We start from the raw sequence: 56,361 nt of genomic DNA, 5'->3' as shown, positions 1-56,361 counted from the left end.
GCTGGCCACCATCCAGCAAACCGCCTCGGTGTACGTGAACTTCACCCAGAGCAGCACCGACGTGCTGCGCCTGCGCAAAGCCATTGCCTCCAAACAATTGCGTGCGGCGGGTGATGGATCGGTGCCCGTGCGTGTGGTGCTGGAAGACGGCACCGAGCTGGCCAAACCCGGCAAGCTGCTGTTCAGCGACCTGACGGTGGACGCCACCAGCGGCCAGATCACGCTGCGCGCCGAGGTGCCCAACACCGACGGCCTGCTGCTGCCCGGCCAGTACGTGCGTGTGCGCCTGTCGCAGGCCGAGCTGCCTTCCGGCATCTTGCTGCCCCAGCAAGCCGTGACCCGCACCAACCAGGGCGACACCGTGCTGGTGGTGGGTGCCGATGGCAAACCCGGCCCCCGCCCCGTGAAGGTGGGCAACGCGCAGAACAACCAGTGGGTGATTTTGGACGGCCTGAAAGAAGGCGACCAGGTCATCGTGGACGGTTTCCAGAAAATGATGGTGCCCGGCGCACCCGTGAAGCCGGTGCCCTGGGCAGGCGCTGCGCCTGCCGCCGCCGGCGCACCCGGTGCCGCTGCATCCGCCCCTGCCGCTGCCGCATCGGCCGCGGGCAAATAAGCACACACGAGGCACTTTTCCATGGCCCAGTTTTTTATCAACCGCCCCATCTTTGCATGGGTGATCTCGCTGTTCATCCTGGTGATGGGCGGCGTGGCGATTACGCAGTTACCCATCTCGCAGTACCCACCGGTGGCGCCGCCCTCCATCGTTGTGAACACCGCCTACCCCGGCGCGTCGGCCCAGACGCTGGAAGACAGCGTGTTGTCCGTCATCGAACGCGAAATGAACGGCTCCCCCGGCCTGATCTACATGGAGTCGGTGGCGCAAGCCGACGGCTCCGGCAGCATCACGCTGACCTTTGAGACCGGCACCAACGCCGACCTGGCGCAGGTGGACGTGCAAAACCGCCTGTCGCGCGCCACCCCGCGCCTGCCCGCTGCGGTGACGCAGCAGGGTGTGCGCGTGGACAAGTCACGCTCTAACTTTTTGCTGTTCACCATGTTGTCTTCGGACAACCCGGAGCTGGACACGATTGCGCTGGGTGACTACGCCTCGCGCAACATCGTGCCCGAGCTGCAGCGCCTGCCCGGCATTGGCCAGGCCCAGCTGTTTGGCACCGAACGTGCCATGCGTATCTGGGTAGACCCGGCCAAGCTGGCCGCCTTCAACCTGTCCACCGCCGAGGTAAACGCCGCCATCAAGGCGCAAAACGCCCAGGTGTCGTCCGGCGCCATTGGTGACCTGCCCAACATCACAGGCCAAAGCATTGCCGCCACCGTGGTGGTGAACGGCCAACTGGGCAATGTGGCGCAGTTTGGCAACATCGCCCTGCGCTCCAACGCCGATGGCTCCGCCGTGCGCCTGAAAGACGTGGCCCGCATCGAGCTGGGTGCCCAGAGTTATGGCACCTCGGCCCGCCTGAACGGCAAACCCGCCGTGGGTATCGGCGTGCAGCTGTCGCCCAGCGGCAACGCCATGGCTGCAGCCAAAGCCGTGCGCGAGCGCATGGAGCAACTGCAGGCCTACTTTCCCGCCGGGGTGAAGTGGAGCATTCCGTACGACAGCTCGCGTTTTGTGCAAATCTCCATCTCGCAAGTGGCCGAGACCCTGGTCGAAGCCGTGGTGCTGGTGTTCCTGGTGATGTTCCTGTTCTTGCAGAACTGGCGCTACACCATCATCCCGACCATCGTGGTGCCGGTGGCGCTGCTGGGCACCTTTGCCACGCTGCTGGCGCTGGGCATGTCCATCAACGTGTTGACCATGTTCGGCATGGTGCTGGTGATTGGTATCGTGGTGGACGACGCCATTGTGGTGGTGGAGAACGTCGAACGCATCATGAGCGAGGAAGGCCTGCCGCCGCTACAAGCCACCCGCAAGGCCATGGGCCAGATCTCCGGCGCCATTGTGGGCGTGACCGTGGTGCTGATTGCGGTGTTTGTGCCGCTGGCCTTCTTCTCGGGCTCGGTGGGCAATATTTACCGCCAGTTCTCGGCGGTGATGGTGAGCTCCATCGCGTTCTCGGCCTTCCTGGCCCTGTCGCTCACCCCTGCGCTGTGTGCCACGCTGCTCAAGCCTGTGGAGGCTGGCCACGCACATGCCAAAACCGGTTTCTTTGGCTGGTTCAACCGCCGCTTCAACAGCACCGCCAAGGGGTATGAGAGTGTGGTCACGCGCCTGCTCAAAAAGGCGGGGCGTTACCTGGTGATCTACGCCGCCATCATTGGCGCCGTGGCCGTGGTCTACCTGCGCCTGCCCACCTCCTTTTTGCCGGGTGAAGACCAGGGCAACATCATCGTGAACGTGCAACTGCCCCCGGGTGCCACCCAGGCGCGCACGCTGTCGGTCATGCAGCAGGTCGAAGGTTTCATCTTGAAGCAACCCGAAGTGCAGAGCATGGTGGCCGTGTTGGGCTTCAGCTTCTCGGGCCAGGGCCAAAACGCGGCGCTGGCGTTTGTGACGCTGAAAGACTGGGCCGACCGCCCAGGCCCCGCGCACTCGGCAGAAGCACTGGCTGGCCGTGCGTTTGGCGCACTCATGGGCATTCGCGATGCGTTCATCTTCCCGCTGAGCCCGCCCCCCATCCCCGAACTGGGCTCGGCCTCGGGCTTCACCTTCCGCTTGCAAGACCGTGCAGGCAACGGACACGATGCCCTGGTCAACGCACGCAACCAGCTGCTGGGCATGGCCTCCAAGAGCAAGGTGCTCACGCAAGTGCGCCCCGACGGTCTGGAAGACGCGCCCCAGCTGCAAATCGATATTGACCGCGACAAGGCCAGCGCCCTGGGCGTGAGTTTTGATTCGATCAACAGCACCATCTCCACGGCGCTGGGTTCAAGCTACATCAACGACTTCCCCAACGCGGGCCGCCTGCAACGTGTGGTGGTGCAAGCCGATGCCACGGCGCGTATGCAGCCCGACGATTTGTTGAAGTTCAACGCCATGAACAGCCAGGGCAAAGCCGTGCCGCTGTCCGCGTTTGCCAGCACCCGCTGGATCAAGGGCGCCATGCAAACCGTGCGTTACAACGGCTACCCCGCCATGCGTATTGGTGGTGCGGCAGCCGCTGGCTTCAGCACCGGCGAAGCCATGGACGAGATGGAAAAACTCGCCGCCCAGTTGCCACCAGGCTTTGGTTTTGAGTGGACCGGCCAGTCGCGCCAGGAAAAGCAGGCCGGCTCACAAGCCACCATCTTGTACGCCTTTGCCATCCTGGCGGTCTTTTTGTGCCTGGCCGCGCTGTACGAGAGCTGGTCCATCCCGCTGTCGGTGATTTTGGTGGTGCCACTGGGCGTGTTGGGCGTGGTGCTGGCCACCCTGTTCCGCGGGTATGCCAACGACGTGTACTTCCAGGTCGGCCTGATCACCATCATTGGTCTGTCTGCCAAAAACGCGATTCTGATCATTGAGTTTGCCAAGGACCTGCAGGCCCAGGGCAAGAGCGTGATCGAGTCGGCCCTGGCCGCGGCACACATGCGCTTCCGCCCCATCGTGATGACCTCCTTGGCCTTCATGCTGGGCGTGTTGCCCCTGGCCATTGCCAGCGGCGCCGGCTCGGCCAGCCAGCGCGCCATCGGCACCGGTGTGATCGGTGGCATGGCGGTGGGCACGGTCCTCGCGGTGTTTTTTGTGCCCATCTTCTTTGTGGTGGTGCGCAGCATCTTCAAGGGCAGCGAACGCCAGCGCCAATTTGACGCAGAACACGGACACCAAATCGGAGTGGATACCCATGAGTAAGCATTTCTCCCCCAGCCGCCCGGTGGCGCGCCTGGCCACCCTGTCAGCCGCGCTGTGGCTGGCCGGTTGCAGCTTCATCCCCACCTTCAGCCGCCCGGCGGCACCGGTGGCCGAGAGTTTTGCCACCGCAGCGGCACCAGCCCCTGCGGCCAACGCGACCGCCCGCACCGCGGCCGACATTGAATGGCAAACCTTCTTCAAGGATGCGCGCCTCAAGCGACTGATTGAGCTGGCCCTGCAAAACAACCGCGACCTGCGCGTAGCCGTACTCAACATCGAGCAAACCCGCGCCAAGCTGCAGGTGGCCCGCGCCGACCAGTTGCCCACGGTGAACGCCGGCATCAACGGCAGCCGTGGCCCGGCAGCCAACGGCGCCGTCACCAGCAGCTACACCGCGGGCCTCAGTGTCACCGCGTATGAGCTGGACTTCTTTGGCCGCGTGCGGGCGCTCAGCCAGGCCGCCCAGGCCCAGCTGCTGGGTACCGAAGAAGCCCGCAAGACGGTGCAGATCAGCCTGATCGCGTCGGTGGCCAACACCTACCTGAACCTGCTGGCCGACGACGAACTGCTACGCGCCACCCGCGAGACACTGAAGACGCGCCAGGAATCGCTGCGCCTCATGCAGCTCAAGTTTGACAACGACGCGGCCTCCAAGCTGGACCTCAGCAGCGCCCAGTCGTTGCTGGAAGCTGCCAAGGTGTCGCTGGCCCAACTGACCCGCCAGCGTGCCCAAGACGAAAACGCCCTGGTGCTGCTGGTCGGCCAGCCCCTGCCCGCCGACCTGCCCGCCGGTTTGTCCATGGCCGAGCAAGGCCTGTTGGCCGATCTGCCCGCCGATGTGCCATCAGAACTGCTGGTGCGCCGCCCCGACGTGCGCCAGGCCGAGCAAAACCTGCTGGCCCTGAACGCCAACATCGGCGCTGCGCGCGCGGCCTTCTTCCCGCGCATCACGCTCACCGCCAGCGCGGGTGTGGCCAGCAACGACCTGGAAACCCTGTTCAGCAATGGCACCAGCGTCTGGAGCTTTGTGCCCCAGCTGCTCATGCCACTGTTCGATGCGGGCCGCAACCAGGCCAACCTGGAAGCTGCCAAGGTGAACAAGGAAATTGCCGTGGCCCAGTACGAGAAGGCCATTCAAACGGGCTTCCGCGAAGTCGCCGACGCCCTGGCCGGCCGCGCCACGCTGGGCGACCAGCTGCAGGCGCAGACCGCACAACTGGAAGCCGAGAAGACCCGCATGGGCCTGACCGACCTGCGCTTCAAAAACGGCGTGGCCAGTTCGTTCGACGTGCTCGACGCCCAACGCTCGCTCTTCACCGCGCAGCAAGCGGTGGTGCAAGTGCAGGCGCTACAACTGCAAAACCTGGTCACCTTGTACAAGGTGCTGGGCGGTGGTTGGACGGAGGCTGCTGCAGAGCAGAAATAATAGCCAAATCGGGCTCTAGAGCCCATGGATATTGCGTAAACAGCTCCTAATTTAGGAGCTGTTTTTGTTTGTACTGGGCAGAAAGACGAAAGGCCGCATGTAGCGGCCTTTCCATTTGGTAAATCTTTCAGCTTGTTAGCGTCCAGAGCTCATATGCGCTCTGGACGGAACCATTTGTATGATGGCTGAGAGCCGTCATACAAATGGTGGCGCCACGCGCCATGTCTAACAAAAATAGACTCCAGCCCACGTGGATATTGCGCAAACAGCTCCTAATTTAGGAGCATTTCTGACTCGCGGGGGATGCTGCTACGCAGCCGACAACAGACTCTCAAACGGAATCTGCAATCCATCGTGCAACTTCCTGATCATTTGCAGGCTCAAGCCGCGTTTGCGGTTTAGCACCTCAGACACACGGCCACTGGAGCCCAGGAAAGGCTCCAGGTCTTTGGGCGTCAGGTTTTGTTGTTCCATCCGAAATTTGATGGCCTCTATGGGGTCGGCTGGACCAATGGGGTAATGTTTGCGTTCGTACGCTTCGATCAGTGCGACCCAAATTTCCATTTCATCGAATTGCTCGGAACCTTCGGGTGCCTGAAACACCAGTTCCAGCTGCTTGAACGCAGCACGCAAGTCATCGTCATTGCGAATCGGCTTAATAGTCATTGACGGTCTCCACGTTGATCTGGTCGTACTGGGCATGGGTGCCAACAAACTTGACCCAAGCAATGCCCGCTCGGTATTGCATCTCCACAACAAGGCGGTACTTGTTGCCAGCAATGTTGAACACCACACGGTTGTTCCCGCAAATGCTTGCATGGCTGTACTGGTCCTTGATGCTTTGCGGGCTTACCCAGTTGGCCTTGAGCGCTTCGTCGTGCCAGCTCTGCAATGCACCTTTGGAATCCGCCCGTCCCGGCAGATTCCAAAATTTGACCAAACTGCTCTTCGCAATCACGCGCATGAATTTTACTCCCAAATTGGGAGATTTATCGCTATGGGTATTACTCCACCCGCGTTATGCCGGATGGCTTGAAGCCCAGGTCTGCCGCCTTGCCCTTGCGGCCGCGTGCGGCGCGGGCATTGTTCAGGCTGCGGATTTCCAGGGTCTCATCGCGATCCTTGCCACCGCGGCCGATGCCGGAGATACGGATGCTGCGCGTGTAGGCCGCAGCGCCAGCCAGGGTGTCTTTGGCTTCCAGGTCGATCAGCATGAGGCCCCGGCCGCCCTTCTCCATGGTCTTGAGTTCGGTGATCTCGAACGTGAGGATGCGGCCCAGCGTGGACGCGCAGGCCACGTGGGTCGCGGGTGCCACCACCGCGGCAGGCGTGCCTGCCACGGTGACCTTGCCTTGTGCACCCGCAACCAGCGATGGGGCGCACAGGGTTTCGCCCTCGCCCACGCCCACAAAGGCCTTGCCGGCCTTCTGGCGCGAAATCATGTTCTCCACGCTGGCGATAAAACCATAGCCACCCGAGCTGGACAGCAGCAACGTAGCCGCAGCAGGGCCGGCAAAGTAATGCAGGATCTGCGTGCCGCTTTCCAGTTCGATGAGCGTGGTGACGGGCTGGCCATCGCCGCGGCCACCAGGCAGTAGTGAGACAGCCACCGAGTAGATACGCCCGTTGGAGCCGAACACCAAGAGCGTGTCAACACTGCGGCATTCAAACGTGCCGTACAGGCCGTCGCCCGCCTTGAAGGCAAAGGTGGAGGCTTCGTGGCCATGGCCGGTGCGTGCTCGCACCCAGCCTTTTTCACTGATCACCACGGTCACCGGTTCGTCCACCACCTTGACTTCGGCCACAGCCTTTTTCTCGGTCTGGATCAGCGTGCGGCGCGGGTCGGCAAACACCTTGGCGTCAGCTTCGATCTCTTTAACCATCAGGCGGCGCAGCGCGGCGGGGCTGCCCAGAATTTCTTCCAGCTTGCCTTGCTCGCCGCGCAGTTCGGCCAGCTCCTGCTCGATCTTGATGGCTTCCAGCCGCGCGAGTTGGCGCAGACGGATTTCGAGAATGTCTTCGGCCTGGCGGTCCGACAGACGGAAGCGCTCAATCAACGCAGCCTTGGGCTCATCCGACTGGCGGATGATGGCGATGACTTCGTCGATGTTCAGCAGAACGGTCTGCCGGCCCTCCAAGATATGGATGCGGTCCAACACCTTGTTCAGGCGGTGGCGGCTGCGCTTTTCGATGGTGGTTTGTCGGAACGCGATCCACTCGTTGAGCATCTGGCGCAGCGACTTCTGTGTGGGCCGGCCATCCAGCCCCACCATGGTCAGATTGATGGGCGAGGAAGTTTCCAGGCTGGTGTGGGCCAACAGCGCAGTGATCAATTCCTGCTGCTCGATGCGGCTGGTCTTGGGCTCGAACACCAGGCGCACCATGGCGTCCTTGTTCGATTCGTCGCGCACCACGTCCAGCACACTCAAGATACTGGCTTTGAGTTGCGTTTGTTCTTGCGACAGCGCCTTCTTGCCGGCCTTGACCTTGGGGTTGGTCAGCTCTTCGATTTCTTCCAGCACACGCTGGCTGCTGACACCGGGCGGCAACTCCGTCACCACCAGCTGCCATTGGCCGCGCGCCAGGTCTTCGATCTTCCAGCGCGCACGCACCTTGAGCGAACCACGGCCGGTGCGGTAGGCATCTGCAATGTCTTGCGCCGGGCTGATGATCTGGCCGCCGCCGGGAAAATCGGGGCCGGGCACCAGGGCGTACAGCTCGGCATCCGCCAGCGCGGGCGTCTTGATCAGGGCCACGCAGGCGTCGGCAATCTCGCGCAGGTTGTGGCTGGGGATTTCGGTGGCCAGGCCCACGGCAATGCCGCTGGCGCCGTTCAGCAAGCTAAACGGCAGGCGCGCGGGCAGCTGGCAGGGCTCTTCGGTGGAGCCGTCGTAGTTGGGCTGAAACTCCACCGTGCCCTGGTCGATTTCTTCGAGCAGCAGCGTGGTGATCTTGGCCAGGCGAGCCTCGGTGTAGCGCATAGCCGCGGCACCGTCGCCGTCACGCGATCCAAAGTTGCCCTGGCCATCGACCAGCGGGTAGCGCTGCGAAAAGTCTTGCGCCATGCGCACCAGCGCGTCGTACGCGGATTGGTCGCCGTGCGGGTGAAAGCGGCCCAACACATCGCCCACTACGCGCGCGCTCTTCACTGGCTTGGCACCGGCGTTGCCATTGGCCCCGCCAAAGCCCAGGCCCATGCGCGACATGCTGTACAGAATGCGGCGCTGCACGGGCTTCAATCCGTCGCAGACATCAGGCAGCGCACGGCCCTTGACGACGGACAAGGCGTATTCGAGGTAGGCGCGCTGGGCGTAGGTGGCCAGGTTCAGTTCGCTGTCATCGCCGGGGGCGGCGGGTTCGGGGATCAGGTCGAGCGTGGTTTGGTCAGTCATGTTTCTTAATCAACAGCAATCGGAGTGTCCGGCAACGGCAGACGCTGCAAGGGCGCCACCATGTTGCCGCGGCCTGCGGCACCGCCCAGGGCCACGCCCTGTGCAGCGCCCGGCGCTTTCAAAATATAGGGATCACGGGCGCCGGCCAGCACGTAGCCCTCGCCATAGGTGGCTTTCACGCGACCGTCCAGCGTCTTGCTCACCTTGGCCACGGGCACGGGCTTAAGCGCGGCATATAGCTCGCCCACAGTGGCCACGTAGTTTTGCGTTTCTTTGTAGTTGGGCACCTTGTTGCCCGCCCGCTGCACGGCCCCCTCACCCGCGTTGTACGAGGCCAGCGCCAAGTCCAGCTTGCCGGGGAACATATCGATGAGCAGGCGCAGGTAACGCGTGCCCAGGTTGATATTGGTTTTGGGGTCAGCCAGCTTGGCCTCGACGGACAGCCAGCGGTCGCTGTCCACGCCAAAACGGCGTGCGGTATCGGGCATCACCTGCATGAGGCCGATGGCGCCTTTGGGCGACACGGCGGTGGTATCAAACCCTGATTCGGCGGCCACCAGGGCCTGCAGCAGCTCGTAATCCACGCGGTAACGCGCCGCCGCTTCTTTGAGCAGCGGCCGGATCTTGCCGTAGCGCGGGGAGGACTCGAAAAACTGGGCCAGCTTGGGGTTGATTTCGGGGGCCGCGGGCGCAGCCATCGCGCCAGCGCCCGGAGCGGAAGGCAGTACCGGTGCCCGGTAAAACAGGCTGTAGCGCGCGTCCACCTGCTCGGCTGCAAAGTGGCTGTGGCCCTGCTCGTCCACCCACACCCAAACGTCCGCTTGGGCATGAAATGAGGCCATAGCCCCAATCAAAAGTGCGCAAGCAGCTATTCTTTTCATAGCAATCAGACGTCGATCTCCACCGAGTCGCCATGCAGCTCCATCAGCTCACGGCGCGCCGCGGCTTCGCCCTTGCCCATAAGTTTGGTGATCAACGCCTCGGTCGCGCCGAAGTCGATGGCGCCCAGCGCTACCGGCAGCAGGCGGCGCGTGTCGGGGTTCAGCGTGGTGTCCCACAGCTGCTCGGCATTCATCTCGCCCAGCCCCTTGAAGCGGCTGATGGACCAAGCGCCCTCGCGCACGCCTTCCTTGCGCAGTTTGTCCAAGATGGCGGTCAACTCCCCTTCGTCCAGCGCATAGGCCTTGCTGGCGGGTTTTTTGCCACGGGCTGGCGCGTCCACACGGAACAGCGGGGGGCGCGCCACAAACACGTGGCCGGTTTCGATCAGCTTGGGGAAATGGCGGAAGAACAGCGTGAGCAGCAGCACCTGGATGTGCGAGCCGTCCACGTCCGCATCACTCAGGATGCAGACCTTGCCGTAGCGCAGGCCACTCATGTCGGGGGTGTCGTTGGGGCCGTGCGGGTCCACACCAATGGCGACCGAAATGTCGTGAATTTCGTTGTTGGCAAACAGGCGGTCGCGGTCCACTTCCCAGGTGTTGAGCACCTTGCCGCGCAGCGGCAGGATGGCCTGGTTTTCCTTGTCGCGGCCCATCTTGGCGCTGCCACCAGCGGAGTCGCCCTCGACCAGGAACACCTCGTTGTAGGCAATGTCGCGGCTTTCGCAGTCGGTCAGTTTGCCGGGCAACACAGCCACGCCACTGCTCTTGCGCTTCTCGACCTTTTGGCCGGCCTTCTGGCGCGTCTGCGCAGCCTTGATGGCCAGTTCGGCCAGCTTTTTGCCGTAGTCCACATGCTGGTTAAGCCACAGCTCCAGCGTCGGGCGCACAAAGCTACTCACCAAGCGCACGGCATCGCGCGAATTCAGGCGCTCCTTGATCTGGCCCTGGAACTGTGGGTCCAGCACTTTGGCGCTCAACACATAGCTAGCCCGGGCAAACACGTCTTCGGGCATCAGCTTCACGCCCTTGGGCAGCAGGCTGTGCAATTCGATAAAACTTTTCACCGCAGTGAACAGGCCGTCGCGCAATCCGCTCTCATGCGTGCCGCCGGCGCTGGTGGGAATCAAATTCACATAACTCTCGCGCACCGGCTGACCTTCTTCGGTAAAGGCCACACACCAGGAGGCGCCCTCGCCTTCGGCAAAGTTGTCGCTCTGGCTGTCGGCAAACCCTTCGCCGTCGAACAGCGGAATGACAGGGTCGCCATTCAGGGTTTGCATCAAATAGTCTTTGAGGCCACCCTTGTAGAGCCAGTTCTGGCTGTCCTTGGTCTTCTCGTTCACCAGCGTCACGCTCACACCCGGCATGAGCACGGCCTTGCTGCGCAGCAGGTGGGACAGCTCGCCCATGGGCAACATGGCGGACTCGAAATATTTGGGATCGGGCCAGACACGCACGGTAGTGCCCTGCTTGCGGTCGCCCTCGCCCGCCTTGCGGATCTCCAGCGCCTCGGTCACGTCACCGCCCTCAAATACCAAGCGGGCCACCGAGCCCTCGCGGTAACTGGTCGCTTCCAGGCGCTTACCCAGGGCATTGGTCACCGACACACCCACGCCATGCAGGCCGCCCGAGAAGCTGTAGGCGCCGCCCTTGCCCTTGTCGAACTTGCCACCCGCGTGCAGGCGGGTGAACACCAGCTCGATCACCGGGGCGTTTTCTTCAGGGTGCATGCCAAACGGGATGCCGCGGCCATCGTCTTCGATGCCCACCGAGCCATCGGCGTGCAGGGTGACCTTGATCTTCTTGCCATGCCCGGCCAGTGCCTCGTCGGCGGCGTTGTCCAGCACTTCCTGGATGATGTGCAGGGGGTTGTCCGTGCGGGTGTACATGCCCGGGCGCTGTTTAACGGGCTCCAGGCCTTTGAGCACGCGGATCGACGATTCGGAATATTCGGGGGGTGGTTTCACTGCCATAGTGGGCGAATTGTAGTGTGGCTCCGGGGAAACAACTGTATGAACATACAGAAACCTAAAGACCGGGAGCCGCCGAGTTTGTCACAGCCGCTGCAGCGGGGGCTAGGCAAACGGGCTACATTTCAGCGATGACTTCGCCCCACAAACCGCTTTCCATCGTCCAGATCCTGGCCTGCGGCGCCACCATCGTCACCCTGTCCATGGGCATCCGCCACGGGTTTGGCCTGTGGCTGCAGCCGATTACCCAAGCCCAGGGCTGGACGCGCGAGACCTTTGCCTTCGCCATCGCCATCCAGAACCTGGTCTGGGGCCTATCCGGCATTTTTGCCGGCATGGTGGCAGACCGTTTTGGCGCCTTCCGTGTGGTGGTGGGCGGCGCGGTGTTGTACGCGCTGGGCCTGGTCGGCATGGCCTACGCCAACACGCCTTTGCTGTTTTCGCTGTCCAGCGGCGTGCTGATCGGCATGGCGCAGGCAGGCACCACCTATGCAGTCATTTACGGCGTGATCGGGCGCAATGTGTCGCTGGAGAAGCGCTCCTGGGCCATGGGCGTGGCCGCCGCGGCGGGGTCGTTTGGGCAGTTTTTGATGGTGCCCACCGAGGGCTTTCTGATCAGCAGCCTGGGCTGGCAGCAGGCGCTGGTGGTGTTGGGCGCGGCCGCGCTGCTGATGATTCCGTTGGCCTGGGGCCTGCGCGAACCCGGTTTTGGCGGTGCCACAGCACCCAAGCGCGAGCAGTCGATTGGGCAAGCGCTGCGTGAAGCCTTCAAGTACCCGAGCTTTCAGCTGCTGATGGCGGGCTACTTTGTCTGTGGCTTCCAGGTAGTGTTCATCGGCGTGCACATGCCTAGCTACCTCAAAGACAAGGGCCTGTCACCCCAGGTGGCCAGTTACGCGCTGGCACTGATTGGCCTGTTTAACGTATTTGGCACCTATGCGGCGGGCGTTTTGGGTCAAAAAATGGCCAAGAAAAACATCCTCGCCTTCATTTACCTGGCGCGTGCAGTCGCCATCAGCGTGTTCCTGGTGGTGCCTTTGTCACCCGCCAGCGTCTACGTGTTTTCGTCTGTCATGGGCCTGTTGTGGCTGTCCACCATTCCGCCTACCAATGCCACGGTGGCGCAGATTTTCGGTGTGGCCCACCTGTCCATGCTGGGCGGTTTTGTGTTCTTCAGCCACCAGATTGGTTCTTTCATGGGCGTCTGGCTGGGGGGTTATCTGTATGACAAGACCGGCAGCTACGACATCGTCTGGTACATCGCCATTGCACTGGGCGTACTGGCTGCACTGGTGAACCTGCCGGTGCGTGAAGCGCCTATTCAGCGCACGGCGCTGGCGCACTGACGTGACCACCCGCCACCGCTTGGTCCTCTGGGGCGCCGTAGCCGCGGCGCTGCTGGGCGTGTTTTACCTCTACACCCAACCCGATTTTTTGGTGCAACTGGCCAACCAGGTTTGGGCCTGTTTTTGATGGACACCGCATGACCGATAACCTGAACACCACCATCATCACCGGCGCGTCCGACGGAATTGGCGCCGAAATGGCACGCCAGCTGGCTCGCCAACACGGGGGCAAAACAGCTTTGGTACTGGCGGCGCGCAACGCAGACTTGCTGCACGTCGTGGCCCAGCAGTGCACGGCGCTGGGTGCTCAGGTGCTGGTGGTGCCCACCGATGTGTCGGTGGAAGCCCAGTGTCGCGCTCTGGTGGAGCAGACGGTGCAGCGTTTTGGCCGGGTGGATGCACTGATCAACAACGCAGGCATCTCGGCGCAAGCCCTGTTCAGCGACGTGAAAGCCGAAGACCTGGGCTGGTACGAACAGCTCATGCGTATCAACCTGTGGGGCAGCGTCTGGTGCACCCACGCCGCCCTGCCCCACCTCAAGGCCAGCCGCGGCCATATCGTGGCCGTGTCCTCGCTGGCCGGTTTGGTGGGTGTGCCGGGGCGCACCGCCTACAGCGCGTCCAAATTCGCGATGGCCGGTTTCTTTGAAGCACTGCGAACAGAATTGCGCGGCGCTGGCGTGAGCGTGACCACTGCCTACCCCGGCGTGGTGCTCACCAATATTCGCAGTCGCGGGCTGAATGCGGCGGGCCATGCGGCCGGTTCCAGCGGCTTGAAAGAAGACAACGCGATGACCGTGGAAGCATGTGCACGGCTGATTCTGGACGGCATGGCCCGCCGCGAGCGCGAGGTGGTGATGACCACCAAGGGCAAACTGGGCCGCTTCCTCAAACTGCTGCTGCCCGGCGTGGTGGAAAAGATGGCACTGGCGGCCCTCAAAGACCACGTCAAACCGCAATGAGCACCAGCCCCACCACCCACGGCAGTGGTGCAGCCTCTGCCTGGGTACAGCGCTGGAGCCACTTGCTGCCCCCGGACGCCAGCGTATTGGACGTAGCCTGCGGCGCGGGCCGGCACTTGGCATGGTTTGCCAATCGCGGCCACGCGGCGACAGGCATTGACCGGGACACGACGCTGGCCACACAGCAGGTGCCTGCAGCCTCGCTGTTCACGGCCGACATCGAAAACGGGCCCTGGCCCCTGATGCAGAACGCAAAACCCCGGCAGTTTGGTGCCGTGGTGGTGACCAATTACCTGTGGCGCCCCTTGTTCCCCACGCTGCTGGACAGCGTGACCCCAGGTGGATTGCTCCTGTACGAGACCTTTGCTGCCGGCAACGAAACCGTGGGGCGGCCCAGCCGGCCTGACTTTTTGCTGCAACCTGGCGAACTGCTGACGGTGTGCACCGGCTGGCATGTAGTGGCGTTTGAACAGGGGTACCTGGAGAACCCAGCCCGCTTCGTCCAGCGCATTGCCGCTTTGCGTAGCTTTACCCACCCCGACTCTGGGGCTGTGCCGACCCGACACACACTCTAGTTAAAATGCTTGTTTACCGAACCCACCATACAACATGAACGCTTCCAAAGGTCCAATCAGGGGCAGCATCGTAGCCCTCATCACTCCGATGCTCGACGACGGCTCCGTGGACTATCCCGCGCTGCGCAAACTGATTGACTGGCACATTGCCGAAGGCACTGACTGCATCGGTGTGGTCGGTACCACCGGCGAGTCCCCTACGGTGAGCGTGGATGAGCATTGCGAAATCATCCGCGTGTCGGTCGAACAGGCTGCAGGACGTGTTCCCATCATGGCCGGCTGCGGTGGCAACTCCACCCGCGAAGCCATTGCCCTGGCCAAGTTTGCCAAAGGCGTGGGTGCCGATTGCCAGTTGCAGGTTGTGCCCTATTACAACAAGCCCACGCAAGAAGGCCAGTTCCAGCACTTCAAGGCGATTGCCGAAGCCGCTGGCGATCTGCCCATCGTGCTGTACAACGTGCCTGGCCGCTCCGTGGCCGATATGGCACACGACACGGTGCTGCGCCTGGCTGAAGTGCCTGGCATCATCGGCATCAAGGAAGCCACCGGCAACATCGAACGCGCGCAGTGGCTGATCAAGGAAGCGCCCAAGGGCTTCTCCATCTACTCGGGCGATGACCCCACCGCCGTGGCCCTGATGTTGTGCGGCGGCCACGGCAATGTGAGCGTGACGGCCAACGTGGCGCCCCGCCTGATGCATGAGCTGTGCGTGGCCGCGATGGCGGGTAATGTGGCCCGCGCCATGGAGATTCAGCTGCAACTGCTGCCCCTGCACAAGGCCTTGTTTGTCGAATCCAACCCCATCCCCGTGAAGTGGGCCGTGGCCCGCATGGGCCACAGCAAACAGGCTCTGCGCCTGCCGCTGACACCATTGACTGCAGCCAGCCAGCCCGTGCTCGAACGCGCGCTGAAGACCTGCGGACTGATCTGAGCTTTTACGCTACTGGAACCCTCTGTGAATTTCACCTCCAAAGCTTTCTTGATTGGCATCACCCTGGCCCTGGGTGCATGTGGCACCCTGGAAACGGACAAGGTGGACTACCGGTCCACCGGCAAAGCCCCTACGCTGGACATCCCGCCCGACCTGACGCAGCTCTCCAAAGACACGCGCTACACCGTGGTGGATGGTGCGATTTCAGCATCTGGCTACCAAGCCAACCAAGCCACCAACAACAAGGTCGCGGTGGCAGCACTGAGCGTGGGTGATGTGCGCATTGAACGCGCCGGCAACCAGCGCTGGTTGGTGGTCAATCGCCCCGCCGACAAACTATGGGAGCCCGTGAAAGACTTCTGGCAAGAGAACGGTTTTTTGCTGGCGATGGACCAGAGCAATCTGGGCATCATGGAAACCGATTGGGCCGAGAACCGCGCCAAGATTCCACAAGATGCGATCCGCGCAGCCTTGGGCAAGTTGCTGGACTCGCTGTACTCCACCGCCGAGCGCGACAAGTTCCGCACCCGTCTGGAGCGCGATGCCAATGGCAACACCGAAATTTTCATCAGCCACCGCGGGGTGATTGAGGTCTACACAAACACGAGCGATAAACAGACCATGTGGCAACCCCGCCCTGCCGACCCTGAGCTGGAAGCCGAATTCCTGCGCCGTCTGATGGTCAAACTGGGGGTTTCGCAAGAGCAATCCAAAGCCCTGGTGGCCAACAGCGCGCCCAAACCCACGGCAGCCGTAACCACCGTGAATGGCCAGCCCGCTGTGAAGCTGGAAGAGGGTTTTGACCGCGCATGGCGCCGCGTGGGCCTGGCACTGGACCGCACCGGCTTCACCGTGGAAGACCGTGACCGCAAACAAGGCATTTACTTTGTGCGCTACGTGAGCACCACTTCCGAAAACTCTGAACCAGGTTTCTTCAGCAAAATGTTCAGTGGTTCGGGCAAGGACAATGAACCCACCAAATACCAGATTGCAGTGCGCAGCACGGGCGAGCTGTCCAACGTACTGGTACTGGACACCAATGGCCAACCCGAAACCTCGGCGATTGCGCAACGCATCGTCAAGGTGCTGGCGGACGACATCAAGTAAACGGTTGATTTCCGGTACCGCACACGCGGTACAGACGAAAAAAAACCACCTCGCGGTGGTTTTTTTCGTCTGCAAGCAGATTACTGCTTGGCTGGCTCGGAAGCAGCAGCTGCGGGGGCAGCAGCAGGAGCTTCAGCAGCAGGAGCAGCGGCTGGTGCGGGAGCAGCAGCAGGAGCTTCAACAGCGGGAGCAGCAGCAGGAGCTTCTTCTTTTTTACCGCAAGCAGCCAGGGCAGCAGCAGCGATCAAAGCTGCCAAAACGAGAGATTTGTTCATTTTTAAGTTCAAAAGTGAGTTAACGAAACAATTTCCGGAAATTGCCTAGGTGGCAAGCCACCCAGCACTGGCAAAAGCATTCGATCTCTTTCCCCAGAGCTCAAAATTATACAAGACCCAAAACAGTGCGTACGGGTAAACCCTCTGAAAGTGTTTAGAGGCCCAAAATTGTGCTCGGAAACCCCGGCGAACTCTGGCGTTGGCACTCTTCCAGTTCCTCTTTTAATAACACGCGGCGCTGTGGCTCATACCCTGTAACACCCGTGCTGCGCTCCAGATCCAGGCGTCGCATCACCCAGTGCGGACTCCACAATGCACTGGGAAATTCCGAGGCATCCACCTGCTTGCACACACGGCACTCCACCAAGTGGTCCCAGGTATTGCGCCATTGCACGAAGCGTGCGTGGTGCCGCTGCACCTCGTCAAAACGGTGGGCCAGCAACACCAAGCGACGCCCACTGCGGGACCAGGCCTGCAGCGACTCGACCACCGCTTTCTCACGCAGAGGCCAATCGAGAAAATTGGCGTCGCTCCACACCATCTGCGACCACCCCTCCTGTGCCGCACAGGCCAATGCATCACGCACCAACTGCGCAAACGCAGTGAGACCTTCAAATTTGCCCTCTGGCAAGGGCGGGCGCAACTCAGTCATCGGGATGCAACCAGCCTACGGCGCACCAATCTTCCATCAGTGCACGCGCGCCCGCGCTCAGGCGCTTAACCTCCGCGGCACTCAGACTGCGCGCATTGGCAAGGGTCTGCATCAGTTGCGCATCTTTGCCACCCGCGTTGAAACTTTCACCATTGATAAACACATGGTCCGCGTCGTAGAGCATGCGGGTCTTGCGGTCCAGGCGCACAGCACCCCGCACCTCGGGCTCGCCGCCATCAAACCAGACATTGGCTTTGGGCTCGCTCAGGTACTCCCCCACCGCACGGGCAATCGCTTTGGGGTCTTTCAAGGCCTCCTGCAAAGCAGCATGGGCAAAGTCCACCAATGCGGAGGGCATGGCGGCGCTGAGGTCCACGGCATCCTGCTTGGGGTCGCGGTACAGGCCAGGGCCCAACTCATCCACCGCCTGCTCGGCCAGGCGCTGCAAGATCTCTTGCGCCAACTCAGCACGGTCCGGGGAACGGAACCCAATGGAGTAGGTCATGCACTCGCCATCGGCAATGCCATCGTGCGCGTACTTGGGGGGCAAGTACAGCATGTCGCCCGGCTCCAGAACGAACTCCTCTTCGGGCTCGAAGTTCGCGAGGATTTTCAGCGGCATATCGGGCTGCAGGCTCAGGTCTTTCTGGAGGCCAATGCGCCATCGGCGCCGGCCGTGCGCTTGCAGCAGGAACACGTCGTAGCTGTCAAAGTGCGGCCCCACGCCACCGCCGTCGGTGGCATAGCTGATCATCACGTCGTCCAGGCGCGCATCGGGCACAAAGCGAAACTGGTTCATCAGGGCATGCAGGCGCTCGTCATGCAGGTCTACGCCCTGGACCAACAGCGTCCAGCCAGCCTGCTTGAAGGGTGGCAAAGCCTTGCGTGCAAACGGCCCGTGTTTAAAGCGCCAGCTGGATGCCCCCTTGGCAGAGGCCTGCACCACCAAGCGTGACTCCACTTCCTCCTGTGCGGCCAAGTCCAGCAACTCGGCCCGGTCCAGCAGCGGCGCAAAACCCGGAATCGCCTGCCGGATCACCAGCGGCTTTTTCTGCCAGTGGCGTTGCATAAAGGTTTTTGGCGAGAGTCCGCCCAGCAGCTGCAGTGGTTCTTGGATGTTCATGGGACAATTCTCCTATGGAAATCACACAACAATGCGTCGTTGCCCTGACCTGGACGCTGAAAGACACACTGGGCGAAGAACTGGACGTTTTGGACGATCCCGTGGAATTTTTATTGGGTGGCAACGACCTCTTGCCCCCCATTGAAGCAGCCCTGCAAGGCCATGTGGCGGGTGCCAAACTGGACCTGCAGATTGAACCCGAACAGGCCTTTGGCGACTTCAACGACCAACTGCTGTTTCTGGAGCCACGTGCGCTGTTTCCCGCAGAACTGCAGGAAGGCCTGACCATGGAAGGCCATGCGCTACCCGAAGGCTGCAACCCCAACGCGCCCAAAGACGCGCTCTACACCATCACCGACATTTACCCCGAACACGTGGTGCTGGACGGCAACCACCCGCTGGCCGGCATTGCCATTCGCATCAGCCTGAAGGTGGAATCGGTACGTGAAGCGACCGAGGAAGAAATTGGCCGCGGCACGGCTGGCACGGGTTTCTTCCGCATCCAGCCAGTGCACGCCTCTGCCCCCGGCAACGACACGCTGCACTAATCACCACATACGCGCGCCGTGCCTTCCTCAGGAACCCCGCGGAACCGGCTTTGCCGGGCCGCTGGGGTTGTCCCCCTCCGGGGGAGAGGGGGCTACACGCAGTGAGCCCCAACAGGGGGATTAACTTTTCCCGGTCGAGCCGTAGCCGCCTTCGCCACGCTGTGAAGCGGGAAACTCCGACACCACATTGAACTGCGCCTGCACCACCGGCACGATCATGAGCTGCGCAATGCGCTCCATGGGCTGGATGGTGAATTCCACGGCGCTGCGGTTCCAGGCGCTGACCATCAGTTGGCCCTGGTAATCGCTGTCAATCAAACCCACCAGATTACCCAGCACGATGCCATGTTTGTGGCCCAAGCCCGAACGCGGCAGGATCAGCGCCGCATAGGCCGGATCTTCAAGATAGATGGCCATGCCGGTGGGCACCAGCTGCCAGGCATTGGGCGCCAGAGTCAGTGGCGCATCCAGGCAGGCGCGCAAATCCAGCCCCGCACTGCCCGGCGTGGCATAGCTGGGCAGGTTGTCATGCAGGCGGCTGTCGAGGATTTTGACGTCAATTTTCATGGTCGGGGTTCAGTGGGTGGCACGTTGGCGCTTGGCAATTTCGGCAACCAGTTGCCGGGCCAACGCGAGTTTGGAGTTGCGGGGAAGTTCTTGCGCGCCTTGGGCGTCGACCAGCAGCAGCGCGTTGTCGTCTTGCCCAAAGGTGGCGGGGCCGATGTTACCGACCAACAGCGGCACACCCTTACGCGCACGCTTGGTCGTGGCGTGGGCCAGCAGGTCATGGCTCTCGGCGGCAAAGCCTACACAGAACAGTGCACCGCTGGTGGCACGCGGCGAATGGGCGATTTCTGCCAGGATGTCCACGTTTTCGACAAAGCCCAACACGGGGGTGTTGCCGGAACCGTCTTTCTTGATTTTCTGGTCTGCAGCCTGTGCCGGGCGCCAGTCGGCCACCGCAGCAGTTGCTACAAAAATAGTAGCTGTTAGCGCATACTCCACGCAGGCTACGTGCATATTTTGTGCAGATCTCACATCTACACGCTGCACGCCACGAGGGGTGGGCAAGGACACGGGCCCGGCCACCAGTGTGACCTCTGCGCCCGCTTCACGTGCTGCGCGGGCAATGGCAAAGCCCATCTTGCCGCTAGACAGGTTGGTGATGCCACGCACCGGGTCAATCGCCTCAAACGTGGGGCCTGCAGTCACCAGCACTTGTTGACCGGCCAGCACCTTGGGCTGGAAGAAAGCAATCACGTCTTCCAGTAGTTCCTGCGGCTCCAGCATGCGGCCGTCACCAGTTTCGCCACAGGCCTGGAAGCCGCTGCCCACACCCAGCAAGGTGGCGCCATCTGCCTGCAGTTGCGCCAGGTTACGCTGCGTGGCGGGGTGCGCCCACATCTCGCGATTCATGGCGGGGGCAATCAACAGCGGCACGGATTCGATGGGACGGGCCAGGCACATCAGGCTCAGCAAATCATCAGCACGGCCATGCAGCAGTTTGGCCATGAAGTCGGCGCTGCACGGTGCAATCAAAATCGCGTCGGCTTCACGGCTCAGATTGATGTGGGGCATGTTGTTGCGCTCACGCGCATCCCACTGCGAGTCGTACACCGGGCGGTTGCTCAACGCCTGCATGGTCACAGGTGTGATGAACTGCGCAGCCGCATCCGTCATCACCACCTGCACGGTGGCGCCCTGCTTGATCAATGCGCGACACAACTCGGCCGCCTTGTAACAAGCGATGCCGCCAGTGAGCCCCAGAACAATGTGTTTACCTGATAAATCCATGGAGTGCCTCTAGAGCCGAGGACCGCAATGTAGCAGACGCCTATAATCTCGCTTTACCACCTCATCGAACCCATAGGTTCGCCCCTGACATGACCAAATTTGTCTTCGTCACCGGCGGTGTGGTGTCTTCCCTTGGCAAGGGAATCGCCTCAGCCTCCTTAGCTGCGATTCTGGAATCGCGGGGCCTGACAGTCACCCTCATCAAGCTTGACCCCTACCTCAACGTAGACCCCGGCACCATGTCGCCCCTTCAGCACGGCGAGGTGTTTGTCACCGACGACGGCGCAGAAACCGATCTGGACTTGGGCCACTACGAGCGTTTCATCGAAACGCGCATGCGCAAGACCAACAATTTCACCACGGGCCAGATCTACAAGAGCGTACTCGACAAAGAGCGCCGTGGTGACTACCTGGGCAAGACCGTGCAGGTCATTCCCCATGTGACCAACGAAATCCAGGAGTTTGTGAAGCGTGGTGCACGCTTTGGCGAACCCGATGCGGTGGACGTGGCGATTGTGGAAATTGGTGGCACTGTGGGTGACATCGAGTCCCTGCCCTTCCTGGAAGCTGTGCGCCAGATGAGCCTGAAGCTCGGCCCCAACAACAGCGCCTTTGTGCATCTGAGCTATGTGCCCTGGATCGCGGCCGCTGGCGAACTCAAGACAAAACCCACACAGCACACGGCCAAGCAACTGCGCGAAATCGGCATTCAAGCCGACGCCTTGCTGTGCCGTGCAGACCGCCAGATTCCGGACGAAGAACGCCAAAAGATTTCGCTGTTCTCCAACGTGCCCGAGTGGGGCGTGATCTCCATGTGGGACGTGGACACGATTTACAAGGTGCCACGCATGCTGCACGAGCAGGGCCTGGATGGCCTGATCTGCGACAAGCTGCGCCTGAACACGCCCCCCGCCAACCTCAAGCGTTGGGACGATCTGGTGTACGAAACTGAACACCCCAAGGGTGAAGTCATCATCGCCATGGTCGGCAAATACGTGGACCTGACCGACAGCTACAAGTCGGTCAACGAAGCACTGCGCCACGCAGGCATGAAGAACCATGTGCGCGTGAAAATCGAACACGTGGATTCCGAAACCATCGACACTGCCAGCGTCAACCAGTTGGCCAAGTACGACGCCATCTTGGTGCCCGGCGGCTTTGGCAAACGTGGCATCGAAGGCAAGATCAGCACGGCACGTTTCGCCCGCGAAAACAAAGTGCCTTACCTGGGCATCTGCTTGGGCATGCAGGTGGCCACCATCGAATTCGCGCGCCACGTGGCAGGCCTCGCAGACGCCAACAGTACCGAATTCGAACCCGCTAGCCCCCACCCCGTGATCGCATTGATTACCGAGTGGAAAGATGCGGACGGCACCATCAAGACGCGCGATGCCAACTCCGACCTGGGCGGCACCATGCGCCTGGGTGCACAAAGCTCCGACGTGACCAAAGGCACCCTGGCCCACAAAATCTACGGCAATGTGGTGACCGAGCGCCACCGCCACCGGTATGAAGCCAACGTCAACTACCTGGAGCAATTGCGCCAAGCCGGTTTGGTCATTTCTGCGCTCACGCAGCGTGAACAGCTCACCGAAATCGTGGAGTTGCCCCAAGCCGTGCACCCCTGGTTTGTGGGCGTGCAATTCCACCCCGAATTCAAGTCCACGCCCTGGAACGGCCATCCGCTGTTCAATGCCTTCATCAAGGCCGCGGTGGACCACCAATCCGAAGGCAAGAATTTGAAAGCGGTCGCTTGATGAAACTGTGTGGTTTTGACATTGGCCTTGATCAACGCTTTTTTCTGATCGCCGGCACCTGCTCTATTGAAGGACTGGAAATGTCCATCGAGGTGGCAGGCCAGCTCAAGGAAGCATGCACCTCTCTGGGCATCCCCCTGATCTACAAAGGCTCCTTCGACAAGGCCAATCGATCCTCCGGCACCAGCAAACGCGGTGTCGGCTTGGACGCTGGCCTGAAAATTCTGGATGAGGTCCGCCGCCAGCTGCAATTGCCTATCCTGACCGATGTGCATGACGAATCCCATGTGGCCGAAGTCGCCAGCGTGGTAGACGTGCTGCAGACACCCGCCTTCCTGTGCCGCCAGACCGACTTCATCCGCGCGGTGGCCCAATCTGGCAAGCCGGTAAACATCAAGAAGGGGCAGTTCCTCGCGCCCTGGGACATGACAAACGTCATCGACAAGGCCCGCGCCGCCGCAGAAGACGCCGGGCTCTCCCCCGATCGTTTTCTGGCCTGTGAACGCGGCGTGAGCTTTGGCTACAACAACCTGGTGGCTGACATGACCAGCCTGGCCGAAATGCGCAAGTCGGGCGCGCCGGTGGTGTTCGACGTGACCCACTCGGTGCAAAAACCTGGTGGCCTGGGTGGCACCAGCGGTGGTGCGCGTGACATGGTACCCGTGCTGGCCCGCGCCGGTGTGGCGGCAGGCGTGGCCGGGCTCTTCATGGAGACCCATCCCAACCCCGCCGAAGCCTGGTCCGATGGCCCCAATGCCGTGCCACTCAAACACATGAAGGCATTGCTGGAAACCTTGGTGGCCTTGGATTCCGTAACCAAAAAAACTCCCTTGCTGGAAAACAATTTCCAGTAAGGCCCCGCATCATTCAGCCTGCCGTTTTGTTTGTCTGTTTTTGAACTTGAAAGAAACCCATGAGCGCAATTGTTGATATCGTCGGTCGCGAAATTCTGGACTCCCGTGGCAACCCCACGGTGGAATGCGATGTGTTGCTGGAGTCGGGCACCATGGGCCGTGCGGCTGTGCCTTCCGGTGCATCCACCGGTTCGCGCGAAGCCATCGAGCTTCGTGACGGTGACAAGAAGCGTTACCTGGGCAAAGGTGTTCTCAAGGCTGTCGAACACATCAACACCGAAATCTCCGAGGCTGTGTTGGGCCTGGATGCGTCTGAGCAAGCCTTCCTGGACAAGACCCTGATTGACCTGGACGGCACCGAAAACAAGAGCCGCCTGGGCGCCAACGCAATGTTGGCCGTGTCCATGGCTGTGGCCCGCGCAGCCGCTGAAGAAGCCGGCCTGCCCCTGTACCGCTACTTCGGTGGCATGGGCAGCGTGCAAATGCCTGTTCCCATGATGAACGTGATCAACGGTGGCGAACACGCCAACAACAACTTGGACCTGCAAGAGTTGATGATCATCCCCGTGGGCGCGCCCAGCTTCCGCGAAGCCCTGCGTTGGGGTGCCGAAGTGTTCCACGCGCTGAAGAAGATCCTGCACGACAAGGGCATCAGCACAGCCGTGGGCGACGAAGGTGGCTTTGCCCCCAACGTGGCCAACCACGAAGCCGCCATCCAGATGATTCTGGAAGCGATTGACAAGGCTGGCTATGTGGCCGGTGAACAAATCGCCCTGGGCCTGGACTGCGCAGCCTCCGAGTTCTACAAAGACGGCAAGTACGAGCTCGAAGGCGAAGGCATGAGCCTGACCGCACAAGAGTGGACCGATATGCTGGCCACCTGGGTCGACAAGTACCCCATCATCAGCATCGAAGACGGCATGGCCGAAGGCGACTGGGATGGCTGGAAAGTCTTGACCGACCGCCTGGGCGCCAAAGTACAAATCGTGGGTGACGACCTGTTCGTGACCAACACCAAGATTCTGAAAGAAGGCATCGACAAAGGCATTGCCAACTCGATCCTGATCAAGATCAACCAGATCGGCACGCTGTCTGAAACATTTGCAGCTATCGAAATGGCCAAGCGCGCAGGCTACACCGCCGTGATCAGCCACCGTTCGGGCGAGACCGAAGACTCCACCATCTCCGACATCGCCGTGGGCACCAATGCCGGCCAAATCAAGACGGGCTCCTTGAGCCGCTCCGACCGCATGGCCAAATACAACCAGTTGCTGCGCATCGAAGAGGACTTGGGTGATGTGGCTGTGTACCCCGGCCGCGCTGCTTTCTACAACCTCAAGTAAGTTCGAGTCCCGCTGAACCAACACCATGGCAAATCGCCTTGTTCCCGCTGCATTGATCGCCTTGCTGGTGATCTTGCACGGGCAACTGTGGTTCGGGCGGGGCAGTGTGCCCAATGTGTCCAAGCTGACTGGTCAGCTGGACGCACAAAAGCAGCACAACACCCAGGCTGCGCAAGCAAACGAGCGCTTGGCGGCCGAAATCAGCGACCTGCGTGAAGGTCTGGAAATTGTGGAAGAAAAAGCCCGTGCCGAGTTGGGCATGGTCAAGGCCAACGAAATTTACGTGCAGATCGCACGCTGACGCGCCCCCATGAAGATCGGTATTGTGGGCGCCGAGTGCAGCGGCAAATCAACGCTGTCCGCTGAACTGCACACCGCCTTGCACAGCCGCTATGCGTCGGTGGCGCTTATCCCTGAATACTTGCGCGAGTGGAGTGCACAGCACGGCCGCCCCCCGCAAGCCCACGAACAAGCCCACGTTGCCAATACCCAGGCTGCACGCATCCAGCAGGCCCAAGCCGCCTGCGTGGTCGCGGACACCACACCCTTGGTCACCGCCGTCTACAGCGAGGTGCTGTTCCATGACAGCAGCCTGTACGACAACGCAGTTACGTTTCAGCGCTCGTTCGACCTCACCCTACTGGCATGCCTGGACTTGCCCTGGGTCGCCGATGGCATTCAGCGCGACGGTGTGGCCATGCAACAGCGCATTGATGCACGGCTGCGGGACGTGTTGCTCGCACACCAGTTGCCATTTGCCACGGTGTACGGAGTTGGCCCCCAACGGCTGCAAGCAGCCCTGCAGGCGATAGACCATACCGATGCCGTGCGCCGCGCGCAGCTACCTGCAACCCAAGGCCCGGCGTGGACCTGGATCTGCGACACCTGCTCCGATGCGGACTGTGAGCACCGGCTGTTCAGCCGGCTCACCCAGCCGGCCTCAGTGCGCGTCTGAACCGCCGTCCAGGCGCTGCAAGGGGTCGGTAAACAGCTGGGCGGCATCCACCGGGTCAAAACGGTGCTGCGCCCCGCAAAATTCGCAGGACACCTCAATGTCATGGCGCTCGGACAGGATGCTTTCCACCTCCTCACGCCCCAGACTGACAATCATCTTGGCCACACGCTCGCGGCTGCAGCTGCACACAAAATGGGGCGCAGTCTCACCTACCAAAGGCTCGAAGCGGGTGACCTGCTCCTCCCAGAACAGGCGACGCAGAATCGTGTCCACATCCAGCGTCAACAACTCCTCGCGCTTGAGGCTGGCCGCCAAAGTAGCAATGCGGTTGTAGTGCTCATTGAGCCCAATCGCATCTTCGTTGTCCTTGGACACCATGCTGCCCGACAAATTGCCTTCACCCTGCATGGGCAGGCGCTGGATCAGCAGGCCTGCGGCGACCTTGTCATCGGCCGCCAACACGAGAGTGGTGTCCAACTGTTCACTCTGCAGCATGTAGTGCTCCAGCACCGCGCTCAGTTTTTCAATCGGCTGCCCGTGGTCATCGAACAACGGCACCACGCCCTGGTAGGGCTGCTGTCCGGGGAACTTGGTTTTGGGGTCCAGCGTGATGGCGCAACGCCCCTGGTTGGTGACATTCACCATCTGGCTTAGCGACAGGTCATGCGCCACCTCACCGGCCACTGTGGCAGTTGCACGCAGTTTCAAATCGGACTGCACCTCCACCACCGCCACCTGCACGGGGCCATCGCCAAATATCTGCAGCACCAAAGCCCCATCGAACTTGATGTTGGACTGCATCAGCACTGCTGCAGCGGTCATTTCACCCAGCATGTTTTGCACTGGCGCGGGATAGGCCCCCGTATGGGTGTTCGACGTGCGGCGACGCAGGATTTCTACCCAGGCGTCGGTCAAACGCACCACGGCACCACGTACCGGCAACCCATCAAACAAAAACTTGTGCAACTCAGACATGCACGTCTCCCTTCAAGCCAGCCCACGCAGGGCCAGCGGTTAAGCAATTTTCTTCAGTCCGTTTTTAAAGCGGTGCGCATTTTCGATGTAGTGCAAGGCACTCAGGCGTAAACCTGCCTGCTGCTCCGCGGACAGCTCCCGCACCACCTTGGCCGGGCTGCCCAGAATCATGGAACCATCTGGAAATTCCTTACCCTCGGTGACCAGCGATCCGGCCCCCACAATGCAGTCTTTGCCGATCCTGGCACCATTGAGCACGATGGCACCAATGCCGATCAGCGATCCGTCACCAATGGTGCAGCCATGGAGCATGACCTGGTGGCCCACCGTCACGTGGTCGCCAATCGTGAGTGGTTTGCCAATATCTGCATGCAACACACTCGCATCCTGGATGTTGGAGCCCTTGCCAATACGGATGGTTTCGGTGTCCCCGCGCAACACCGCGCCAAACCAGACACTGGCGTCTTCGGCCAAGTCCACATTGCCTATCACCTGGGCACTGTCAGCCACCCAAGCCGATTCGGCCACGCGCGGCGCAATCTGGTCAAGTTCATAAATAGCCATGGTCGCTCTCCAGACTGCTACAAAACTAGAATTGTAGAGATGGAACTTCGACACTGCGCTGCAAGCCTTTGAAATCTGTGATCCTGCCGAGAAGGTCGCGGCGGTGCAGCGCCTTGGATCCCACCAGGTCTCGCCTTGCGTGGACAGCCAGCGAACCTTTGTCTGGTCCGAGCACCCAGGGCGTCCGGCCCTACCCCAGTGGGTAGAACCGAAAGAAGTGCCACGGCACTCCCCATTTACGGCGGAAGGCCATGCCGCATTGATGCACTCCATCGCGCACATCGAATTTAATGTCATCAAGATAGCTTAAGTCTGGGCCTAAGGGCAAGCTTCACCAACTCTGGCATGGCCTCACCTATGACGATGGCAAGTTCAGCACCAAGCGTGCTGCCTACGTTGTCGGCTTGGTTGTAGCCTCAAACATAGTGCTGATCTTTGACGCGCTGACTTGGGATGTGCTGGCCGTGTACTTGGCTTATTGCTCAGGTCCGACCTCATTCCGCGACTTCCTGTCCTTCAAGGCAGGACCAAAGGCCTAGAACAAATCACCTGTTGTGGGCACCTTCGGCTTCAACGGCTTCACCTTCACTGGCAGTGGATCAGGCCTTGCTGTCATACGGTCTGCGTCCATCAAGTGCAGGAACGCCCTTGCCTGCTCCGGGTCCTTGCAGTTCAGCCAAGCGTCGTATTCGGCTGGCTCCAAAATCACCAGCGCCCTCTTTTCCTCACCCGGCTTGTGAAACTTGTTCATCAAGTGGTGGTTGTCGGCATTGACTGTGAGCTGAGTGAACGAATAGCTCTCCTTGCCATCAGGTTCGTCCCAGGTGCGCCACAGGCCAGCAACCGAAAATGGTTGTTCATCCGCAGTGCGAATAGTCCACCTGACGGACTACCCTGGACGTTCTGGGTCCTCTGACTCGTAGCGCGGCTCCCAATAGCCGGTCATTGGCACCAAGCAAAGCTGAGATTTCTTCCAAGCCTTTGAGAACGAGCGGAGCGTTTCTTCTTAGTAGTAGTGCACTTAATTGCGCTCGTAGTTTTGTGGTGCTAGTTTTTGCTGCTAGTTTTGGTGAGCGTGTTTGTGATGGTGGTTTTGTTGGTGGTTTTTCCGTCGAAATTTTGTCAGTTAATTTCACACACTTTTTTTGCAATGTGTTTAATTGACAAAAATTACTGACAATGATGTTGCGTGATCTGCAGTGATTTCTGATGATCGAATCTACCGTGCTAGTTGTTCGTACTGCTTAGTAGCAGGAAATCCACAAGTAACAGGCAATAAAAAAGGGCTAGACGTACTGTCTAGCCCTTTGGTAGCATCCTATCGCTACCTATTTAAAGCCCTTCTGGTTCGCAGTTTGCTAAACATGCTGCCTCCAATCTTTAAAGCTCTTCGTCTGAGTCCGGTTGCACAATGACGCCTTTACCGCTCTGACCAGCAGTAAGGGCGTCGCCCTTTGTGGGAAGCGAAAACATGCCATGCTTTTCACTTTCCACTTTTCCTTCTTTCTTCATAATCATTAGCTGAGTACGAAGAGAACCACGGTTAAGTGGCACCTCTGCAGCGGCATTCACTGCTGCAAAAATTTGATCCAAACTGGTCAAGCCCGATTTCAGGGCTTCCAAAATCAGTTTCTCGATCAAGCCACGCGAATTCCGTTTCCGCTCCTTGACCTGTGCACCCTCAGATTCGCGCAATCGGGACACAGCACCCAATACAACTGGGCGTTCACCAGTCTCATGCACTAGCAATTGATCAGGGATGCCATTGGCGATTTCGACCGTTGCACGGATGGTAGTGATCTGCTTTTGCAGCGAGCGCACCAGCTCCAGAGCCAAATTCAGCTCGGATTCCTTCAAAAGCAACAGTTCATTTACGTCCATGCACGAAGTGTATCCACGTTAAAAGCGCAACGCAAGAGAATTTCAAGCGCTTAATCAAATATGAGAAATTCTGTGATTCGGTCTCGATGCGAATCTATTTACGTTGTAAACACTTGTTGTCACCTCGGTCAATAACAGCTGTCATCAATTTCGACCATAAGTGTAATTCAATCAGAATGAAGGCTAATGTGCAAGAAATTCAGATGGAATACGGTGACACACTACGCAATACACGCGGTTGGTAACCGACGTTGACAACCACGAAGTGCCTGACTCGGTCACCTGCATCACATAAACTCACCACTACGACGAAGCCACCAGAACCACAAAACTAGTCTATGACGCATCTCACCGATGACCTCACTACGACATATAGCTCTCCAGCTACTGCTTGAGAGCGACCCAAACCAAAAGGCCGCTCTCACCCTTGAGCTGGATGCCACCAGCCCCATAAATGCTGACGAAACACTATTAGAGCCCACCGGCATTCCTGGTCGCCCAGCCAAGCCTGAGCTATTCGCTAAGCTGCAGACCAAGCATTTATCCCTGCGCACCGACGAGGGCAAGGCCACCCTTATTCATTCGCTGGCCCATATTGAGCTAAACGCCATAGATTTGGCCCTTGACGTGATCTGGCGCTTTGCTGGGATGCCGACTCAGTTTTACATGGACTGGCTGAAGGTTGCCAAGGAAGAGGCGTACCACTTCACCCTGCTCCGCGATCACCTCGCCACGCTTGGCTACCAGTATGGCGACTTCCCAGCCCACACCGGCCTTTGGGATATGGCAGAGCGCACCAAAGGAAATCTCATTGCTCGATTGGCGCTGGTGCCGCGCACCCTTGAGGCCCGTGGACTGGATGCCTCACCCGCGGTGAAGGCAAAGCTTGTTGGCGCAGGTGATCACACGGCCGGGAAAATTCTGGACATCATCCTTAGAGACGAGATTGGCCACGTAGCTATTGGCAATCACTGGTACAGGCACATGTGTGACCAGCAAGGTCATGACCCCATCGCCCTTTATCCAGAGCTGGCAAGCCAATACAAAGCACCATTGCCTCGCGGTCCTTTCAACCTAGAGGCACGTAGAGCAGCAGGATTTGAAGAAGCGGAACTACAGCAATTGCTTACGTAGCAACGGTTTCAAAGCCTTTCACCAAGTAAAAGGCTTAATACCAATGTACAAACCATCAACCTCGCTCTGGACGCCATCTGGCGATTTGCCGGCATGCCCGAAGCCTACTATCGGGACTGGATGCAAGTGGCGCTAGAGGAGTCGCAACATTTCCAGGCCCTGCAAGCGCACCTGCAGCGCTGTGGCTACACCTATGGCAGCTTTCCCGCCCATGAGGGACTGTGGACCATGTGCCACAACACCCGCCACGATGTGGTGGCCCGCATGGCGCTGGTACCGCGCACCCTAGAAGCCAGAGGCCTGGATGCCACCCCGCTGATTCAGGCCAAGCTGCGCAAGGTCGGCACCCCCAACGCCCTGGAGGCCTGCGACATCCTGGACACTATCCTGCGGGAAGAAGTAGGCCATGTCGCCATCGGCAACCAGTGGTTCCACTGGCTGTGCCAGCGCGACGACCTGGAGCCAGCACCCTTCTATGCCCAGGCGGCCTTGCGCCACGCAGCCCCCCGCCCCAAACCGCCCTTCAACCTCACGGCACGCAAGCGCGCAGGCTTCACAGACACCGAGCTGCAAGCCCTGCAAGCGGATGGATGTGCGCAAGTCTAGAATGGCCTGAACCTTTTACACCACCATGCCTGACACCGCCTCCCACGCAGCCGCCACGGCCCCAGCAGGTCCGCCGGTCGCCATTGCACGCCAAGCCATTCTGGACAGCCAACGCAGCGTATTCGGCTACGAATTGTTTGACCGCTCCGTCGCGGCGGATCAACACACGGCCTCCAGCGATGCCCAGTTGCTCTTCAACCTGCTGTCCATGGCCGACACTGAGGCCCTGATGGAGAGGAAAACCCTGTTCATCAACTGCACACATGACAGCCTGGCTGGCGGACACTTGGAGCTGGTGGCGCCAGATCGGATCGTGCTGGAAATACCACCGCTGCCCGTAACGCAGCTGGAGCAGATCCAGACACGACTTCCCACCCTCCAAGCCATGCGCGAGCGTGGATTTCGCCTAGCTTTTGATTACTCGGTACTCACCCGCTCCTACGAGACCTGGCTGCCATTGGCCTCCTTCATCAAGTTCGATGTATCGGTGCTCAAGCCCGCCTCCATCAGTTCCTTTGTCAAGCTGGCGCAGTCCAAATCCAGTGCGCAACTGGTGGCAGAAAAAGTGGAAACGGCGCAACAGCACGAAATGCTGCAAGAACTGGGTGTGCAACTGTTTCAGGGTTATTGGTTTGCCAAACCTGTCCTCGTAGAGGGGCAAACCATACGCCCTGCGCAGGCCACCATCCTGCAACTCATCAATCTGGTGCGCCAACAGGCCAGCACCCACGAGATTGAAGAAGTACTCAAGCGCGACCCTACGCTGTCCTTCAATCTGCTGCGCTTTATCAATTCGGCCAGTTTTGGCCTGCGCACCGAGGTCACGTCTTTCAAACACGCGGTGATGCTGCTGGGCCTCAAAAAACTCTTCAAGTGGGCTGCTTTGCTGCTAACCACCTCCCAGGCGGGCGAAGTGCCACCAGCGGTGGGCAGCACGGCCGTGGTCCGCGGGCGCCTGATGGAGTTGCTGACCGCAGACACCCTGCCGCCCGAGGAAAGCGACAACGCCTTTGTAGTGGGCATTTTTTCCTTGCTGGACACCTTGCTGGGCGTACCCATGCCGGTCGCGCTGGCCACATTGAGCCTGCCAGAGACGGTGACCAATGCACTGCTCTACGGAACCGGTCCTTTGGCCCCCTACCTGGCGCTGGCACAGGCCTGCGAATCCGGCGACGACGAAACATTTGCCAACACCTCTGTGGCCCTGGGCCTCAACAGCAACCAGGTCAACTGGGCACACTTGCAGGCCCTGGCTTGGGCTGAAACCCTGCTCGACTAAGCCTGCTTCACCCGCGCGGATGATGCTGGGCGTGCAACGCCGCCAGGCGTTCGCGCGCCACATGGGTATAGATGGTGGTGGTCGAAATATCCGCGTGGCCCAGCAGCATTTGCACCGACCGCAAATCTGCGCCATGGTTCAGCAAATGGGTGGCAAAGGCATGGCGTAGCGTGTGTGGCGAGATAGGGACCCGGATGCCCGCCTGCAAGGCATACCGTTTCACCAGCGTCCAGAACATTAAACGAGTCATGGCACTGCCGGCCTTGCTGCCACGCACGGTGACAAACAGATCCTGGGTCTGCTTGGGGCCCAGCAGCTCACCCCGGACTTGGCCCAGGTACCGTTGCAACCACTCACGGGCCACTTCGCCAAACGGCACCAGGCGTTCCTTGGACCCTTTGCCCATCACGCGCAACACGCCCTCGTTCAGCCCCACATTGAGCACCCGTAACTCCACCAGTTCACTCACACGCAGGCCACTGGCATACATCAGCTCCAACATGGTGCGGTCGCGCACGCCCAGTGCCTCGCTGGTGTCGGGTGCGGCCAACAAGGCCTCCACCTGTGCTTCGGTCAGGGTTTTGGGAATGCGTGGGGCCTGCTTGGCGGCATCGAGCTTGAGGGTCGGGTCCTGCTGGACCAGGCCCTCGCGCAAAGCCCAGCGAAAGTAACGGCGAAATACGGTCAACCGCCGGTTGGCCGTGGTGGCTTTGGTCTGCGCATGCTGGGCGGCAAAGTAAGCTTGGATGTGCAACTCTTGCGCGGCCACCAGCGGCGTGGCCTGCAACCACTGCGCAAATAGCGAAAGGTCGCGGCGGTAGGCCTGAAGGGTGTTTTTGGACAGCCCCTCTTCCAGCCACAACGCGTCGATAAAGGTATCGATCGTTGACGTGTCTACGCCGCCTGCGGTCATTCCAGACGCAGCTTGGCGGACTCCACCACCTTCTTGTAAACCTCGAACTCGGCCTTGATCTGGGCCGAGAACTGCTCTGGGCTGTTGCCTTCGATCAGCGAACCGGTTTCTTCAATGCGCTTGCGCACCGCCGGGTCTTCCAGCACTTTGCGTACGGCCGCATTCACCTTGTCTACCACCTCTTTAGGCAGTCCCTTGGGCCCGTAAATGCCATAAAAGGCCATGCGGTTCACTGGCTCCAGCCCCACTTCCTTGAAGGTGGGCACATTGGGCAGCTGCGCCAAACGCTGGGGCGCGGCCACCACAATGGGTACCAGGCGGTTGCTCTGGATAAAAGGCAAGGCCGATGGCAGATTGTCAAAAATCAGTGGCACCTGGCCGCCCACCGTGTCGTTCAAAGCCGGGCCCGCGCCGCGGTAAGGAATGTGGGTAATAAACACGCCTGCCAGGTTCTTGAACAACTCGGTCTGCATGTGGCCGATGCCACCCGTACCAGAAGACGCATAGGAGTGCTTGCCTGGACTCTTCTTCAGTTCAGCCATAAAACTTTTGTAGTCCTTGGCCGGAAAACTCGGGTGCACCGCAATCACATTGGGCGTGGCCGCAATATTGACGATGGGTGTGAAATCGGTGAGCGGGTTGTAGGGGTTCTTGGGGTTGATGGCCGGGTTGGCGGCCACTGTAGACACCGTGGCCATGCCCAGCGAATACCCATCGGGCACCGATTTGGCGGTTTCATTGGCCCCCACCACGCCGCCGCCACCGGCCTTGTTCTCCACCACCACCGTCTGGCCCAGCACCTTGCCCAGCGGGTCGGCAATCACACGCGCAATGATGTCAGTGGTGCCACCCGGCGCAAATGGCACCTGCAGCTTGATGATCTTGTTGGGGTAGCCCTGGGCCAGTGCCGCACTGGATGCGGCCAACAAACCCATGGCAAACAGAACTCTACGGTGCATGGCAATCTCCTGTTGGTTTGCCGGGGATGGTACCCGCTTGGCAGCCGACACAGGCTTACACCCCCACCCCGTGGAAACCCGAAGCCACGGCGCCCGGCTGCTATCCTTCTGGGGTGAACTACGCCCAACTCCTTTTCCCCGATTTCTCCCTCATTCTGGTGGGTTACCTTGTCTGCCGCTACACCGCGCTGAACCGGCCCGTCTGGGAGCAGGTGGAGTCGCTGGTGTACTACTTTCTGTTCCCGGTGCTGCTGTTCCACTCGATTGTGAAAAGCCCGCTGGACCTGGGTGCAGCCTCCAGCCTCATGGGCGCCGGCTGGGCCACGGGCCTGATCGGCATTGCCATGGCCTATGCCCTCCCCCGCCTGCCCTGGCTGGGTCGCCACATCGACGCCCGGGACCACGCCTCCAGTGCACAGATTGCCTTCCGCTTCAATTCGTTCATCGGCCTGGCCATTGCCGACCGGCTGGCGGGCCCGCAAGGCCTGCAACTGATTGCGGTGCTGATTGGTGTGTGTGTCCCGCTGTTCAACGTGGCTGCGGTGTGGCCCATGGCCAAACACGCGCAGCGCGGTTTTGTAGGCGAACTGGTGCGCAACCCACTGATCATTGCCACGGCCTCCGGGCTGGTCGCCAACCTCATGGGGTTCAGCATCCCCGTCTGGCTGGAACCCACCGTCACCCGCCTGGGCGCGGCCTCTTTGGCCCTGGGCCTGATGGCGGCGGGTGCCGGCATGCAGCTAGGCGCGCTAGCTCGTGGCAAGGCACTGGCCGTGTCCGTGCTGGTGATTCGCCACGCACTCACGCCCATCGCCGCGTTGGGTGTGGCCCTGCTGTTCAGGCTCAACCCGACCCAAGCCACCATGCTGCTGGCCTTCTCGGCCCTGCCCACCGCGTCCAGTTGTTATGTGCTGGCCGCGCGCATGGGCTACGACGGCGCCTATGTGGCCGGCTTGGTCACCCTGTCCACCCTGCTCGGCATGGCCAGCCTGCCCTTTGCACTGGGCGTGCTGCGCTCCCTGTAACCAACCTGCTCAGTACCAATGCTGCAGCGCCTCGGCATGCAGCGCATGGCGCTGGTTGTCCTGCGGCACCCACGACTCCGCACTGCAGGCCGCACGGGTTAAGAAATCCAGCATCCACAGGTGGCGGCGCAACACGCGCTCCTGCCGATGGCCAATCAGCGGGTTGAAGATGCCGTGGCGGCTGAACAGCTGGCGCGGATTTTTTTTGATCCACAACCACGAGCCCATCTCCAGCGTGAGCGGCAAAAACACCCGCTCCGGCGCCGCACGCGACTGCAGGTAGAGGTGGTCCCACAGGTCACCATGGGCCAGGTACTGCAGGCTTTGCGGCTCAAACACATAGGGGTGGTGGTTGTAGGTCTGGCGGAAGATGACCTGCAGTGCATACATCTCGGCCAGGTGGTGCAGCGCCTGGCGTGTGTGGGCAAACGGGAACCACAGCCGGTCCTGCACGCCAAAACCCGAATGGCAGTCCACCGACATGCTGAACGGCCGTGGCAACAGCTCCTGTGCCACCACTTCACACACGGCCTGGTTTTCTTCTTCCATGGGCGCTCCGGCCCGGCCGCGGTACCAGGGCAGGCGTGCGCTCAGGCGCTGGCCGCCCACCAGGGCGGGCACCGGCTCCAGCGCATCCACCGGGGCGTTGCGCATCAGGTCCACACCACACGGGTTGGCGCGTGTGCCCAGCGCCATGCCGCCAGGGTTAACCAAGGGCATGAACACCAGGCGCAAGGATTCGAGCTGGCGGTGCAGCGTGTGGTCCCAGGTCAGGCGCATCACGATGCTGTGCAGGTAGGCCATCACCACCTCGGCGCCGATGCGCTCCAGGCCGTGCACACCGCCAAAGAAGCCGATAGCGGGCACCTGCGGGTCCGGGTTGCCCAGTGCGATGGCGTAGACCGGCAATGCCGTGCCACGGCAGTCCACCTCGCGCACCACGCGGGTCTGCACACGGCTGCCGGCCAGCTGCAGGATTCGCTCCAGTTCGGTCAGGGCATCGAGGGCGCGTGGTGACAAGGGCAAAGCTCCAGATAGCGCGCCAGCATAGTGGGCCGCAGCCCCCGGTGCAGCCTCTTTTCGTGGGCTGATGCCATGCCACCACAGTGCCATCAAAGCGTCACATTCGCCGCCTAGAGTGGCTGCATCTGCAACCCGCCGGGAGCCTTCCATGATCCTCAAACTGCTTGGACTGCAACGTTTGCTCGACGAATTGTTCGAGGACAACTGGCTGGAGCCAGTGGCCCTGATCGAAGTCTGATGCGGCGCCGCTCCACCCCCCGCCGCAGCCCCCTGCTGCCCTGGCTGGCCGTCACGCTGGCCCTGGTGCAGGGAATGGGGGAACTGCTGGCCCTGCAACGCACGCGACTCTCACGCCCACGCCGCTGACCCTACACTGCGCGCATGAAATTGTTCAAGCGCTTGGCAGTTGTCGTTGTGTTGGTATTGGCGGTGGGTGCCGCCGCACTGGCCTGGCTACTCAGCCATCCGCCGGGCCTGGAAGGCCTGAGTGCCCTGCGCTGGCAGGCCACTACACCCGTACAGACGCCACTGCGTGTAAGTTTTCTCGGCGTGGCGACGGTGCTGCTGGACGATGGTGAAACCGCGCTGCTGACCGATGGATTTTTCTCCCGCCCCGACAAACTCACCACCTTTGTGCGCCAGGTAGAACCCGATGTGGCCGGCATTGCCGCCGGCCTGCAGCGCGCCGGCATTCCGGCACGCACCGGCAAGCTGGCCGCGGTGATTCCCCTGCACTCCCATTACGACCACGCCATGGACGCCCCCGAGGTGGCCCAGCGCACCGGCGCGCTGCTGCTGGGCTCCAGCTCCACCGCCATGGTGGGCCGCGGCTGGGGCCTGCCCGAGGCCCAGATCCGTACCGCCGAGTTACGCAAGCCCTACACCTTTGGCCGCTTCACCGTCACGCTGTACCCGGCGCTGCACACACCAACAGGTTTTACCGGCGGCGAGATCACCGCACCGCTGAAGCCGCCCGTGCGCGCCACCGAGTACAAGGAAGGCCAGAGTTATGTAGCCCACATCACCCACGACGGGCGCAGCCTGCTGATCACCGGCACCGCAGGTTTCGTGCCCGCAGCGCTACAAGGTGTGAAGGCCGATGTGGTCTTGCTGGGCATAGGTGCCATGGGCCCGCGCAGCACAGAGCACAAGGCCACCTACTGGCAGGAAACCGTGGCCACCGTGGGCGCGCGGCGTGTCATTCCCATCCACTGGGACGATTTCTGGATTCCGTCCACCCTGCCCATGCAACCCATGCCCAAACCGCTGGACGACTTTGAGGCCTCCATGCAGTTCCTGCAGCAGCGCGCTGCGCAAGACCAGGTGGACATCCGGCTGCCGCTGGAGTGGCAGCCCATGGACGTGTTTGCCGGGCTTCCGCCCGTAGTTAGATAAGCGAACCCAACGTAGCGGTGCGCAGGCCCGCTGCACGCGCCTGCGCCAGAAAGTCCTGGCCCATGGTTTCAAAACCGGTGACCGGACTCATGCAGTCTGTCAGCAGCACGGTGGCCTGCAAACGTGCCGCCGGCAGCTCCGCCATCAGGTCGCCCACTGATGCAGCCACACAGTGGCTCAGCGCCTCACCCGCTACCAAAAGCGTAGCGCATTGCGCAGACAGGGTGCGCATCAGAGGCTTGTTGAGCAAGGTTCTTTCGTCATCGGCCCGCGGCACCTCGGCCTTGAAGGCACTGTACTGCTCGGTCATGGGGTTCTGGCCCTTGAGCACCTTGTGGCAGCTGCGTCCGGTACTTTGCTCCCAATGCGCAATCGCATCACTGAGCCCGCTGTGGATGTTGTGGCCCCAGGTGCCCAGCACGCAGTGCACCGGCCAGACGATGAGCTGGCGCTGGCCCGTGGCTTCGAGCGCCTGCAGGTAGGCCAGCACCTCGGCCGTATTGTAGGCATGGCGCGGGCGGAAGCTGCCGGCCTGCACATCAGCGGCGCGAACCAGCGTGAATGGCGCCACCGCACGGCCATCCGCATGCTGCCAAAAGCTAGTGCGCTCCACACCCACACTGGCGTGGGAGTCCAGCGTGACAGTGAGGCTTTGCACCTGGGCCGCGTGGTTGGTCAACCAAGCGGCCAGCCGGTCCATGTCGGCGTTGGCACCGGGTACCGGCAGGGCTGCGCCCGCGATGTCGAGGAAGTCGTTTTGCGGGTCGATGACGAGCAGGTCGTAAGAGGTCATGGTGTTGCGTCGGAAGAAACGGGTGAAGCGGAGGAAGTCTGCAGGGCCCACTGCACATGCTCCTGCACCAGCGGGTCCGGGTGGTGGGTGCGGCGTTGCAAGGACTGGACCATGGTGGCGCGCTGCGCTGCGCTCAGGCCCGTGCCATGCAAGGCGTTGCCCAGCGCCACGGCCACATTGCGCAGCCAGCGCGCGTGGCCAATACGGCGGATCGGGCTGCCCTCGGTGTGTTTGAGGAAGGTGTCTTCCGTCCAGTCCAGCAACGTGGCCAGTTGCTCACCGGCCAGGCCTTCGCGCGCATCAAAGTCGGGCAGGCTGCTGCGCTGGGCAAACTTGTTCCAGGGGCAGACCAGCTGGCAGTCGTCGCAGCCGTAGATACGGTTGCCGATCAGCGCGCGCATCTCCAGCGGAATGGGGCCCGCGTGTTCGATGGTGAGGTAGGAGATGCAGCGCCGCGCGTCCAGCCGGTGCGGCGCGATGATGGCCTGCGTGGGGCAGGCGCTGATGCAGGCACTGCAGCTGCCGCAGTGTGGCTCCACCGGTGCACTGGCGGGCAGCGCCACGTCTACATAAATCTCGCCCAGAAAAAACATGGAGCCGGCCTCGCGGTTCAGCAGCAGCGTGTGCTTGCCGCGCCAGCCCTGGCCGCTGCGCGAGGCCAGCTCGGCCTCCAGCACCGGCGCACTGTCTGTGAACACGCGGTAGCCCAGCGGGCCCATGTGCTCGGACAGCCGGTCGGCCAGTTTTTGCAGGCGGTTGCGCAGTACCTTGTGGTAGTCCCGCCCCCGCGCGTACAGCGACACAATGCCCTCGCCAGGGCGCTGCAGGCGCGCCAGCTCCACGTCCTGCCAGCCGGCTTCGGTGGCCTGCGGCAGGTAGTCCATGCGCGCCGTGATCACGCTCACCGTGCCGGGCACCAGCTCGGCCGGGCGGGCCCGTTTGAGGCCGTGTTGGGCCATGTAGCCCATGCCACCGTGGAAACCGTGCGACAACCAGGCCAATAAACCGGCCTCGGCGGACGACAAATCCACACCAGCCACGCCAATTTGGGAGAATCCAAGTTCCCGGGCCCAGGCCCGCACCTGGGCGACCAGCTGGTCGCCACTGAATTGAGCCTTGTCTTGCACGCTGTTGATCGTCACCACCCCATTGTAGAAAGCGCCACCCTGGCCTGGCCGGACGAGGCCGCCACCCAAGCCTTTGCACAACACTGGGCCACCCAGCCTGCACTGGCCAACGCCTTTGTGGCCCTGCATGGCGACCTGGGCGCCGGCAAGACCACGCTGGTGCGCCACCTGCTGCAGGCGCTGGGCGTGACAGGCCGCATCAAGAGCCCCACCTACGCCGTGGTCGAGCCCTACGAACTGGACGCGCTCAACATCTGGCACTTTGACTTCTACCGCTTCAACGACCCGCGCGAGTGGGAAGAAGCGGGCTTTCGCGACATCTTTGCCAGCCCCGGCCTGAAGCTCGCCGAATGGCCCGAGAAAGCCGCGGGCGTGCTGCCCGTGGCCGATGTGGACCTGCACATCCGCACGCGGGACGACAACAGCCGCAGCGTCACGCTGCAAGCCCACACTGCGGCTGGCCAGGCGTTGCTGCAGGGGCTGCCGGGAGCCACGCCATGAAACGCCGCACCCTGTTGCAAGCTGGCAGCGTGGTGCTCACCTTGGGCACCGCCCACCTGGCGCGTGGCGCCACCATCATGACGGTGCGCGTGTGGCCGGCACCCGAGTACTCGCGCGTCACCATCGAATCCGACGCGGCGCTGAGCGCCAAGCAAACGTTTGTGCCGAGCCCGCCGCGCCTGGCGGTGGACATTGAGGGCATCACGCTCAACCCCGCGCTCAAGGAACTGGTGGCCAAGGTCAAGGCCGATGACCCGAACATTGCGGGCATCCGCGTGGGGCAGTTCACGCCCACGGTGGTGCGCCTGGTGGTGGACCTCAAGCACCCCATCCGGCCCCAGGTGTTCTCGCTCGCCCCCGTGGCGGCCTACCAGCACCGGCTGGTGTTTGACCTGTACCCGGTGGACGAGGTGGACCCGCTGGAGGGCCTGATTGCAGACCGCCTGAAGGATGTGGCGCCCAAGCCGGTAACCACCACCAGTAAGCCCGCCGCCGATCCGCTGGACGCACTGATTGCCCAGCACACGCAGCGCCCGGCCTCCAGCCCGGTCACCGTGGCCGGCCAGAATGCTCCTAAAACAGGAGCTGCTCGCGCAGATACAACGGGCGCTACAGGCCTAAATGGCACTAAAACTGCAGCTACACCTGGGTCTGGCACCACGACCGAACGCCTGATCATCATTGCGCTGGACCCGGGCCACGGCGGCGAAGACCCGGGCGCCATTGGCCCCGGCGGCACCAAAGAAAAAGACGTGGTGCTCAAGCTCGCCCACCTGCTGCGTGAACGTATCAACCACGCCACCGTGAACGGCAGCGCCATGCGCGCCTACCTGACGCGTGATGCAGACTTCTTTGTGCCCCTGGGCACACGGGTGCAGAAGGCCCGCCGCGTACAGGCCGACCTGTTTGTGAGCCTGCATGCCGACGCCTTCTTCACCCCCGACCCGCAAGGCGCCAGCGTGTTTGCACTCAGCCAGGGCGGTGCATCGAGCAGCGCCGCACGCTGGATGGCGGCCAAGGAAAACAAGGCCGACCTGATTGGTGGCCTCAACGTCAAGGCCAAGGACGCCACCGTGCAGCGCGCCCTGCTGGACATGAGCACCACCGCCCAGATCAACGACAGCCTCAAGCTCGGCAGCAACCTGCTGGGCGAAATCAAGCGCGTGGGCAAGCTGCACAAACCCAAGGTAGAGCAGGCGTCGTTTGCTGTGCTCAAGGCGCCCGACATTCCCAGCGTGCTGGTGGAGGCCGCCTTCATCAGCAACCCCAAGGAAGAGATCAAACTCAACAGCGAGGACTACCAGAACGAGCTGGCCGACGCGCTGATGCGCGGCATCCTGGCCTACTTTGCCAAGAACCCGCCGCTGGCGCGCAACCGCACGACCAGTTAGCCCCCACGCTCCGCCGCTGCGCGGGTCGCTGCCCCCCAAGGGGTGCGTTTCGCCTTGGGGCGGCCCGGCGGCGAAATCTCGCCCTACGTTGTCGCGCTGGCGCTTCGCGCCTTCCAGGCACCCCACAGCACAAACAGACCGGGGATCAGGATCATTCCCCAGATGATTTTGTCGAGATTGGCCTTGACCCAGGGGAAACTGCCCAAAAAGTACCCCGCGGTGCAAATGCCCAGCACCCAGACCACGGCGCCCACCACGTTGAACAGCGTGAACTTGGTGCGGCTCATTTGTGCCACACCACCGACAAACGGCACAAAGGTGCGCAAGAAGGGCATGAAACGCGCCGCAATGATGGTGAAACCGCCATAGGTTTCGTAGAAGGTGTGGGCCTTGTCGAAGGCCGCCTTGTTGAAAAAGCGCGATTGCTCCCACTGGAACACCTTGGGGCCAAAGTAGCGGCCTATGGAGTAGTTGCACTGGTCGCCCAGGATGGCCGCCAGCAGCAGCACCCCCACCGCCACCGGAAAACTCATCAGGCCCACACCGCACATGGCCCCCACCACAAACAACAGCGAGTCGCCCGGCAAAAAGGGCATGACCACCACGCCGGTTTCCACAAACACGATCAAAAACAGCAGGGCGTAAACCCAGGCCCCGTAGTTCTGCACAAAGACCTCCAGGTACTTGTCCACGTGCAGGATGAAATCGAAAAGCTGGGTAATGAGTTCCATAGGCGCCAATTATCCCTATGGCGCCTTGGCCCCAAATGTGGCGGGGATCCATTACCTTAGTACACGGCATCGCGTCGCCGAAAAGGCGTGGAAATCACCGCTTAATTCCACCATTAATCCCTAGGACTAACCCTAGACTGGTCGCCTCATCAACGTAACTGAAGGGGGGTTGTCATGGTTCCAGCAGCTAGCATTCCAAGGTCGGTGGTGCAAACCGCACATTTGCCATTCCGGGTCGAAATTGCCTCGGCAGCACAAATGGATGGGGTGATCCAGCTGCGTGCAGCGTCCTATGGCAAACACCTTCCCGATCTGGGCTGCAAATTGCGCGAAGCCGAGGCCGCCGACTTCGAATCCGGCTGCGAAGTGTTCGTAGCCACCTCCAAACTGGACGGCACGGTGCTTGGCACCCTGCGTACCCACGCCAATCTTGTACAGGCCATTCCGTTACAGCACTCGCTCAAACTGCCGCACCGTTTTCGCGGCAGCCGCATGGTGGAGGCCACGCGTCTGTGCGTCAGGGGCAATCCCAATTCCTCCCTGGTGCGCAGCGCACTGTTCAAGGCATTGCACAACTACTGCCTGGCGCAAAACGTGGACTGGATGATGGCGACCGGGCGCCGTCCTGTGGACCGCATTTATGACAGCTTGTACTTCTCGGATGTGGGGGATGCCGGAGTTTTTTATCCCATGACATTCACGGGCGGTGTGCCGCACCGTGTGATGTACCTGGCCCCCCAAGCGGTACAACCGCTGTGGCACGCGGCACAACACAGCCTGCACGATTTTTTCTTTGAAACCCGCCATCCGGACATTGACCTGAGCCGGGCCAAATCCATCGCCCACACGTGGCATTGCCCCGAGCCGGATGCCCCCCAGAGCACACAAGAGGACAGCCTGCCGCTGCACATACCAACGGCCATGCAACGCTCCCCGTCGGCGGCCCTGGCCTATTGAACAGGCTGCGCAGAACCGTTAATGCAGCATGCCGTGCTGGCTGTCTGAAAACAGGGACAAGGTGGCATCTGCATTGGTCTGCAGCAGTTTGACAAAGGCCAGAATCTCCGCGTCCTCAATGAAGTCGGCGCCACTGCGGGCGGCCAAAATACGGGAAGGGTCCACCGGCTTGCTGATGCCATAGCCCTGGGCGTAATCGATGCCCGCGTCCACGAGCGCACGGATGGTGGCGAGGTCTTCGGCAAACTCACCTACGGACTTCATGCCCAGGCTGTTTACCAGTCCCCCAATAGCGACAATGATCGCCATGCCGGATTGGCTGCGCGCCGCATCCCGCACCAGTGATCCATCCAGCTTGAGCGCATCCACAGAGAGTCCCTTGAGGTAGCCAAACGAGGAGTACCCAGCCCCAAAGTCATCCAGCCCCACCTTGGCGCCCATGGCGCGCACGCGGTCAATGAAGCGCTGCATGTTGCGCATGTCAGTAATGGCTACGGTCTCGGTGATCTCGATACAAATCTTGGACAAGGCCAACGGGTGCTGCTCAAACAGCGCGAACAACTCTGCCGTAAAGGACTCATCGTTGAGTGACCCCCCGGACAGGTTGACACCCACAAAATGTGTGTGCTGCAGGCTCTGCGCATTGCGCTCCAACCAGTCGATCGCGGTAGTCACCACCCAGCGATCAATGATGGCTGTCTTGCCATGCGCTTCCGCCGCCTCGATGATGGTTCCGGCAGGCACCACCGTACCATCGGCTTTGCGCAGGCGCACCAGGATTTCAAAGTTCAGCGAATCAAAAGGCCGGCTTAGGGACAGCTCGGGTTGCATCACCAAGAACAGGCCTTGGGGTGTCTCACCGCGTTCCAGGCAGTTGATGAGGTCCAACTCATCCTGGTGTTGCTGGAAAAAGCGGTCGCCCGACTCCATAACCACCATGCGCTGCGTACTGCGCTTCTTGGCCATGCGACACAAGGTATCTGCCGCCGACACAATGTCTTTGAGCGGGGACCTGCCAAACTGCGCCATGCCCACCAAACCACCCGACACGTCCAGCGAAAAACTCTGGTTGTCGATCTGAAAAGGGGTGGACCCAATCAGCATGGCAATGCTGTTGCAGCTGATTTCGCTGTCCTCCATGCTGGCACGGGAGAACACAATCACAAATTCATCGCCGCCCACACGTGCCAGCCTGTCGTGGCGTTGCAGCACGCTGCCCATGCGCTCAGCCACCTGCTTAAGCACGTTGTCGCCCGCCGTGTGACCGTAGAGATCGTTAATCAGTTTAAAACGGTCCAAGTCGAAGTACGCCAGCGCGCTCGGCTGGTAGTCCGGCTCGTCCATCTCCAAAGCCAAACCTCGCAAATTCAGGCAACCCGTCAGGGGGTCGTGGCTGGCCAGGTACTCAAGGCGCTGGGTGGCTTGCACACGCTCGGTGATGTCCTGCAGCGAGCACTCAATGATGTTGCCATCCACCGTAGACGCCTTGATGGCAAACCAGCTTTGCCCGCCAGCACGTGGCAGCAGCGTCTGGGTTTGCAGGTCAATCGAAGTACTGCGTCGTGCACTGTGCAAGGCCACGACCTGCTGCACCACGTCGTCCCCAAACAGCTCGTGCAACACCAACGCGTCATCAGCCGCAGGGCGTCGCACCATCGCATGAAAGGCGGGGTTGGCCTTCATCACATTCTGGCCGCTACCGATGGTGAAGAGTCCCACAGGCGAGTCTTGATAAGCCGCCTCCAGCATCTTTTGCGCACGCTGGTTTTGCTGACGATGGAAGCGCATATGCTCCGCCACGGCAGCCGAAGCCAGCAGCGCAGATGCAATCGCCGCCGTCACACTGTTGAGTCCTGCCAGCAGGATGCGGTGGCCGGTAGCCGCTGCCACCACCTCATTCATGCTCGCCACCAGGGTCACAGCGATAGACGCCGCGTACCACCCCGCCACACGGGAGTGCGTATGACGCAAGATTTTGGTCAGGTACCACATCATGAGTGCCACCACCGAGAAGGTGGCCACCCACAAAATGGGCAAGGTGCGCTCGTAGGAGAGGAACGGGCAAGCCAAGATGATGGCCACCGCGCTGAACTGGTGCAGAGTCAGGGGCCAGCCGGCGTTCACCTCTTCGAGCTCGCTCTTGAACAGCGCACTGAACAGGCCAATCGTCATGGCGTAGTACATGCACAGCGTCCACTGCCGAATCAGAATCATCCAGGACGATGCAATCGGGTAGCCCAGCAACTCCAGGTCGGTGCCTGCCGACAAACCTGCCATGCGCATGTTCAGCAGCAGCCAGCCGACGAAAGTCCAGTAGAGCGCGCTGCGGTTCACCAGTGCAGTGAGCAGCATAAAGATGGCCAGTACCCCGATGCCGGCCTCCAACATCACCCCGGTTTTTTGGTGTGCCACCTGGGCTTGCGCCAAGACTCTGGACTCCCAGAGCTCTGCGGCAATTTTGGCCGGGCCGCGGTAGGCTGCCCGGCATACCAAGGCCACGTTGGCAAGCCCCGCGGACAGCGGTAGCGAAAAACCAGCGCGGCTGCGCCGCATGGCGCCCGACGCCCCTTGACGATGGGCTTCTCCCAGTAACTGCCCGGTCTGCGAATTCCAGCAGGCCATCGCAGCCGCGTGGCGCGAGGGGAAATCAATCTCCAAGGAATCGCCCACAAGCCCTTCGGGAACACGCAGTGAAAACCAAAAAGGGTGCGCAGACAAGCGCGTTTCAGCGGAGACCTGCGCGGGCAGGGTCTCCAGCCGCTGTACTAACGGCAGCAGTACGCCCGTGTCTACGGGCTCCACCTCTTCCCAGACATGCAGGGATAAAGTGCGCCCCTTTGCCGGGTCAGAGTGTCCCAGCTGCCACAGCAGGGTGAGGCCCGCAAGCGCCACCAACACGGCAGGGAATACCCAGGTGGTTAATCGGTCCAACAACGTTCCAACGAGTTTTTCCGCCATACCTTTTCTATACTTTTTAGATATCAGCTACGGGACAGGCCCGCTACATAAACATGCGGCGCCCTAGGCGCCTCTTCTACTATGCCATGAGAACTTGCCACAACCCGTGAAGTTACAAATACACACGGCACCAAAGCCGCGACGACGCCTTGTGGTGCCGCCCCTAAAATGGACCGGTGAACGCACCGCTCCCCCCCTCCCTCCCCCGCCGCCCCATCCGCGAACTGCCCGACGAACTCATCAGCCAAATTGCGGCCGGTGAGGTGGTGGAGCGCCCGGCTAGCGTGGTCCGCGAGCTGGTGGACAACGCGCTGGACGCTGGCGCTACCCAGGTCACGCTGCGGTTACTGGCCGGCGGCGTGCGCCTCATCAGTGTGGAAGATGACGGCCAAGGCATCTTGCGTGACGAGCTGCCCATCGCTTTCAAGCGCCACGCCACCAGCAAGATCGGCAGCCTGCACGATTTGGAGAGTGTGGCCACCATGGGTTTTCGGGGTGAGGCGCTGGCCGCTATCAATTCAATAGCTGATTGCGCAATCTTGTCGAGGGCTAGCGGCCTAAATGATGCCTATCTGCTGGACGGGCGCACCGGCGAACTCAAACCCGTGGCGCGCAGCCAGGGCACCACGGTGGAGGTGAAGGAGCTGTTTTACAGCACCCCCGCGCGCCGCAAGTTCCTCAAAACCGACGCCACCGAGCTGGCCCACTGCATCGAAGCCGTGCGCCGCCACGCGCTGGCCCGCCCTGACGTGGGTTTTGCCATCTGGCACGAGGGCAAGCTGGTGGAGCAGTGGCGCCGCTGCCTGGACATGTCTTTGGCCGAAGCCCCCCCCGAAGCAGCACTGGCCGCACTGGACCAGCGCCTCAGCGACGTGCTCGGCCCCGAGTTTCTGGCGCAAAGCGTGCGTGTGGACTGGCACAGCAAGCAGGCCAACGAATACGGCCAACCCGCGCTGCGCGTATGGGGCCGCGCCGGCGTACCCGACGCCGCCCGCTCCCGCGCTGACCAACAGTTCTGCTACGTGAACGGCCGCTTTGTGCGTGACAAGGTGCTCACCCACGCCGCCCGCAGTGCCTATGAGGACGTGCTGCATGGCCACCGCCAGCCGGTCTATGCGCTGTACGTCGCCATGGACCCGACGCGCGTGGACGTGAACGTGCACCCCACCAAGATCGAGGTGCGCTTCCGTGACAGCCGCGAGGTACACCAAGCCGTGCGCCACGCCGTGGAAGACACCCTGGCCGCGCCACGCGCCGCCGCTGCGGCAGGCACCGTGGATGGCCAAGCCCAAGCCCCCTCATTGCTGGCCCAGCCCGGCACTTATGTGCCAAAAGTTCCTGTAGCCCCCATGTACAGTGCGCAGCCAGCTATCAAATTTGAAGCAGATATCGGCTTGCTAGGCCACCGCGTCAGCGACGTAGGCGCCCTCTGGCAGCGCAACCCCACCACCCAAGAAGGCTGGGTGGCAGAGGGCTTTGCGCAGGTAAAGGGGGAGCCCGCACAGCGGGCGGAGGACACGGAGCAAAGCCCTCTGCCACCCAGCCGCCTACCCAACGAAGACGCATGGCCCCTAGGCCGCGCCATTGCCCAACTGCAAGGCGTCTACATCCTGGCTGAGAACAACCAGGGCCTGGTCATCGTGGACATGCACGCCGCCCACGAACGTATCGTCTACGAGCGGCTCAAGACCCAGATCAGCCTCACCGCACCCGATGGCTCAGTACATCCCCTGGCCAGCCAGCCGCTGCTCATCCCCGCCACCTTTGCCGCCACGCTGGATGAAGTGGCCGCGGCCGAGGCCCATGTGGCCACACTCAACACCCTGGGCCTGGAAATCAGCCCCTTCTCGCCCAAGACCTTGGCCGTGCGCGCCGTGCCCACCACCCTGGCGCAAGGCGACGCGGTGGAGCTGGCGCGCAGCGTGCTGGCCGAACTGGCGCAGCACGACGCCAGCACCGTCATCCAGCGCGCACAAAACGAAATTTTGGGCACCATGGCCTGCCACGGCGCCGTGCGTGCCAACCGCAAACTCACCCTCGAAGAGATGAACGGCCTGCTGCGCGACATGGAAGCCACCGAGCGCAGCGACCAGTGCAACCACGGCCGCCCCACCTGGCGCCAGCTCACACTCAAGGAGCTGGACACGCTGTTTCTGCGCGGTCGCTGACGCCGCATATGTCCTTACGCGTGCCTTTTGGAATCTGTGGCTCGACACTTTATGAGCCAAATGGTGTGCCAAACGGGAAAGCCTGCGGGTGTATTTGCCCCGCATGCAAGAGACCATTAATCGCTAGACAAGGTGCCACAACCCCACACTTTGCACACGCACCAGGCGAAGACTGCGCTCGCGGTTTTGAAACCGCAGTTCATTTAGCGGCAAAACAAATCATTGCTGATCGCAAAGAAGTTCGACTTCCGGTTGTGGAATACCGAAGCACTCTTCAATATGCACCGTCAAAAACTCATACTGCGGAACGACTTCTGAAGTTGGATGAAGTGGCGCTTGAGCTTTCGATGGAAAACATACGCCCGGACATATGGGTCAGAGCCGGGGATGAGCGATATCTCGTTGAAATCGCGGTGACGCATTTTGTAGACGAGGTCAAAGCATTAAAGATGCGGGAGATGCAAATCCCCGCATTTGAAGTAGACCTGCAGTCACTAAAAAGTACGTTCACATTTGCTGCACTTGAAGATTTGCTGTTCAGCGCACCGTACACAGCCAAATGGATCTTCAACAAACACGTTGAAGCCATGGAGGAAGAGGCATCTCTAATACATGCACTGGAAAAGCAACGATTGAATGATCGATATGCATTAGCCCAAGTTACCAATGAAAATGCACGAAAACAAAAAAGAGAGCAGGAATTTAGGGAAGAACAAGAGCGATCAGAGAAATTTCATCACTACCGAGTGATGCCTCCACGCGAGAAGCTTGAGCGCAACATCCGCAAGCTGGGAATTAGCAATGCACAGATGCGTAAATTCAGCGTATCAGTTCCTTTCGGAAACTCTTTTAATGTGCCGCTAGAAGTCTGGCAATCGGGAGTATTGGTGTACATCGCAAAAAACGAGGCGCAGGGATGGGCCCTATACCAGTCATACGACATTCAATTTCAAGAATGCTTAGCGTGGATGCGACGAGCATTTAATGTGCACGCACCTGTGCAAGATGGTGACAGCGTAGCCGTATGGAAATATTTGAAGCATTTGGAGGGCCTTGGAATTCTGGAGTATCTCTGGAGAAGAAAATTTGCTCTAAAAATCAGGAGTCGAAATTGGCCGCAACTATTTCACCCGACCAAACACTAGCGCGCAAAGAGTTGGACTCGCTATTCATCGAAGGCCGCTGATGCAGTCCGTACCCGGCCTGAGCCCCGAGGCCCACGCGGCCGAAGGCGCTTTGTTTGCGCTGGCCGATGCTGGCAAAGCACAGACGGCGGCGCGTTATTTTCAAAGCGCTCCAGGCCAGTATGGCGAAGGTGACCTGTTCTTGGGCATCCGTGTGCCGTTGATCCGCGAGACCGCACGCCAGTTCAACACCCTCACGCTGGACGACTGTGCCGCCCTGCTGCAATCGCCCTACAACGAGGTGCGCCTGTTCGCGCTGGACATCCTCACGCGCCGCTTTGCCAAGGGCAAGGAGCCCGTGCAAACCTCAGTATTTGAGTGCGTGCTGCAGCAGCGCCACCGCATCAACAACTGGAACTTGGTGGATGGCGTGGGCCCTTACATTACCGGGCCGTATCTGCTCAAGCGCGACCGCAGCATCCTCTGGCAGTGGGCACAGTCCCCCGTGCTGTGGGAGCGGCGTCTGGCCGTACTCAGCACCTTTGCCTTCATCCGCGCAGGCGACTTGGACGACGCGCTCAAGCTCTACGCACAGCTGCTGACCGACCCGCACGACCTCATGCACAAGGCCTGCGGCTGGATGCTGCGCGAGCTGGGCAAGCGGGACGAGGCACGGCTGTTGGCGTTTCTGCAAACGCACCACACCGCCCTGCCCCGCACCACGCTGCGCTACGCGATTGAGAAATTCACCCCGGAGCAGCGCGCCGCGATGCTCCGGGGTGAATTCAGCTTCTGGTAGATGACCAAAAGTTATGCTTGGCTAGCCAGCATGCACTGCTTACAACCATACCGATCCAGATGAGCAGCCCCCAACCGCGCCCCTACCAGAGCACCGACGACGGGATGCTTGCCCATCACCACCAACGCCCATGAAAACCAAATACTTCGCGCAACTCGTCGCCCTGTCGGCGCTGTGGGGTGCCTCCTTCCTGTTCATCCGCATGGCCAGCCCGGTGTTTGGCCCCAATGTGCTGGCGCTGCTGCGCGTGGGCTTGGCCACCGCCACGCTGGCCATTTTGATGCGGGCCATGCGCCAGCCCTGGGCCTGGCAGCATTGGCGCACCTTGGCCGTCATTGGCGCACTGTCGGTGGCCGTGCCGTTTTTGCTGTTTGCCTGGGCCGGGTTGCAGCTGCCGGCGGGTTACAGCGCGTTGCTCAACTCCACGGCGGTGATCTTCGGCATGTTTGCCTCGGCCCGCATGGGCGAAGACACCATCACCACACGCAAGGTGCTGGGCTGCGTGTGCGGCTTTGCAGGCGTGGCTTTCATCGTGAGCCTGGGGCCGGTGCAACTGTCCCCGAGCGTGGTGCTAGCCGTACTGGCCTGTGTGTTGGCATCGGCCTGTTATGGCTTTTCGGCCCCGATCACCAAACGGGCCGTGGGCCACATGCAGCCGCTGCAAATTGCCGCCGGCATCCATGCCATGTCACTGCTCATGCTTCTGCCGGGCGCCGCCTACAGCCTGCCAGATGCAGGGTTCACCCTGGGGGCCCTGGTTGCCACGGCGGTCATGGGCATCGTCACCTCGGGCCTGGCCTACTGGGGGCACTTGCGCATCCTGCGCCACGTCACACCCGTGGCCGCCATGAGCCCCATTTTCATGATTCCGGTGTTTGGCGTGTTGTGGGGCCACCTGTTTCTGGGTGAAGAGCTGGGCAGCGGCCTGCTGATCGGTGGTGCCCTGGTGTTGGTGGCCAGCGCACTCATCACCGGTTTCAACCCCCTGCAGCGCTGGCTGGACCTGATCGACGCCAAACCCTGAAACCGCGCTGTCATGGATTGGTCACACGGCGACACCATCATCCGCCGCTGGTCATTTCAACTCCAAGGGACATTCCATGACACGTTTTCGTTTCACCGCCACCGCCGTGGCTTTGTCTGCCGCGGCCCTGCTGGCGGCCTGCGCCAACACCGGCCTGCAAACCTCCGCCTACCCCACGCTGAACGGCGCCAAACCCCTGGTCATTGGCCACCGCGGTGCCAGCGGTTACCTGCCCGAGCACACCCTGGCGGCCTACAAAAAGGCGGTGGACATGGGTGCTGACTTCATCGAGCCCGATCTGGTCGTCACCAAAGACGGTGAGCTGGTGGCCCGTCACGAACCCAACATCACCGCCACCACCGATGTGTCGGCCCGCCCCGAGTTCGCCAGCCGCAAAACCACGCGCAAGGTGGACGGCGTGAACGAAACCGGCTGGTTTGCCACCGACTTCACCCTGGCCGAGCTGCGCACCCTGCGCGCCAAACAAGCCAACGCCGCCCGCGACAAATCGTTTGACGGCCAGTTCCAGATCCCCACCTTCCGCGAAATTTTGGACCTTGCCAAGTCTGAGTCCGCCCGCACCGGCCGCACCATCGGCGTGTACCCCGAGACCAAACACCCCACCTACCATGTGGACGCTGGTCTGCCGATCGAGCCACGCTTGCTGGCACTGCTGGCCGAGTACGGTTACACCCAAAAGACCTCGCCGGTCATCATCCAGTCCTTCGAGGTGTCCAACCTCAAGGCCTTGCGCAAGTTGACCCAGGTGCGCCTGGTGCAACTGGTGGACGCCGACGATGTGGACTCCAAGGGCAACGTGACCCTGGTGGCGCCCTTTGACAAGCCGTATGACTTTGCCGTGGCCAAAGACAGCCGCACCTTCCCCGACCTGCTGACCCCCAAAGGCCTGGCCGAAGTCAAAACCTATGCTGACGGTATTGGCCCCTGGAAACCCTATCTGGCCAGTGCCGCCCATGTGCTGGGTGCCGATGGCAAGCCCCGTGACCTGAACGGCGACGGCAAGATCACCGACAACGATCGCGTGGCCCTGCCCCCCACCGACGTGGTGAAGAACGCCCACGCTGCCGGCCTGTTTGTGCACCCCTACACCTTCCGCAGCGAAGCGCCTGGCCTGCTGTCCGACTACAAGGGCGATGCCAAGGCTGAGTACAAACGTTTCTTCGCGCTAGGTGTGGACGGCCTGTTCAGCGACTTCCCCGACACCGCGGTGTCGGCACGCGACGGCAAGTAAACGCGACAAACCGAGGGGCACACCGCGCCCCTAGAATGGCAGGCCCATGTCTGCCATTCCCCTTCCGTCTTCCCCTACCCGCATGCGGCGCGCAGGCACCGAACTGGCAGCCCTGTGGCAACTGGCCTGGCCCATCCTGATCGGGCAGCTGGCCAATGTGGGCATGTCGGTGGCCGATGTGGCCATGGCCGGCCACGCGTCGGCGCACGACCTGGCCGGCATCTCGCTGGGCGTCTCCATCTGGAACATCACCATCATCACCCTCATGGGGCTGATGATGTCGGTCGCCCCGCTGGTGGCCCACCATGTGGGTGCCCAAGAATTTGACAAGGTGCCACACCTGGTGCGCCAGGGCCTGTGGAAGGCGCTGGGCGTGGGCCTGTGTGCCATGGTGCTGGTCAACATCGCAGCGTTGGTGTTTGACCACATGGACATCGAACCCCATGTGCGCGAGGTGGCCAGCGGTTTTGTGTTCATCATCAGCTTTGGCCTACCGGCCTTCACCTGCTACCGCGTGCTCTACGGCTACAGCGCCAGCCTGAACCAGACAAAACCCATCATGGTCATGTCGCTGGCTGCGCTGGGGCTGAACGTGCTGGTGAACTGGCTGCTGGTGTTTGGCGTGGGCCCCTTCCCGCGCCTGGGCGGGCTAGGCTGCGCCTGGGCCACGCTGCTGTGTGTGTGGCTCAACTTTCTGGGCCTGCTGCTGTGGATGCGCTGGTCGCCGGCCTACCGCAGCACCTGGCCGTTTGGCCAATGGGAATGGCCGCACCCCGAGAAGCTCGGCGCGTTGTGGAAGCTGGGTTTCCCGATTGGCGTGACCTACTTTGCCGAGACCAGCGCGTTTGGCCTCATCGCGCTGCTGATTGCTGGCTTTGGCAGCCGCGAGGTGGCCGCGCACCAGATTGCGCTGAACTTCACCTCGCTGGTCTTTATGGTGCCGCTGAGCCTGGGCATTGCCTTGCTCACCCGGGTGGGCCAGTCGCTGGGCGCGGGTGACCCGGTGGCCGCGCGTTTTCGCGCTTGGGTAGGGGTGAATGCGGGGCTGGGCTTTGGTGTGGTTTCGGCCATCGCCATGGCGCTGCTCACCCACCAGATTGCCTGGGCCTATACCAATGACGCAGCCGTGGCCGCCCTGGCCGCCAACCTGCTGTTGCTGGCCGCGGCGTTCCAGCTGTCGGACTCGGCCCAGGTGGTGATCAGCTGCGCCATCCGCGGCTACAAGGTCACGCGCAGCCCCATGGTGATCCACCTCACTGCCTTCTGGGTGTTCTCGCTCCCACTGGGTTGCGTGCTGGGCCTGGCGCCGCAGTGGCTGCCCTGGCACCCGGTCCAGGCCATGGGCGCGCAGGGTTTCTGGATCGCACTGGTGGTGGGGCTGACGGTGGCCGCCGTGGGCCTGGTGCTGCTGCTGCGCAAGGTGGCGCTGGACCATTTGCCTGGACAGCCCCAAAACACATGAATCCGCCCCTTCCCTTTCACATCTGCCTGGCCGGCCCCACGGCCAGTGGCAAGACGGCCGCCGCGCTGGCCATTGCAGAGCGCCACCCGTGCGAGATCATCAGCGTGGACTCGGCCCTCGTGTTCCGCAGCATGGACATTGGCACGGCCAAGCCCAGCGCCGCCGAGCTCGCAGCCGTGCCGCACCACCTGATCGACATCCGCGACCCGCTGAACGCCTACAGCGCCGCCGAATTTGTACGCGACGCGCAGGCGCTGATCGTGGGCATTGCCGCGCGCGGCAAGCTGCCCCTGCTGGTCGGCGGCACCATGCTGTACTTCAAGGCCTTGTTTGACGGGCTGGACGACATGCCCGCCGCCAACCCCGAGGTGCGCACCGCGCTGGACGCCGAAGCGGTGGAGAAAGGCTGGCCCGCCATGCACGCCGAGCTGGCACAGGTGGACCCCATCACCGCGGCCCGCCTGGCCCCGGCCGACAGCCAGCGCATCCAGCGTGCGCTGGAGGTGTACCGCATCTCCGGCCTGCCGCTGTCGCACTTTCACGCTGCCAGTGCCGCTATCAAAACAGAAGCTGCTCGCGCAGATTCCACGGGGGCTAGAGCCCTATTTTCCTTGGAACCCGCAGATCGGGCCTGGCTGCACGGTCGTATTGCCCAACGCTTTGACGCCATGCTAGCGCAGGGTTTTCTGGACGAGGTGCAGGCCCTGCGCGCGCGCGGCGATCTGCACCTGGACCTGCCCAGCGTGCGCTGCGTGGGCTACCGCCAGGCCTGGGAGGCACTCGATGGTGTGTGGCCGATGGCCGAGATGCGCGACAAGGGCATCTTTGCCACGCGCCAGTTGGCCAAACGACAGATCACCTGGCTGCGCTCCATGCCGCAGCGCAAGCTTGTGGCCGCCGATGCGCCCGATGCACTGGCGCAGGTACTGGCGCTGGTCGACACCGTGCTGACCCAGCGCCCTGCCCCATGACCCTGCGCGTCCAGGCCCTGAACAAACACTACGGCAGCACGCCCGTATTTGCCAATGTGTCGCTGGACGTGGCGCCCGGTGAGTTTGTCGCCATCGTGGGCGAATCGGGCGTGGGCAAGTCCACGCTGCTGAACTGCATGGCCGGGCTGGACCACTGGGACAGCGGCGGCGTGCAGCTAGCCGGGCACGACCTGGGCGGCATGACCGACGACGCGCGTGCCCTGCTGCGCCGCGAGGCGGTAGGTTTTGTGTTCCAGGCCTTCCATGTGTTGCCGCACCTGGATGTGGCGCAGAACGTGGCGTTGCCCCTGCTGCTGCTGAACCGGCCCGACCCGGCGCGGGTGGAAGCGCTGCTAGAGGCCGTGGGCCTGGGTGGCCTGGGCGCACGCCTGCCGCAGCAGCTCAGCGGCGGGCAGCTGCAGCGCGTGGCCATAGCGCGGGCACTGGTGCACCAGCCCGCCCTGCTGCTGGCCGATGAACCCACCGGCAACCTGGACCCGACCACCGCCGCCAAAGTGATGGACGCGCTGGTGGCGCAAACCCGCCAGCACGGCACGGCGCTGGTACTGGTCACCCATTCGTTGGCCGCTACCGCGCAGGCCGACCGTGTGCTGCACCTGCGCGCTGATGGCATTGCACCGGCCTGATGCGCCGACAGACGCCCAACAAAAAACCGGCACAAGGCCGGTTTTTTGTTGGGGAACGCAAACGCTCAGCGCTGCTGCTTGCGACGGCGCGCCGCCATGCCCACCGCGCCCAGACCGGCCAGCAACAAGGCATAGGTTTCGGGTTCGGGCACGGCGCTCACACTGATCAGCGTGTAGTCGGACTGGTTGGTGCAGTTGCGGCAACCACGGGCTGCGTCGCCCTCAATCGCCGTGAAAACCAGCTTGCTGACCAGCTTGTCGCCAAAGGGGTTTGCCACATTCCAGACACCGCCCAGGCCATCAGCGGCTGCGCTCAGGTTGGTGATGGTCGCGCCAACGCCAGACCACAGCGCCAAGGTGGTACCGGTAGCCTTGAGCGTGAAGGAGTGCCACCTACCTTCGTAGAAGGCCTTGACCTTGGCGACTTCGTTCACATCGTGGTATTCGCCGCCGTCAAACAACAGCCCTAGCGTGAAGCTGGTGATCTTGATACCGGCAGAGAAGCTGCCGGTGATGGACTCGCCAATGTCGATTTCGCCCGGGGTGCGCTCGGAACCGCGCTTGGGCGACACGCCCACGCCCTGGAAACCGCCCTGACCGGGCTTGAAGCTGAACTTGGCGGCGTCTTCACCAACCTTGGCAACAAAATTAGCCGTCACACCATTCAAAAAGGTGGTGCTGTAGCTGCTGCCAGTGCCGAAGTTGTCACCGTAAATGGTGGTGTTGGTATTGGGGGTGCTGGCCTGTGCGGCCAGTGCCAAGGTGGCGCTGAGTGCGCCAACCATCCAGAATTTGAAAGACATACGTTTTTTCCTCACCTTGTATCAAAGTGTTACAAGGTTAACGGCTCGATCGGACCGGCTCAATAGTCCGTTGGGCTCACTCCGTCATAGGCCCTAGGCCATGGCCCTGCGCCAGGCCCTGGTTCTGGCTTTTACCGCTGACAGCACAGGGGGCTTGCGCTAGACTGATTTGTAACAAACCGGAAGCTCCTCGTGCGCCTGCCCACTCTCTT

Annotated in this window: 53 protein-coding genes and 2 pseudogenes (1 of these 55 cut by a window edge); 34 read left to right on the top strand and 21 right to left on the bottom strand. The window is 61.6% G+C overall.

Annotation, left to right across the window (positions count from 1 at the left end; genetic code table 11):
* The 3 genes in view from AC097A_RS07615 to AC097A_RS07605 are tightly spaced (at most 21 nt apart) and all read left to right on the top strand, a layout consistent with a single transcriptional unit that may run on beyond the window.
* Nucleotides 1-616, top strand: the final stretch of a protein-coding gene (locus AC097A_RS07615; protein WP_479620371.1) for an efflux RND transporter periplasmic adaptor subunit. Its footprint begins 647 nt before the window's first position; 616 of the gene's 1,263 nt are visible here — the last part of the coding sequence; its start codon lies beyond the left edge, outside the window; it ends in the stop codon at nt 614-616.
* Nucleotides 617-637: 21 nt separating this feature from the next.
* Nucleotides 638-3,793, top strand: coding sequence for an efflux RND transporter permease subunit (locus tag AC097A_RS07610; RefSeq protein ID WP_479620370.1), 3,156 nt, complete (start codon nt 638-640; stop codon nt 3,791-3,793).
* Nucleotides 3,786-5,219 (top strand): efflux transporter outer membrane subunit, encoded by a 1,434-nt coding sequence (locus tag AC097A_RS07605; protein ID WP_479620369.1) that lies wholly within the window; start codon nt 3,786-3,788, stop codon nt 5,217-5,219. Before AC097A_RS07610 ends, AC097A_RS07605 begins: the two co-directional genes overlap by 8 nt.
* Before the next feature lie 309 nt (nt 5,220-5,528).
* Here the strand turns inward: AC097A_RS07605 and AC097A_RS07600 are convergent, their stop codons facing one another.
* Genes AC097A_RS07600 through AC097A_RS07580 form a run of 5 tightly spaced genes read right to left on the bottom strand, consistent with a single transcriptional unit; the run spans nt 5,529 to nt 11,468 of the window.
* Entirely contained in the window at nt 5,529-5,885 is a 357-nt protein-coding gene (locus tag AC097A_RS07600) for a transcriptional regulator (protein WP_315848616.1), read from the bottom strand.
* The gene (locus AC097A_RS07595) at nt 5,875-6,183 is read right to left on the bottom strand and encodes a type II toxin-antitoxin system HigB family toxin (protein WP_315848615.1); all 309 of its coding nucleotides are present in this window, start codon (nt 6,181-6,183) and stop codon (nt 5,875-5,877) included. The genes AC097A_RS07600 and AC097A_RS07595 overlap by 11 nt, the downstream gene beginning before the upstream one ends.
* 40 nt (nt 6,184-6,223) lie before the next feature.
* Nucleotides 6,224-8,611, bottom strand: coding sequence for a DNA topoisomerase IV subunit A (gene parC, locus AC097A_RS07590; RefSeq protein ID WP_479620368.1), 2,388 nt, complete (start codon nt 8,609-8,611; stop codon nt 6,224-6,226).
* A 5-nt stretch (nt 8,612-8,616) separates the two neighbouring features.
* Complete coding sequence (locus AC097A_RS07585; RefSeq protein WP_479620367.1) at nt 8,617-9,453, bottom strand: lytic transglycosylase domain-containing protein; 837 nt, start codon at nt 9,451-9,453, stop codon at nt 8,617-8,619.
* Nucleotides 9,454-9,497: 44 nt separating this feature from the next.
* Complete coding sequence (locus AC097A_RS07580; protein ID WP_479620366.1) at nt 9,498-11,468, bottom strand: DNA topoisomerase IV subunit B; 1,971 nt, start codon at nt 11,466-11,468, stop codon at nt 9,498-9,500.
* A gap of 128 nt (nt 11,469-11,596) precedes the next feature.
* Between AC097A_RS07580 and AC097A_RS07575 the strand changes: the two genes are divergently transcribed.
* Genes AC097A_RS07575 through AC097A_RS07545 form a run of 7 tightly spaced genes read left to right on the top strand, consistent with a single transcriptional unit; the run spans nt 11,597 to nt 16,684 of the window.
* A complete protein-coding gene (locus AC097A_RS07575; protein ID WP_479620365.1) occupies nt 11,597-12,811 on the top strand; it encodes an MFS transporter in 1,215 nt (404 codons plus the stop codon).
* Nucleotide 12,812: 1 nt separating this feature from the next.
* Nucleotides 12,813-12,938: a hypothetical protein gene (locus AC097A_RS07570; RefSeq protein ID WP_315479960.1), complete on the top strand. Its 126-nt coding sequence runs from the start codon at nt 12,813-12,815 to the stop codon at nt 12,936-12,938.
* A 22-nt stretch (nt 12,939-12,960) separates the two neighbouring features.
* Nucleotides 12,961-13,773: an SDR family oxidoreductase gene (locus tag AC097A_RS07565; RefSeq protein ID WP_479620939.1), complete on the top strand. Its 813-nt coding sequence runs from the start codon at nt 12,961-12,963 to the stop codon at nt 13,771-13,773.
* A complete protein-coding gene (locus tag AC097A_RS07560; RefSeq protein WP_479620364.1) occupies nt 13,770-14,348 on the top strand; it encodes a class I SAM-dependent methyltransferase in 579 nt (192 codons plus the stop codon). Before AC097A_RS07565 ends, AC097A_RS07560 begins: the two co-directional genes overlap by 4 nt.
* Nucleotides 14,349-14,382: 34 nt before the next feature.
* Nucleotides 14,383-15,279: a 4-hydroxy-tetrahydrodipicolinate synthase gene (gene dapA / locus AC097A_RS07555; RefSeq protein ID WP_479620363.1), complete on the top strand. Its 897-nt coding sequence runs from the start codon at nt 14,383-14,385 to the stop codon at nt 15,277-15,279.
* Nucleotides 15,280-15,303: 24 nt separating this feature from the next.
* Entirely contained in the window at nt 15,304-16,386 is a 1,083-nt protein-coding gene (bamC, locus tag AC097A_RS07550) for an outer membrane protein assembly factor BamC (RefSeq protein WP_479620362.1), read from the top strand.
* Nucleotides 16,387-16,390: 4 nt separating this feature from the next.
* Entirely contained in the window at nt 16,391-16,684 is a 294-nt protein-coding gene (locus AC097A_RS07545) for a hypothetical protein (RefSeq protein WP_315848610.1), read from the top strand.
* Between the two features lie 131 nt (nt 16,685-16,815).
* On the opposite strand, the gene AC097A_RS07540 is transcribed toward AC097A_RS07545, so the two are convergent.
* Entirely contained in the window at nt 16,816-17,313 is a 498-nt protein-coding gene (locus AC097A_RS07540; RefSeq protein WP_479620361.1) for a hypothetical protein, read from the bottom strand.
* The gene (locus AC097A_RS07535) at nt 17,306-18,436 is read right to left on the bottom strand and encodes a JmjC domain-containing protein (protein WP_479620360.1); all 1,131 of its coding nucleotides are present in this window, start codon (nt 18,434-18,436) and stop codon (nt 17,306-17,308) included. Before AC097A_RS07535 ends, AC097A_RS07540 begins: the two co-directional genes overlap by 8 nt.
* A gap of 14 nt (nt 18,437-18,450) precedes the next feature.
* Here AC097A_RS07535 and AC097A_RS07530 point away from each other — a divergent pair, with 14 nt between their 5' ends.
* A complete protein-coding gene (locus AC097A_RS07530; protein WP_479620359.1) occupies nt 18,451-18,984 on the top strand; it encodes an FKBP-type peptidyl-prolyl cis-trans isomerase in 534 nt (177 codons plus the stop codon).
* A 120-nt stretch (nt 18,985-19,104) separates the two neighbouring features.
* Here the strand turns inward: AC097A_RS07530 and dut are convergent, their stop codons facing one another.
* Both dut and coaBC read right to left on the bottom strand, forming a co-directional pair.
* A complete protein-coding gene (gene dut / locus AC097A_RS07525; RefSeq protein ID WP_479620358.1) occupies nt 19,105-19,551 on the bottom strand; it encodes a dUTP diphosphatase in 447 nt (148 codons plus the stop codon).
* Nucleotides 19,552-19,560: 9 nt separating this feature from the next.
* Nucleotides 19,561-20,778 (bottom strand): bifunctional phosphopantothenoylcysteine decarboxylase/phosphopantothenate--cysteine ligase CoaBC, encoded by a 1,218-nt coding sequence (coaBC, locus tag AC097A_RS07520; RefSeq protein WP_479620357.1) that lies wholly within the window; start codon nt 20,776-20,778, stop codon nt 19,561-19,563.
* Nucleotides 20,779-20,867: 89 nt separating this feature from the next.
* Here coaBC and AC097A_RS07515 point away from each other — a divergent pair, with 89 nt between their 5' ends.
* The 5 genes from AC097A_RS07515 to AC097A_RS07495 are packed head-to-tail and all read left to right on the top strand — an operon-like array spanning nt 20,868 to nt 25,687.
* Entirely contained in the window at nt 20,868-22,535 is a 1,668-nt protein-coding gene (locus tag AC097A_RS07515; protein WP_479620356.1) for a CTP synthase, read from the top strand.
* Complete coding sequence (gene kdsA, locus AC097A_RS07510; protein ID WP_479620355.1) at nt 22,535-23,389, top strand: 3-deoxy-8-phosphooctulonate synthase; 855 nt, start codon at nt 22,535-22,537, stop codon at nt 23,387-23,389. The genes AC097A_RS07515 and kdsA overlap by 1 nt, the downstream gene beginning before the upstream one ends.
* A 59-nt stretch (nt 23,390-23,448) precedes the next feature.
* Nucleotides 23,449-24,732 (top strand): phosphopyruvate hydratase, encoded by a 1,284-nt coding sequence (gene eno / locus AC097A_RS07505; RefSeq protein ID WP_479620354.1) that lies wholly within the window; start codon nt 23,449-23,451, stop codon nt 24,730-24,732.
* Between the two features lie 25 nt (nt 24,733-24,757).
* Nucleotides 24,758-25,033, top strand: a complete 276-nt coding sequence (locus tag AC097A_RS07500; RefSeq protein ID WP_479620353.1) for a septum formation initiator family protein — start codon at nt 24,758-24,760, stop codon at nt 25,031-25,033.
* A gap of 9 nt (nt 25,034-25,042) precedes the next feature.
* Nucleotides 25,043-25,687, top strand: a complete 645-nt coding sequence (locus tag AC097A_RS07495) for an AAA family ATPase (RefSeq protein ID WP_479620352.1) — start codon at nt 25,043-25,045, stop codon at nt 25,685-25,687.
* On the opposite strand, the gene hslO is transcribed toward AC097A_RS07495, so the two are convergent.
* Together hslO and AC097A_RS07485 are read right to left on the bottom strand one after the other, a co-directional pair.
* Nucleotides 25,673-26,662, bottom strand: coding sequence for an Hsp33 family molecular chaperone HslO (gene hslO / locus AC097A_RS07490; RefSeq protein ID WP_479620351.1), 990 nt, complete (start codon nt 26,660-26,662; stop codon nt 25,673-25,675). The genes AC097A_RS07495 and hslO overlap by 15 nt on opposite strands.
* Nucleotides 26,663-26,701: 39 nt before the next feature.
* Nucleotides 26,702-27,226 (bottom strand): gamma carbonic anhydrase family protein, encoded by a 525-nt coding sequence (locus AC097A_RS07485; RefSeq protein WP_479620350.1) that lies wholly within the window; start codon nt 27,224-27,226, stop codon nt 26,702-26,704.
* A 58-nt stretch (nt 27,227-27,284) separates the two neighbouring features.
* On the opposite strand from AC097A_RS07485, the gene AC097A_RS07480 reads away from it, so the two are divergent.
* Nucleotides 27,285-27,536 carry a DUF455 family protein gene (locus AC097A_RS07480; RefSeq protein WP_479620938.1) on the top strand — a complete coding sequence of 84 codons (252 nt, stop codon included), beginning with the start codon at nt 27,285-27,287 and terminating at the stop codon, nt 27,534-27,536.
* 225 nt (nt 27,537-27,761) lie between these two features.
* On the opposite strand, the gene AC097A_RS07475 is transcribed toward AC097A_RS07480, so the two are convergent.
* Both AC097A_RS07475 and AC097A_RS07470 read right to left on the bottom strand, forming a co-directional pair.
* Nucleotides 27,762-28,100: an SOS response-associated peptidase family protein gene (locus AC097A_RS07475; RefSeq protein ID WP_479620937.1), complete on the bottom strand. Its 339-nt coding sequence runs from the start codon at nt 28,098-28,100 to the stop codon at nt 27,762-27,764.
* Between the two features lie 506 nt (nt 28,101-28,606).
* Complete coding sequence (locus AC097A_RS07470; protein ID WP_479620349.1) at nt 28,607-29,107, bottom strand: hypothetical protein; 501 nt, start codon at nt 29,105-29,107, stop codon at nt 28,607-28,609.
* A gap of 354 nt (nt 29,108-29,461) precedes the next feature.
* Between AC097A_RS07470 and AC097A_RS07465 the strand changes: the two genes are divergently transcribed.
* From AC097A_RS07465 to AC097A_RS07455, 3 genes and pseudogenes are all read left to right on the top strand, one after another.
* Nucleotides 29,462-30,241: a ferritin-like domain-containing protein gene (locus AC097A_RS07465; protein ID WP_479620348.1), complete on the top strand. Its 780-nt coding sequence runs from the start codon at nt 29,462-29,464 to the stop codon at nt 30,239-30,241.
* Between the two features lie 54 nt (nt 30,242-30,295).
* Nucleotides 30,296-30,847 (top strand): annotated as a pseudogene (locus tag AC097A_RS07460) (ferritin-like domain-containing protein); the annotation flags it as partial.
* A 25-nt stretch (nt 30,848-30,872) separates the two neighbouring features.
* Nucleotides 30,873-32,126, top strand: coding sequence for an EAL and HDOD domain-containing protein (locus AC097A_RS07455; RefSeq protein ID WP_105262451.1), 1,254 nt, complete (start codon nt 30,873-30,875; stop codon nt 32,124-32,126).
* A 7-nt stretch (nt 32,127-32,133) separates the two neighbouring features.
* On the opposite strand, the gene xerD is transcribed toward AC097A_RS07455, so the two are convergent.
* The gene (xerD, locus tag AC097A_RS07450; RefSeq protein ID WP_479620347.1) at nt 32,134-33,039 is read right to left on the bottom strand and encodes a site-specific tyrosine recombinase XerD; all 906 of its coding nucleotides are present in this window, start codon (nt 33,037-33,039) and stop codon (nt 32,134-32,136) included.
* Nucleotides 33,036-33,998: a tripartite tricarboxylate transporter substrate binding protein BugE gene (locus AC097A_RS07445; protein ID WP_479620346.1), complete on the bottom strand. Its 963-nt coding sequence runs from the start codon at nt 33,996-33,998 to the stop codon at nt 33,036-33,038. The genes xerD and AC097A_RS07445 overlap by 4 nt, the downstream gene beginning before the upstream one ends.
* A gap of 113 nt (nt 33,999-34,111) precedes the next feature.
* Between AC097A_RS07445 and AC097A_RS07440 the strand changes: the two genes are divergently transcribed.
* Entirely contained in the window at nt 34,112-35,023 is a 912-nt protein-coding gene (locus AC097A_RS07440) for an AEC family transporter (RefSeq protein ID WP_479620345.1), read from the top strand.
* A 9-nt stretch (nt 35,024-35,032) separates the two neighbouring features.
* Here the strand turns inward: AC097A_RS07440 and AC097A_RS07435 are convergent, their stop codons facing one another.
* Nucleotides 35,033-36,043, bottom strand: coding sequence for a M14 family zinc carboxypeptidase (locus AC097A_RS07435; protein ID WP_479620344.1), 1,011 nt, complete (start codon nt 36,041-36,043; stop codon nt 35,033-35,035).
* A gap of 240 nt (nt 36,044-36,283) precedes the next feature.
* Here AC097A_RS07435 and AC097A_RS07430 point away from each other — a divergent pair, with 240 nt between their 5' ends.
* Together AC097A_RS07430 and AC097A_RS07425 are read left to right on the top strand one after the other, a co-directional pair.
* Complete coding sequence (locus AC097A_RS07430) at nt 36,284-36,412, top strand: hypothetical protein (RefSeq protein WP_479620343.1); 129 nt, start codon at nt 36,284-36,286, stop codon at nt 36,410-36,412.
* A 15-nt stretch (nt 36,413-36,427) separates the two neighbouring features.
* Nucleotides 36,428-37,441 carry an MBL fold metallo-hydrolase gene (locus tag AC097A_RS07425; protein ID WP_479620342.1) on the top strand — a complete coding sequence of 338 codons (1,014 nt, stop codon included), beginning with the start codon at nt 36,428-36,430 and terminating at the stop codon, nt 37,439-37,441.
* On the opposite strand, the gene AC097A_RS07420 is transcribed toward AC097A_RS07425, so the two are convergent.
* Together AC097A_RS07420 and queG are read right to left on the bottom strand one after the other, a co-directional pair.
* Nucleotides 37,434-38,234, bottom strand: a complete 801-nt coding sequence (locus tag AC097A_RS07420; protein WP_479620341.1) for a cysteine hydrolase family protein — start codon at nt 38,232-38,234, stop codon at nt 37,434-37,436. The two genes, AC097A_RS07425 and AC097A_RS07420, sit on opposite strands and share 8 nt — an antisense overlap.
* The gene (gene queG, locus AC097A_RS07415; RefSeq protein ID WP_479620936.1) at nt 38,231-39,316 is read right to left on the bottom strand and encodes a tRNA epoxyqueuosine(34) reductase QueG; all 1,086 of its coding nucleotides are present in this window, start codon (nt 39,314-39,316) and stop codon (nt 38,231-38,233) included. Before queG ends, AC097A_RS07420 begins: the two co-directional genes overlap by 4 nt.
* 39 nt (nt 39,317-39,355) lie before the next feature.
* On the opposite strand from queG, the gene tsaE reads away from it, so the two are divergent.
* Nucleotides 39,356-39,862, top strand: coding sequence for a tRNA (adenosine(37)-N6)-threonylcarbamoyltransferase complex ATPase subunit type 1 TsaE (tsaE, locus tag AC097A_RS07410; protein WP_479620340.1), 507 nt, complete (start codon nt 39,356-39,358; stop codon nt 39,860-39,862).
* Nucleotides 39,859-41,253 (top strand): N-acetylmuramoyl-L-alanine amidase, encoded by a 1,395-nt coding sequence (locus tag AC097A_RS07405; protein WP_479620339.1) that lies wholly within the window; start codon nt 39,859-39,861, stop codon nt 41,251-41,253. Before tsaE ends, AC097A_RS07405 begins: the two co-directional genes overlap by 4 nt.
* An 83-nt stretch (nt 41,254-41,336) precedes the next feature.
* On the opposite strand, the gene AC097A_RS07400 is transcribed toward AC097A_RS07405, so the two are convergent.
* Nucleotides 41,337-41,984: a VTT domain-containing protein gene (locus AC097A_RS07400; protein ID WP_479620338.1), complete on the bottom strand. Its 648-nt coding sequence runs from the start codon at nt 41,982-41,984 to the stop codon at nt 41,337-41,339.
* Nucleotides 41,985-42,158: 174 nt separating this feature from the next.
* Between AC097A_RS07400 and AC097A_RS07395 the strand changes: the two genes are divergently transcribed.
* Nucleotides 42,159-42,941 carry an N-acyl amino acid synthase FeeM domain-containing protein gene (locus tag AC097A_RS07395; protein WP_146097382.1) on the top strand — a complete coding sequence of 261 codons (783 nt, stop codon included), beginning with the start codon at nt 42,159-42,161 and terminating at the stop codon, nt 42,939-42,941.
* 18 nt (nt 42,942-42,959) lie between these two features.
* Here the strand turns inward: AC097A_RS07395 and AC097A_RS07390 are convergent, their stop codons facing one another.
* Nucleotides 42,960-45,899 (bottom strand): putative bifunctional diguanylate cyclase/phosphodiesterase, encoded by a 2,940-nt coding sequence (locus AC097A_RS07390; protein ID WP_479620337.1) that lies wholly within the window; start codon nt 45,897-45,899, stop codon nt 42,960-42,962.
* 176 nt (nt 45,900-46,075) lie between these two features.
* Here AC097A_RS07390 and mutL point away from each other — a divergent pair, with 176 nt between their 5' ends.
* The 8 genes from mutL (at nt 46,076) to AC097A_RS07350 (ending at nt 55,346) form a co-directional block, all read left to right on the top strand.
* Nucleotides 46,076-48,067 (top strand): DNA mismatch repair endonuclease MutL, encoded by a 1,992-nt coding sequence (mutL, locus tag AC097A_RS07385; protein WP_479620336.1) that lies wholly within the window; start codon nt 46,076-46,078, stop codon nt 48,065-48,067.
* Nucleotides 48,068-48,075: 8 nt separating this feature from the next.
* Complete coding sequence (locus AC097A_RS07380) at nt 48,076-49,212, top strand: competence protein CoiA family protein (RefSeq protein ID WP_479620335.1); 1,137 nt, start codon at nt 48,076-48,078, stop codon at nt 49,210-49,212.
* 40 nt (nt 49,213-49,252) lie between these two features.
* Nucleotides 49,253-49,990 carry a DNA alkylation repair protein gene (locus tag AC097A_RS07375; protein WP_479620334.1) on the top strand — a complete coding sequence of 246 codons (738 nt, stop codon included), beginning with the start codon at nt 49,253-49,255 and terminating at the stop codon, nt 49,988-49,990.
* Nucleotides 49,991-50,120: 130 nt separating this feature from the next.
* Nucleotides 50,121-51,014, top strand: a complete 894-nt coding sequence (locus tag AC097A_RS07370) for a DMT family transporter (RefSeq protein ID WP_479620333.1) — start codon at nt 50,121-50,123, stop codon at nt 51,012-51,014.
* A 76-nt stretch (nt 51,015-51,090) separates the two neighbouring features.
* Nucleotides 51,091-52,266, top strand: a complete 1,176-nt coding sequence (locus AC097A_RS07365; protein ID WP_479620332.1) for a glycerophosphodiester phosphodiesterase — start codon at nt 51,091-51,093, stop codon at nt 52,264-52,266.
* Between the two features lie 46 nt (nt 52,267-52,312).
* On the top strand, nt 52,313-53,728 hold the full coding sequence (locus tag AC097A_RS07360; protein WP_479620331.1) for an MATE family efflux transporter: 1,416 nt from the start codon (nt 52,313-52,315) through the stop codon (nt 53,726-53,728).
* Nucleotides 53,725-54,699, top strand: coding sequence for a tRNA (adenosine(37)-N6)-dimethylallyltransferase MiaA (miaA, locus tag AC097A_RS07355; protein ID WP_479620330.1), 975 nt, complete (start codon nt 53,725-53,727; stop codon nt 54,697-54,699). The genes AC097A_RS07360 and miaA overlap by 4 nt, the downstream gene beginning before the upstream one ends.
* Nucleotides 54,696-55,346, top strand: coding sequence for an ABC transporter ATP-binding protein (locus tag AC097A_RS07350; RefSeq protein WP_479620329.1), 651 nt, complete (start codon nt 54,696-54,698; stop codon nt 55,344-55,346). Before miaA ends, AC097A_RS07350 begins: the two co-directional genes overlap by 4 nt.
* Before the next feature lie 65 nt (nt 55,347-55,411).
* Here the strand turns inward: AC097A_RS07350 and AC097A_RS07345 are convergent.
* Nucleotides 55,412-55,513, bottom strand: a pseudogene (locus AC097A_RS07345) (FxDxF family PEP-CTERM protein); the annotation flags it as partial.
* Nucleotides 55,514-56,361 lie beyond the last annotated feature (848 nt).

The organism is Rhodoferax sp. XS2R6 (genome assembly GCF_056521365.1).
Note: the sequence above shows the minus strand (reverse complement) of the source record. Positions and strands in the feature narration are given on the sequence as shown.

Excerpts from the sequence above, each read along its gene's own strand:
- AC097A_RS07445 (WP_479620346.1), bottom strand. The coding sequence starts at position 33,998 with ATGCACCGTAGAGTTCTGTTTGCCATGGGTTTGTTGGCCGCATCCAGT.
- AC097A_RS07455 (WP_105262451.1), top strand. The coding sequence starts at position 30,873 with ATGCCTGACACCGCCTCCCACGCAGCCGCCACGGCCCCAGCAGGTCCG.
- AC097A_RS07515 (WP_479620356.1), top strand. The coding sequence starts at position 20,868 with ATGACCAAATTTGTCTTCGTCACCGGCGGTGTGGTGTCTTCCCTTGGC.
- AC097A_RS07420 (WP_479620341.1), bottom strand. The coding sequence starts at position 38,234 with ATGACCTCTTACGACCTGCTCGTCATCGACCCGCAAAACGACTTCCTC.
- AC097A_RS07530 (WP_479620359.1), top strand. The coding sequence starts at position 18,451 with ATGGAAATCACACAACAATGCGTCGTTGCCCTGACCTGGACGCTGAAA.
- AC097A_RS07560 (WP_479620364.1), top strand. The coding sequence starts at position 13,770 with ATGAGCACCAGCCCCACCACCCACGGCAGTGGTGCAGCCTCTGCCTGG.
- AC097A_RS07350 (WP_479620329.1), top strand. The coding sequence starts at position 54,696 with ATGACCCTGCGCGTCCAGGCCCTGAACAAACACTACGGCAGCACGCCC.
- AC097A_RS07540 (WP_479620361.1), bottom strand. The coding sequence starts at position 17,313 with ATGACTGAGTTGCGCCCGCCCTTGCCAGAGGGCAAATTTGAAGGTCTC.
- coaBC (WP_479620357.1), bottom strand. The coding sequence starts at position 20,778 with ATGGATTTATCAGGTAAACACATTGTTCTGGGGCTCACTGGCGGCATC.
- miaA (WP_479620330.1), top strand. The coding sequence starts at position 53,725 with ATGAATCCGCCCCTTCCCTTTCACATCTGCCTGGCCGGCCCCACGGCC.
- AC097A_RS07600 (WP_315848616.1), bottom strand. The coding sequence starts at position 5,885 with ATGACTATTAAGCCGATTCGCAATGACGATGACTTGCGTGCTGCGTTC.
- AC097A_RS07390 (WP_479620337.1), bottom strand. The coding sequence starts at position 45,899 with ATGGCGGAAAAACTCGTTGGAACGTTGTTGGACCGATTAACCACCTGG.
- AC097A_RS07400 (WP_479620338.1), bottom strand. The coding sequence starts at position 41,984 with ATGGAACTCATTACCCAGCTTTTCGATTTCATCCTGCACGTGGACAAG.
- dut (WP_479620358.1), bottom strand. The coding sequence starts at position 19,551 with ATGAAAATTGACGTCAAAATCCTCGACAGCCGCCTGCATGACAACCTG.
- AC097A_RS07380 (WP_479620335.1), top strand. The coding sequence starts at position 48,076 with ATGTCCTTACGCGTGCCTTTTGGAATCTGTGGCTCGACACTTTATGAG.
- AC097A_RS07595 (WP_315848615.1), bottom strand. The coding sequence starts at position 6,183 with ATGCGCGTGATTGCGAAGAGCAGTTTGGTCAAATTTTGGAATCTGCCG.
- kdsA (WP_479620355.1), top strand. The coding sequence starts at position 22,535 with ATGAAACTGTGTGGTTTTGACATTGGCCTTGATCAACGCTTTTTTCTG.
- AC097A_RS07610 (WP_479620370.1), top strand. The coding sequence starts at position 638 with ATGGCCCAGTTTTTTATCAACCGCCCCATCTTTGCATGGGTGATCTCG.
- AC097A_RS07605 (WP_479620369.1), top strand. The coding sequence starts at position 3,786 with ATGAGTAAGCATTTCTCCCCCAGCCGCCCGGTGGCGCGCCTGGCCACC.
- xerD (WP_479620347.1), bottom strand. The coding sequence starts at position 33,039 with ATGACCGCAGGCGGCGTAGACACGTCAACGATCGATACCTTTATCGAC.
- AC097A_RS07370 (WP_479620333.1), top strand. The coding sequence starts at position 50,121 with ATGAAAACCAAATACTTCGCGCAACTCGTCGCCCTGTCGGCGCTGTGG.
- parC (WP_479620368.1), bottom strand. The coding sequence starts at position 8,611 with ATGACTGACCAAACCACGCTCGACCTGATCCCCGAACCCGCCGCCCCC.
- AC097A_RS07365 (WP_479620332.1), top strand. The coding sequence starts at position 51,091 with ATGACACGTTTTCGTTTCACCGCCACCGCCGTGGCTTTGTCTGCCGCG.
- AC097A_RS07500 (WP_479620353.1), top strand. The coding sequence starts at position 24,758 with ATGGCAAATCGCCTTGTTCCCGCTGCATTGATCGCCTTGCTGGTGATC.
- AC097A_RS07535 (WP_479620360.1), bottom strand. The coding sequence starts at position 18,436 with ATGAACATCCAAGAACCACTGCAGCTGCTGGGCGGACTCTCGCCAAAA.
- AC097A_RS07430 (WP_479620343.1), top strand. The coding sequence starts at position 36,284 with ATGCGGCGCCGCTCCACCCCCCGCCGCAGCCCCCTGCTGCCCTGGCTG.
- AC097A_RS07405 (WP_479620339.1), top strand. The coding sequence starts at position 39,859 with ATGAAACGCCGCACCCTGTTGCAAGCTGGCAGCGTGGTGCTCACCTTG.
- AC097A_RS07580 (WP_479620366.1), bottom strand. The coding sequence starts at position 11,468 with ATGGCAGTGAAACCACCCCCCGAATATTCCGAATCGTCGATCCGCGTG.
- AC097A_RS07585 (WP_479620367.1), bottom strand. The coding sequence starts at position 9,453 with ATGGCCTCATTTCATGCCCAAGCGGACGTTTGGGTGTGGGTGGACGAG.
- AC097A_RS07395 (WP_146097382.1), top strand. The coding sequence starts at position 42,159 with ATGGTTCCAGCAGCTAGCATTCCAAGGTCGGTGGTGCAAACCGCACAT.
- AC097A_RS07495 (WP_479620352.1), top strand. The coding sequence starts at position 25,043 with ATGAAGATCGGTATTGTGGGCGCCGAGTGCAGCGGCAAATCAACGCTG.
- hslO (WP_479620351.1), bottom strand. The coding sequence starts at position 26,662 with ATGTCTGAGTTGCACAAGTTTTTGTTTGATGGGTTGCCGGTACGTGGT.
- AC097A_RS07425 (WP_479620342.1), top strand. The coding sequence starts at position 36,428 with ATGAAATTGTTCAAGCGCTTGGCAGTTGTCGTTGTGTTGGTATTGGCG.
- AC097A_RS07485 (WP_479620350.1), bottom strand. The coding sequence starts at position 27,226 with ATGGCTATTTATGAACTTGACCAGATTGCGCCGCGCGTGGCCGAATCG.
- AC097A_RS07360 (WP_479620331.1), top strand. The coding sequence starts at position 52,313 with ATGTCTGCCATTCCCCTTCCGTCTTCCCCTACCCGCATGCGGCGCGCA.
- eno (WP_479620354.1), top strand. The coding sequence starts at position 23,449 with ATGAGCGCAATTGTTGATATCGTCGGTCGCGAAATTCTGGACTCCCGT.
- dapA (WP_479620363.1), top strand. The coding sequence starts at position 14,383 with ATGAACGCTTCCAAAGGTCCAATCAGGGGCAGCATCGTAGCCCTCATC.
- AC097A_RS07470 (WP_479620349.1), bottom strand. The coding sequence starts at position 29,107 with ATGGACGTAAATGAACTGTTGCTTTTGAAGGAATCCGAGCTGAATTTG.
- AC097A_RS07465 (WP_479620348.1), top strand. The coding sequence starts at position 29,462 with ATGACCTCACTACGACATATAGCTCTCCAGCTACTGCTTGAGAGCGAC.
- AC097A_RS07575 (WP_479620365.1), top strand. The coding sequence starts at position 11,597 with ATGACTTCGCCCCACAAACCGCTTTCCATCGTCCAGATCCTGGCCTGC.
- AC097A_RS07375 (WP_479620334.1), top strand. The coding sequence starts at position 49,253 with ATGCAGTCCGTACCCGGCCTGAGCCCCGAGGCCCACGCGGCCGAAGGC.